The following is a 40,547-nucleotide window of genomic DNA, read 5'->3' on the forward strand; positions in this document are numbered from 1 at the left end:
CGGACTCCCTATTTTTCTTCGAAGGCATCTTTCACCTTATCAAAGAAGCCCTTTTTCTTAGGATGAACGGGATCCATACCACTAGCTTCAGCAAAAGCTTTTAAGGCTTCTTTTTGAGCGTCATTAAGTTTGGTTGGCGTAACAACGTTAACTGTAACGTGCTGATCGCCCTGTCCATTACCACGCAAACGCGGAGCACCTTTGCCTCTAAGACGGAAGGTTTTGCCTGTTTGGGTTCCTGCCGGAATAGCTAGTTCAACATTGCCATGAACTGTCGGTACTTCAACAGTGTCACCAAGCGCCGCCTGAACAAAATTAATATCCATGTGATAGTAGATAGTAGAACCATCGCGTTCAAATTTATCACTCTTAAGGACATTAATAATAACAAAGAGATCCCCATACGGACCGCCGTTAAAGCCAGCTTCTCCCTGACCGGCCAAACGAATTTGCTGACCAGTTTCAACACCAGCAGGGATTTTAACAGAAACCTTATGGCTTTGTTTTTCATGACCCGTGCCATGACAAGTTTGACAAGGTTCTTTGATTTCCTGACCGCTGCCGTGACAAACATCACAGGTAACCTGACGGCGCATCATACCAAGCGGTGTCTGGGTGTCCACATTGATAACACCTGATCCATGACACTTGCTGCAGGTGATAGGACTTGTGCCAGGCTTGGCACCGGAACCGTTACAGGTATGACAAGTTGCTTCACGGTTATAATGAACCTCTTTTTCTGTACCAAAAACAGCTTCTTCAAATTGAAGATTGACACGATACTGGAGGTCATCACCTTGGCGAGGAGCATTAGGATTTCTAGAAGCACCACCGCCGAAAAAGCTTGAAAAAATATCTTCGAAGCCGCCGAAACCAGCGCTGTCAAAACCGCTGAAGCCGCCGCCATTGCCGCCAAAACCACCATTGGCTCCTGCTGGACCGTATTGATCATAGGCAGCACGTTTTTGCTCATCACCCAGTGTTTCATAGGCTTCTTGAATCTCTTTGTATTTTTCCTCAGCTCCAGGATCCTTATTAATATCGGGATGGTATTTTTTTGACATCTTCCGATAAGCTTTTTTTATTTCGTCTTGGCTGGCGTTCTTTGACACCCCCAGACGATCATAATATTCTGTATTATTCATCTTAAATACCTTTTGTTATTTTTTTGATAATTTTCTTAGGTGGTGGGGACGCAAGCGACCGACTATGTCGTTCCATTGCTTATTTTTGAACCCAAAGGTTTCAAAAATCCCCTCGTAACAGCAGCTAGAGCTACTGTTACTCCCACCACGGCAAAAATTATCGACTGTGCGGTCTTCGACCGCTTTTATTGCTGACGCTATTACCCAAAAACAGAGGCTGGGTTGCAACCTCTGGTTAATAAAGTTATTTACTATTTTTATATTTTTTATAGTCCGACAATAAGCGACCCCCTTCCGGATCTCCCTTTTGAAGAAGGCGGCCTGCTAAACTTTTTACAAAATCATCTTTTTTATTATTTAAGTCAATAGCATTGTCTCGTTCAAATTTTAGTCTTTGATTTGCTTTTTTCAATTTTTTTATTTGTAAATCACGATTCTGTTGATCTAATGATACAGATATTGAATCAGCAATATTTCCTAATAAATCTTGTAAACCCATATTCCTTGCTCCTATCACAAGTAGTTTTGTAACCATTCTGGCATATCTGGATCATCAATTTTCCAAGAATCTTGTAGACTCTCTGTCTCTTCCCATACATTTTCATCACCATCAAAAAATTTGAACCTATGACACTTGTATTTAAAAACTTCATCACCCTCAAGTCTGTACTCGTTCCAATAATAATTTTGCTTGCCATAGCCTTTCCACTCATTGGTTGTATAAATCGTTGACATAGAGCTCTCCTATCTTCTTTGAGGCTTATCGTAGTTTTACTTCTCCGTAAACTCGCCGTCTACGACATCATCGCCACCCTTATCTGATGAATCAGCTGATTGGGCTCCTTCTTGGCCAGCTTGTGCTTGCTGTTGAGCTGCAGCTTGTTCATACATTTTCATAGCCAAGGCTTGTGCTTTTTCATTAAGAGCTTCAAGTTTAGCTTTCATATCGTCAAGGTTGCCAGCTTCTTGAGCTTTCTTCAGTTCATCAAGAGCCGTTTGGGCAGCGTCGCGTTCAGTATCAAAACCTTTACCTTCAGTTTCTTTGATGGTCTTTTCGGTAGCAAAGATAGCTTGGTCAACTTCATTTTTAAGGTCAACTTCTTCTTTACGTTTCTTATCAGCTTCAGCATTTGCTTCAGCATCTTTCATCATGCGGTCAATTTCTTCTTCGCTGAGCCCATCATTAGATTTGATAACGATGGTTTGTTCTTTTTGAGTACCCAAATCTTTGGCTTTAACAGAAACAATACCATTCTTATCAATATCAAATGTTACTTCGATTTGTGGCACACCACGAGGTGCAGCTGGAATATCTGTTAATTGGAAGCGACCGAGTGTTTTATTGTCTGCGGCCATTGGACGTTCCCCTTGAAGAACATGGATATCAACAGCTGGCTGATTGTCTGCTGCAGTTGAGAAGACTTGTGATTTAGAAGTTGGAATAGTTGTATTACGGTCGATAAGTTTTGTAAAGACGCCACCCATAGTTTCGATACCAAGTGACAATGGTGTAACGTCAAGCAGAACGACATCTTTAACATCACCAGTGATGACACCGCCTTGGATGGCAGCACCCATAGCAACAACTTCGTCTGGGTTTACTGATTTATTTGGTTCTTTACCAGTTTCAGCCTTAACAGCTTCAACAACGGCAGGAATACGAGTTGAACCACCAACAAGGATAACTTCGTCGATTTCTGACAAGCTCAAACCAGCATCTGAAAGGGCTTGGCGAACTGGAGTCTTAGTACGTTCTACAAGGTCACGCGTTAAATCATCAAATTTCGCACGGGAAAGACTTGTTTCCAAGTGAAGAGGTCCAGCCTCACCAGCAGTAATGAATGGCAAACTGATTTGAGTTGAAGTCACACCTGAAAGATCTTTCTTAGCTTTTTCAGCAGCATCTTTCAAACGTTGCAGAGCCATCTTATCTGTTGATAAGTCAATACCGTTTTCTTTCTTGAATTCTTCAACCAACCAGTCAATCACTTTTTGGTCAAAATTATCACCACCGAGTTTGTTGTCCCCAGCTGTTGAAAGAACATCAAAGACACCGTCTCCTAACTCAAGGATTGACACGTCAAAGGTACCGCCCCCAAGGTCAAATACCAAGATCTTTTCATCCTTATCTTGTTTGTCAAGACCGTAAGCAAGAGCTGCTGCTGTTGGTTCGTTAACGATACGTTCTACTTCAAGTCCAGCAATTTTACCAGCGTCTTTTGTTGCTTGACGTTGGGCATCGTTAAAGTAAGCTGGAACTGTGATAACAGCTTTGGTTACTTTCTCACCAAGGTAATCTTCTGCATAACCTTTAAGGTATTGAAGAATCATTGCTGAGATTTCTTGTGGTGTGTACTCTTTACCATTAGCCGCAACTTTTTCAGAAGTTCCCATTTTTGATTTGATGGAAAGAATTGTTTCCGGATTAGTTACCGCTTGACGTTTAGCTGCATCACCAACAACAATTTCACCATTTTTGAATGAAACTACTGAAGGTGTTGTACGGTTACCTTCTGGATTTGCAATAATTTTACTTTCAGTTCCTTCGAGAACTGCGACTGCTGAGTTAGTTGTACCTAAGTCAATACCGATAATTTTACTCATAATTAAGATACCAAGAACGTTGAAACAGTCCAGTGAACTGTTTCAATCGAGAGATTAACGAAAGCGAAGCTTTCTACATCTAGCGACTGAAATTAACGTTCAATTCCTTTCAAATTTTTAAAATAATTTTTTCTTTTTGATAGTTTTCTTAGGTGGTGAGGACGGCAGCGACCTCCTTCGGAGTTCCATGCCTAAATTTTGAACCCAAGGTTTCAAAATTTCCCTGTCAGATAACAATTCTTGTTATCTGACTATCACCACGGCGAAAACTATCGCCTTTGCAAGCCGCAGGCTTGCTTCTTTCTTTGTTGCGCAGTAGTTGACTGCACTTCCTACGCCTTTCAGGCTATAAAATGCTAGTTAACCTTGCGGGGGTGCGTCAACGAAATCAAAGATTTCTGACTTACCGCCTAGTTTACCGTCGTTTCGGACTCACCAAGTCTTGTTGTTACTTGGTCTGTTCTGTGATTTGTTGCGACGTGAGTTAGCAAAATCGATATTATTTTGCTAACGAGCTAGTAAGTAGTCTAGGCAATCCGCCACAGCGGTTGCCGTATAATGATGAAGCATTTTAATGCCCATCATTATTGACTAGTTGTAGACCACTACCATAGCTGGTCTTAATAGGCGTTCATGGAGCTTATAACCTTTTTGAAGGACTTGTGCGATACTGTCTGCCGGATGGTCATCATCTGCATCAAGAGTCTGCACGGCCATGTGAAGATTGGGATCAAAGTTTTCCAGTTCAACTTCTTCAACGCCTTCTTCTTTGAGGGCTTGAATCAAGCTTTCCTGCACCATTTCAAGGCCCTTCTTGACATCATCTGTCAAACCTTCCACAGCCAAAGCTCTTTCCAGATTATCAAGGCTTGGCAGAATCTTTTTTGCTAGGTCTTGCGAACGATACCTTTGCAAACTTTGGCGTTCTTCATTGGCACGGCGCTGAACATTTTGCATTTCAGCATGGGCGCGCAGATACTTGTTTTCAAAATCTTCTGCTCGGTCAAGGGCTTCTTGCAGCTCTTTGTTTTCAGGAGTTTCTTCAACAGCTTCTTCTGCGACTTTTTCAGCTGCAGATTCTGTTGTTTCAGCTGCTTTTGCCTCTTCCTTGAGCTCTTCTTTAGTCTCTTTTTCCGACAAGGTTACACCTCTTTCCTCTTTGTTTTTAATAATAAAATCAACTATTTTCTTTGCTTAATGAACTTCATAGTGATTACTGTTGAGATAACGGTAAAAGTCCCCAAGCTTAATAGCTAAAACACGACTGATAATATTAACTAAGCTTACCGTCCGCCGATAATCCAAATCCACCGGACCAATCACTGTCAAAATGCCAAACCCTCTGTAAGGAATGAGGAACCTCTGACTAATAACGGTCAGTTCTGATAAACTTTTTTCACGACTTTCAGCAATTTGCACACGATAAGTTTCATCTTCTGGAAGGCTTTCACGGATTTCCAAGGCTGCAGACTGTAGATTATCCAAAAACTGATAGGTTTCAAGCCCTGCAAATTCCAGTGTTTTAATTTTTCCAGCGATGAAAACTTTCTCTTGAAAAATTTGCTTAAAAATATGATCAAACAGATCTAAAACATTATCCGTCCGCGAAAAATACTTTTGAATAATCTGCGGAAGCTCCGTTCGTAAGCGGTAATGAATGTCCAGCACTGTTTGATTCAAGAGACGTTCTCGAACAATTTTAACAACAGTCAATAAATCGCTGTCCAAAAAATTTTTAGGAATGGCAAACTGCACTGTTATAGGACTGGCCTCATCTAAGGTTAAAACTGCCAAAGCATCGTGGTTACTGAGTTTAACAATATCAAAGGCGGTCAAGCACTGCCTCTTGGGCTCTACATCCATAATTACTGACGTATAGCCTGTCAGTTCTGCTAAAATTTCACAAGCCTTTTGCAAAAGGTCATCTAAGCGAAAAAATTCAAAGTCAAAAGACTTGATCACTTGATAAGCATCTTGCTCATCTAGACTATCTGGATTTAGGGAATGATCCACAAAATAACGGAAGCCTTCCTGACTAGGCAAACGACCACTGGAAGTATGTGCCTTTTCCAAAAGCCCCAGCTTTTCCAAAGCTGCCATATCATTTCTGATAGTTGCACTGCTTGAAGCAATTGAATTTTGGAGTGTTTTAGATCCAATGGGCTCGTGTGTCTTAGTAAAAATTTCAACAATCAAATTGAGAATATCCTTTTGACGTTGGGTAATCACCGAAGTCCACCTCCCATCTCTAGTCAAAAAGATTAGCACTCTTAACAATCGACTGCTAACTTTATGATTCCATTATACTCCATTCATATTTTCTGTCAAGAGAAAAACGTAAAAAATTAGCACTCTTTTTATACGAGTGCTAAAAATCCGTCTTAAGACCTAGTTCTGCTGCTACTAAGTTTCAAAATTAGCTAAATCTGCCTGCAGACGATTGCTGCTGCTAGTCTCAACAAGGATGTTCATCATTTGCCAGTTTATAATTGCTGTTTAACAAATAATACATATGCTAATAGCCATCACTGGTTTTAAAAATCGTCTGAATATCATTCATAAATCCTCTAGGAGTATTATAATGATTTGTTTGATGATACTCGGTACTTTCACTTGTTAGAGAGTGGGACGAGACAGACAGCCATAATTGTTTGTCTGTCCCAACCTCTTCACTTTAAGAAAATCAACTAATTAATGGCTACGCTTTTTAAAATAACCGACTATTCCTGCAAAACAGCCACCAAGCACTGCCAATAATCCTAATTGACTTAAGTTTGTTTTATGGTCTCCGGTATTTGGCAGCATTGCCGCAGATGAAAGACTTACTTTTTGAACAGCTGTTGGGATTAGCGCTTTGACATTTGTTACATTTTTGCTGCGCTTTTGTGAAAGAGCTGCTGTTTTAAATTCTTGCTGTGAACTTGATGAAGATGAATGAGAAACATCATTTGCTTCTTCTGCTTTTCCATTTTTTTGAGGATTAATCCGATTTTCGGTTCGATAGACTAAACCGTATTCACTAAAATGATCTGCCATAAAGCGAACATAATCCTGTTTCTTACCATTGCTATCTGTCAAACTGACAATGGTAAAGGGAAGGATTTCTTCTTTGCTTGTATTTGGTAAATACACCACTTTATCTACCATTTTTCCAGAATCAATCGGTAATAAGACTATCGCTGATTTGGTAACCGCAACAGCTTTTCCATCTTTATCCACAAGAGTGATATTAAAGAGATCATAGTCTTTTGACTGCAAAACATCTGGCGTATGGACATCATTCGTTTCAATATGGTTTGTCTGCAGTCCAACAATAGAGCTTGATTCCCCTTTTTGAAGTATAACATGAACATCAGTTAAAGGATCAATTAACTCTCTTTCTTGCTCCAATACCTCTGGGGCATCTGGCTGTGGTTTTGGACTAGGATCTGGTTCTGGAGCTTTATTATGGTCTGTTACAAAAAAGTTTTGGAATTCAACAGCTCCGTCCCATAAACCGAGGCCTACATAAGCGTCATTAAAGTATGAATCTACTTGATCAAAGGTATGGTTCATCACTTCTTGCCCATCCACAAATATGATCATGCTATTTGCCTTTTTACTTACTTTTATATGATGGTACTGACCGTCATTAATTCGTTTGCCCATGTTAGCTTCTGCAATTGTATCACCTCCATAGCGATACAAACGAACATTTTCACTATCACCAAATTGTACAGAGTAAGCTTGACCAGGATCAATATTTTCAGAAGCAACAAAAAGATTAATCAAACCGTTTTGATATTTGAGGTCAATATCGTAATCATATTCCTTGAAACCTGGCTTCTGAGTTGCCATATAGTAATCATTGGCACTTGTATTGCTATCGTACAAGGTTTCATCATCAATATACCAGTTACCAACAACAGATTTCAATCCCTTGAGATTAGTCTTGAAATTATTCAAGGTAATTGCAATTGTAAATGTTTTGCTGAGACTTGGATTTTCTGTAGAAGTTGCTGTAACGGTAAGATTTCCTTTTTTCACAGCTGTTAAATGGAGAACATTTCCTGTTTGGCTTGTTTTGACAAGACTTGGATCACTAACAGTCCACTTAACATCTTGCTTAACACTTGCTGGTGCTAGATAAACTTGCAGATCTTGAACTTGACCAACTTGGAGAGCAAGATTTGTTGCAGTTGTTGTATTCATGGCTACTGGTTTTGTCACATCTTTTTTGTCTGTCCAAGTTGTTTTCATTTTGTAAACAGAAATATCTGCTTGAGCTTTACCACCTTCTACAATAACGCTGGCACCTACAGCTTCTGGATTTGGAAAAATCTGATTGGCTCCAGCAACTGTATTTCCTTTGGCAAATACCTCAAGGCTGGCACGATCGACATAGAGATGCAAATCAATGGAACCATCTGCATTTTTAGTCACATGCTGACTATTAATCTTAGCAAAGGCATCAGATAAGATAATACCAGATTGGCTACGGTCAATAGATAAGGTTTCTGTCTGCAAATCGTAAATGACTTTCGTTGCTTGACCATTACCAACACGGAGATTGAAGCCAACTTTTGTGGTCTTTGCGTCTGGACGGAATTTAGAAACAATTTCATAACTGTCTCCTTTGAAATCTTTCAAAAGAGTATTGTTGGCATCTACCGTGACATCTTTAAAATGTAAGGCAGTATCTGTTTCACGAAGACTGTCGTAGGCCTTAACAGGTGTTTGTGTCAAAACATATCGGCCATTGTCGTTGATAAGTCCAAGATCAAGATTTAAATTGAAAGTTCCGTTAAAGTTTTGGCCAACCGTATCAGCTACTAGATTACAGTAATCTTCCCAGGTGTTCATCCAGTTGATTTCTGTCAATTTAGGAATGGTTGGATGTCTTTCTGTCCCAAAATCTTGTACATAGTAAGTCATAGCGGCATAAGAATCTTTACCAAAGTTCATGACTTCGTCCTTATCTTTGTAGGCAGCATCTGCTACAAAAGTCCATTTACCAGCCACTTGTTTGAAATCACCGACCTTGTAAAAGCGGCCGCCGCGAGACAGCACCCATTTAAGCACTCCATCATTGGCAATAATCGGGTACATATCCGGACACTCTGTGTGAAGGTCTGGATAGGTAGATTCGACCTTCCAATCTTTCAAATTGTTAGAGGAATAGATACGAAGCGGGCCACCTGCCAGCACCATGAACCATTGATTATTCCAGCGGAAGACTTTTGGATCACGGAAATCTTGACTTTGCAAAGGATCATTTGACCAATCAGCTACAATCTTATCATATTTTTGCCACGTTTTGCCTTCGTCTTCACTGTAAGCAAGTTCCATGCGCTGACCATTGCCGTTGGCTGTGATAATTGCAACTAGGCCGCCTTTATCTGTTTTAAAGAAGCCTGAACTATTATGGTCATCAATGACTACACAGCCCGAGAACATATAACCATTGGAATCTGGGTAAAAGGCAATTGGTTCTTCCTTCCAATGAATCAAATCTGTACTAGTCGCATGTGCCCAGTGCATTGGCCCCCACTTAGTATCATCATAAAACTGATGAAAAAGATGATAAACACCTTTATAGTAAACCATGCCGTTAGGATCATTAGCCCAGCCATCTTTGACAGAATAGTGATATTGATCACGGTAAAGTTCATTATAGTAGACATCCTCTTTCTGCCGACGGTGAACATTAATACGATAGGTAAGGATAGCCTTACGACCGAATTGATCTGTAATGGTGCTCTTAATAGTGAAATAATTAGCACCTACCTTGACTGGAAGGTGAGAAAGGTCTGTATAAACATGACCAGCTTCATCTTCTACTGTGATAAGAGCTGCAGGATTATGTTTAACAATATCTAAGCCCACTTGAGCAGCATCATTGCTAACATACTGAATATGAAGGGGTTCTTCAGAGAAGAACTGACCTTGTTTTTCAACATGCCCCTTGTCAGATGTTACTGTTACATTGTCAATCAAAGGAATTGTGGCATCGTCTAATAAGGTAAATTTTATATTTTGAAAAACCAAATCGCCATTCCAATTCAAAAGACCAAAGTAGCCTTCAGGGATAACAGTATTTTGTCCTTTATCAGTTTTTTGCAAGACATAATCACCTGTGCTTGCCATTAAAACATCATTAACGTAATAAGAAATCCACTTATTAACAGCCACAACTTTAAGAGTATAGCGATTATCAGCTGTCGGTACTACATCGCGTTCATCAATTAATTGGATATCCTTATTGTCGACCCAACGCCAAAGTTTGGCCTTGTGTCCACCCACATCCACATTGACTGCATACATATTTTTATGATTACTATCGTTGTTTCCTCTAAAAATTAGGGCTGCTGCGCCACTGTTTTGTTTAAAAATAACATCTGCTGCATAGATAAAATTCTTACCGCTTGATTGAGAGTATAAGAAAGAATCACCTTTGCCAACAGCATTGGAATGGATACCACTTTCATTTATTTCCCAGCTTCCATTGTTATCATGTGTTACATCTTTTAAATTGGTCACAGAATTATTCTCTTCTTTCTTGGCAGCTATCTCTTGCTGAGCAACTGGCTCTTCTTTAACCTCAGGATTAGCAGGACTTAAGTGGGGAGTTTCTTTTTCAGCAGCTTGATTAGGACTATCTGCACTGGTCACAGGAGCTGTCGGTTCAGTATTTTCAGGGACTGAAACTTGAATTGTTGTTGCTTCAGTAACTGCCGCTTGATTCAATGCTGCATCACTTGCTTGTATCGCTTCTGTAACAGGAGCTTCTTGAGGCAATGCCTGAACCTCATTCTTGTTTCCCTCCTCTGTTACAGCAACGTCTGCAGCAGTTACTGGCCCATTTTCTTCAGCCGCAGCTGGTAAAGTAGTTGCCATACCTAAGACAAATAAAACTGAACATCCAAAAAGCCAGCTTTTCCCGCTTTTACGCATAAACCAATTTTTACAAACTGTTTCTTTTTTCATTTCTTTTTCTCCTTTTTAAACCGATGAAAAAACAATGCACTTTAAACAATCAACTTTTTAAAATTGACTGTTAATTGATTTTTTAACCCCTCATTTCTCTTAAATTCAAGCTGCTATTTTTATTTACAAAAGCTTATTTTGTAAGCGCTATCTTAAATTAAGTATAGCAAATCTCCTTCTATCTTTCATCTTGCAATTGTCATTTTCCTAATGTGACAGATGTCAATTTCAAGACATCAAAAAAGCATCCTAAACGATACCCCTTCATCAGCCGAAAGCTTAGTTCGACTGATGAAATCAGATAGTTTCAGAATGCTTATTTATCGTAATCTGTTAGATTATTTTTTTCTATAGTGGCAATTAATTTATTGGCATAATTAGGATCACTGTTAAAACCTGCTGCCTGAAGGGCTTTAGCAACTGTTTTATAGCCGCTTGATGTTGTCATTGTCGTATAAAGCGCCTTATCCCACACCTTGTTCTGCCGCAGAATCGCCATATAATCATACAAAGAATCTTCCCAAGACTTATAAACAAGATAGCGATTAGTAACTTCATGCCAACGGCCATTCTTGTATTCACGGCTCTTTAAGCGTACTCCGCCCTCGCCAGCCTTTGCCTTGATGCTAAAAAGGTTGTGATATTTACTAGCTAGCAGGGTCTGACCAAAGTTACTGTCCAGCACTGCCTGACCAATGATAATTGAACTTCTCACTCCATAGGTCTTGGATAGTTTCTGAGCTGTCGGAGCAATTTCTCGGATAAATTCTCTCTGGCTGTAAGGGCTGGCAGTTTCTTTTTGAGCACTCGCCAAGCCTCCGCCACTTAAAATTGGAAGGAAAACAGCCAGAAAAAGAAGTGTGACAATTACCACAAAAGACTTAAATTTGAGTCTTGCTCTCACTGCCTATTTCTCCTTTAACTTTTCTAAATATTCTTCTAAGGTTAAATTGTGTTTGGTCATGTATTTAGCAGACTTTACGCCAACATAACGGTAATGCCAGTCCTCATAGTCAATGCCTGTCGCATGCTTTTTATCCTTAGGAAAACGCAGGACAAAGCCGTATTTTGGCGCTAGCTCAGCTACTTTAGCAACCGTCTCTGGCTTGCTTTGATTGAGGCTGTCGACAGTACTCATATCAATAGCCAATCCTGTCTGATGTTCACTGGCTCCAGGCGGCTGTGAATAGGTCTGAACCTGCTTTTCAGCTTCTTCCTGACTCAGACTGGAATCATTTGCTTTTTCCTGAGCTACATAACTATTATAAAGTTCTTCTTGATAAGCAACACTGCGGTAACCTGATATCAAATGCTCACTAGCATCAATGGCTTGTGCTGCTGCCAAAAATTCTCGAGTTTTCTCTGCAATCCGAGAATCTACTGAAATACTGTTAATATCTGTCAAATCAGGATTCATCTCAGCAGTTATATGGTCACGATTGACCAGAACCAATTCCCAATCATCGGGAGAAACATCCGGCAAAGCTGTCGTTTGGTCAGCCGAGGTCTTCTTTTGAGACCTTTTTTCTGTCTTAGCCTTGCCATTTCCTTGATGAACAGGCTGTTGATTCCTATTCAAGAAAAGATAGATACCGAAAATAAAGAGTATAACAACTCCGATTTGCAGTAAAACAGTCAGTAAATTAAATCTTTTTCTCATTAGTTTCTTTCAAAATTTGTCTTCCTTGATGACGGTAGCCCATATCGGCAATCGTTTCAATAGAAAATTTTTGATTTTCATAAGAAACGACACTCACGCTGCCATTATCAATGCTGGTCTTTTGTTGTTCATGATCAATCAGCCACATAAACGTCCCTATAGTCAGACCATGACTGACTACAATAGCGTTGCCGCCGCCCGATTGTTCAATAGATTGAGCAATAGCTTCAAATCCTCCGTAAATACGATTTTCAATCACTTCCCAAGGCTCTGCCCAATTAGCTGTATCGACTTCAACAAGACTGGCCGCCAGTTCAGGGTAAGTAACTTCCGTAAAAGTTTTACCTGTATTAAAAGCTGCTGTCCTAGGCAGGACTCCTTGGAACAAATCCCCGTCATAACCGCCATCCAGACTGCCAAAGCACCACTCACGAATGCGTTTATCCCGCGTATAAGGCAGATTTTCATGACCGATTTCACGAAGAATAATTTCCATGGTCTGCATGGTTCTGCCGCTATCGCTGGAGAATGCTGCCTTAAAAGGAATTTTGGCCGCTTTTAAGCCTACACCCAGTTCTCGTATGCCTTCCTCGCCAAATTTTGTCAGAGGGGTATCACTCCATCCTTGGGCACGTCCAATTGTGTTAAACATTGTTTTCCCATGTCTAGCTATATAGAGTTTTGTTTCTGTCATCTTTACCCTCCTCATCCAGACTATATTATAACATGAAATGAAAACACTTGCAAAAAACTTACAAGTGCCTTATTTTATCATAATTGAAACAATTTCTTATTAAAATTGCTGGCTTTTTCGATAGCCGCCTTACTAGGAAGCTTACATATAAGAACTCAACAACTAACGAAAAAGTTCTAAACTTTTATTGTGTAATGGTTTCAGTCTAACGCTTGATTACATTGAGCTAAGCATTATTTTTAACAGTATCTGATTGGATTGCCTTTAATTTTTAAAACTGTGGATAGGTGCAGGAATCTGACCGCCACGGGCGATAAAATCTGCAGATGATTTCTTATTGACAGACATAACCGGAGCTGCGCCCAACAGACCGCCGAATTCGATCATATCGCCTTCTTTTCCTTTAGGAATAATGCGCACCGCTGTTGTCTTCTGATTGATCACGCCGATAGCTGCCTCATCAGCAATCATGGCTGCAATTGTTGTATCCGGTGTATCCTCAGGAATGGCAATCATATCAAGCCCCACCGAACAGATAGCTGTCATAGCTTCTAATTTTTCCAGATTGAGGGAACCGCTCTTAACTGCAGCAATCATACCCTCATCTTCTGAAACTGGGATAAAGGCACCTGACAAGCCGCCAACTTGATTGCAGGCCATGACACCGCCCTTTTTGACTTGGTCATTGAGAAGAGCCAGTGCTGCCGTTGTTCCATGAGTTCCGACCGTCTCCAGACCCATTTCTTCAAGAACACGGGCAACCGAATCGCCGACTGCCGGCGTCGGAGCCAACGATAAATCAACAATGCCAAATTTGACTCCAAGACGCTCGCTGGCCAGCGTTCCTACCAGCTGTCCGATACGAGTAATCTTGAAAGCTGTCTTTTTAACTGTCTCAGCGACAAGGTCAAAGCTTTGACCGCGAACTTTTTCCAAAGCACGCTTGACCACCCCTGGCCCTGAGACACCGACATTGATGACAACATCGGCTTCTCCTACGCCGTGAAAGGCACCTGCCATGAAAGGATTGTCCTCAACGGCATTGGCAAAGACCACCAATTTAGCAGGGCCCATCTCAGAAGCGGCAGACGTTTCCTTGATAATGCGCCCCATATCACGCACAGCTGTCATATTGATACCAGACTTGGTTGATCCGATATTGACGGATGAACAGACAAAGTCAGTTTCAGCCAAAGCTTGGGGAATAGAGTTGATGAGAATTTCATCTCCTTTTTGATAACCTTTTTGCACCAAAGCAGAAAAACCGCCGATAAAATTAATGCCAATCTTTTTGGCTGCACGGTCCAGCGCCTTAGCCAAAGGAACATAGCTATCCGCATCAGTTGCTGCACCAATGATGGAAATAGGTGTTACAGAGATACGCTTGTTGACAATTGGAATCCCCAATTCAGCTGAAATTTCATCTCCAACTTCAACCAGTCTGCTGGCTTTAGTAACAATTTTATTATAAATTTTTTCAGCAGCCTTATTAATATCTGAGTCAATACAGTCAAGCAGTGAAATCCCCATCGTAATAGTGCGGACGTCAAAGTTCTGCTCTTCAATCATAGCGATTGTTTCAGTAACTTGTTTAATATCCATTACTCAAGCCCCCATCTTATAAATTATGCATGGCATCAAAAATGGCCGAACTTTGGATATTAATTTTAACATTTAAAGTCTCTCCAAAAGTCTCAAACTCTTTTCTAAGCTGAGCAAAATCTTTTTTCTCATCAGCAGAAACCACTGCCATCATGGTAAAATAGCCGTCTAAAACAGTCTGTGTAATGTCATCAATGTTAAGTCCAAGCTCTGCAATTTTCGTTGCCACACCCGCAACAATACCGGTTGTATCTTTTCCAACTACTGTAATAATTGCTTTCATAAAGGCCTCCAAATGTAATGTATTTCATTTATTTTAGCATAAAAAAGATGAAAATTCTATAAGAAAAACAGCAACAATGTTCGTGTTTTACCTTTTGTCGCTTTCTCATAAATAAAAAACGAACTCTTATTTATGAGAATTCTAAACATTTCCTGTAAAGTGAACTTTTAGGTGCCCAAGACATCAGGAAACAGCTGCTCTAGCAGCAATCAGGCAACAACTATTTTTATTATTTCTCCTTGCTTTTCCTGCTAAAAGATGATAAACTTTAATTAGTTTATAAACTAACAGGAGAGCTTATGTTTTCAGGCGAAAGATTAAGAAAAAGACGGGAAGAACTCGGACTTTCACAAGCACAGATGGCTAAACAGTTAGGGATTTCCCGTCCGTCTTACTTTAATTGGGAAGCTAACAAAACCAGACCCAATCAAAAAAACCTAGCAAAATTGGCTCAGCTGCTGAAAGTCGACAGGGCTTATTTTTCAGTCCAGTATGATATTATCAGCATTTATAGCCAGCTGAATGCAGATAATAAGGAAAAAACGCTCAACTATTCGCAAAATTTACTGAAGCAGCAAAACAAGGTGGTGAAAACAATGGAAAGTAAACGTTACGCTTATAAAGTCTACGAAAAATTATCTGCAGGTACAGGATATTCTTACTTTGGAGATGGCAATTTTGATACTGTCTTCTATGATGAAGAACTTGATCATGATTTTGCTGCTTGGATTTTTGGAGATTCTATGGAACCGACATTTCTAAACGGTGAAGTAGCTCTTGTTAAACAGACCGGATTTGACTATGATGGTGCTATTTACGCAGTGGATTGGAACGGTCAAACCTATATCAAAAAAGTCTATCGCGAAGACAAAGGACTTCGTTTGGTCTCTCTCAATAAAAAATATGCGGACAAATTTGCTCCTTATGAAGATAATCCACGGATTATCGGACTGATTGTTGGTAACTTTATGCCTCTTGAAGCTTAGGGTGCCTTCTAGAAATCAGAAGCAGCTTTAACGGTCACTCTCAGCAGATAGTGCGGACAGGGTAAATCACAATACAGTGCCTTTAAATGCAAAGAACAGGACAAACCGATTCTTTTAAAATTATCGATTTGTCCTGCTTTTTTTACTTATTTCAAATACCCTAACAAGTAATTTACGCTTTCTTTTCCACATAGATCTGGGCAGCAACAGCTGATGTGATTTGCAGCTGTTTACCATCCTTTTCTATCGTATAGGCACCTGCAAAATCATCATACTCTAAAAGCTTTAATTCATCGCCAATATTTAGATGATGCTGTTCCATATACTTCAAGAGCTGAAAATTATCCTGAACCCGCTTTAACAGATAAGTTCCCTTCTCAGCCGTATCTCTCAAAGTTTTATGGTACTTTTCAACCAGAGGCTCTCCATGCTGAGGAATAGTTCCTCCATGCGGGCAGACTTTTGGATAATTGAGGAGCTTATCCAAACGTTCAATGAAAATATCTGACACTGTATGTTCCAAGACCTCAGCCTCTTCATGAATTTCATCCGCTGTATAGCCCAGATGATTCATCAAGAAAACTTCAATTAAACGATGCTTACGATAGAGAGCGGAAGTCAAGGCCAAACCTTTTTGGGTCAGGAGATAGCCGGCTTGCTTATCTTTAAGAATCAGATCCTCCTGCAAAAGTTTTTTGACCATTTCTGACACTGCTGGAGCAGATACTGACATTTTGGCAGCAATTTGCTTGTTGCTGATTTTTTCTCCGTGCTCACCGAGCTCATAGATGATTTTTAGATAGTCTTCTTTGTTAGGTGTCATAATTTATCCTCTTCTTTGTCAAACTCATTATATCAAATTGTTCACAAAAAGGGGATAAAAGTTTTCATTCTCAGCCGTTTTACAGGGTCGCCTTAAATGACCAAATTATCTAGATAGTAAGATTAGCTGCATGATTAAAACCTATTGCGATAGACCTGCAGTAATTTTATCTATATTCCATTTCATCATGGCATAGTAACTATCTCCTGCTTGTCCTTTTTTGGCAATTGAGTCTGTAAAAATTTTAGCGGCAATAGGAAGTCCTGTATCTTTAGAGACAGTTTTCATCGGCCGTTCATCAACGCTGCTTTCAACAAAAAGTGCTGGTACCTGTTTTTTGCGCAATTTTTCCACCAGATTTTTAATTTGATTTGGTGTTCCTTCTTCTTCTGTATTAATTTCCCAAATATAAGCTGACGGGATATCATAAGCTTGTGAAAAATATTTAAAACACCCTTCACTGGTAACAATCATTTTCTTTTCAGCCGGAATACGGCTGATTTTTTCTTTAGCTGTTTGGTGCAGCTTTTCAAGCTTGGCACTGTATACCTGAAAATTTTTCTGATAATAGCGCTTGTTTTTAGGATCTTTTTCAGAAAGACGCTTCATAATATTCTTGGCATAAATGATACCATTTTCAAGATTGAGCCAGGCATGAGGATCTTCTTTTCCCTTTTCCTTGGCTCCTTCTAAATAAATCGTCTTAATACCGTCACTAACTGCAAAATAATCTTTGTCTGCTTTTTTACCAGCATTTTTGACAAGCTTTGTAAACCAAGCCTGTCCGCCATTTTCTAGATTGATGCCATTGTAAAAAATCACATCAGCCTGAGAGGTTTTTTTGACATCTTCTGCCAAGGGCTCATATTCATGCGGATCACGGCCGACAGGAACTATGCTGTGCAGATTAATTTTATCACCAGCGATATTTTTAGTTATATCGGCAATAATTGAATTTGTAGCTACGGCATTTAACTTTTTGTCTGCCCTTTTTTTAGAAGTACAGGCAAACAAACCAATTAAAGACAAGCAAACTAACAGCAATAAACCAAATTTTTTCATTAAAAATTCTCCTTTATAATAAATAATTGCTAACACTTAAGAATGATTGCTTTCTGCTTTTTTCCTAAAAAATCTCTGCTTGGGTGCAAAAATAAAGGACAGCAAAAAGATTAGAGCCGAGGTCAAAACAATACTTGATCCGGCAGCAATGTTAAAACTATAGCCAATAAAAAGACCTAAAACCGAAGCCAGAGCTCCCAAAGTTGATGACAAAAAGATCATAGACTTCAAACTATTGCTATAGAGATAAGCTGTTGCTGCAGGCGTTATCAGCAAGGCGACAATTAAAATGGTTCCGACACTCTGCATAGCTGTAACTGAAACCAAAGTCAGCAAAATCATCAGCAGGTAATGATAATAATTAACAGGTACCCCCATTGATTTTGCCAAGGTAGGGTCAAAAGACGTCAGCAAAAGCGGTTTGAAAAAGAAAATGATGACCACAAGGACAAGTAGTGAAATTCCTAAGGTAATCCATTTATCTGTGTCTTGTACAGCCAAGATATTCCCAAACAAAATATGAAACAGGTCGGTCGAACTGTTAGCCAAACCAATCAAAATAACTCCCAAGGCCAAAAAAGAACTGAAGGTTATGCCGATAGCTGTATCGCTTTTAATAATGCTGTTTTCCTTAATAAAAGTAATTATAAGTGAAGCCAGCAAACCAAAAACAATAGCTCCAATAAAAAAGTTAATCCCTAAAATATAAGATAAGGCAACACCCGGCAAAACAGCATGGGAAATAGCGTCTCCCATGAGAGACATCCCACGAAGAATGATAAAACAACCTACTGCTCCTGCTACAACACCAATAATAACGGCCGTTACTAGAGCATTTTGTAAAAAATGAAACTGCTGCAGTCCTTTTATAAATTCTATAATCATTTAAAGATCACCTGCCATTAAAAACTGTGATTGATAAGTCTTGGTCAAATTTTCCTGTGTAAAAACAGCCTTTGTAGGCCCAAAGGCAAGAACTTTTCTGTTTAAAAGCAGCACTTGGTCAAAATAAGCTTCGGCCTTGCTCAAATCATGATGAATAACTAAAATCGTTTTTCCTTTTTCTTTAAGCGCCTGTAAAAGCTGCATAATCATTTCCTCACTGACAGTATCAATACCTGCAAAGGGCTCATCCAAAAAGATATAATCGGCTTCTTGAACCAAGCAGCGAGCTATAAGCATGCGCTGAAATTGCCCGCCCGAAAGCTGATTGATCGGCCTTTCTGCATAATCTAGCAGATTAACCCGAGCAAGTGCTTCTTGAATTTTTTTCCAATCCTGCTTTTTTAAGCGTGAAAAGAAACCAAGCCGAGAAAATAAGCCTAGGGCTACACATTCTTTTACCCGAATGGGGAAATTTGAGTCAATATCAGCTTTTTGTTCGACGTAAGATACTTTCTCAAGCATTTGACTCAGCCTTTTCCCATCAATAAAGCTGTCTCCTTGATGATCCACCATTCCCAAAATCCCCTTAAAAAAAGTTGACTTCCCAGCACCATTAGGCCCAATGACACCAGTAATAGCAGAAGGGGCGATTCCTAAGGAAATATTATCCAGGATTAGCTGATTTTGATAAGCAACACTCAAATTTTCAATTTTTAGCATTTCCTTTTCTCCTCTTAAAAATAATATAACTTAATATTAAAATTAAGTCAAGTTAATTTTAATATTAAACATACTTTCGACCGCCCATGTAATTAACCTGCCTGAGCCTATTGAAAATAAAAAACAAGACAGCCAAGTGATTTTCTAACCACTTGACTGTCTTGTTCCCGACAAATGATATCAGCTTAAACGACTGATAGCTTATCTACTATGTTTGTTTTAAGGTTTTCTTTAAAAGTCGCAACAGAAGACTGTCTTAAGCTTTATTGCTCTGTTGGCGCGAAATACTGCCCAAATATTGGCACCAGGTTTGTCTGGCTCCGTTTTCTAAAAGGCTGAGGGCAATCTTTTCCGCGCTTTCTTTACTTTTAGCCAAAGCTATCAAGCAGCCTCCGCGGCCGCCGCCGGTTAATTTTGCTCCTAAGGCACCAGCCTGCCGTGCTACCTGGCTCAAGCGGTCTAAAGTCGCATTGGAAACAGTGAGCGAAGCTAAAAGCTGCTGGGCTTCATTCATAATTTTTCCCAGTTCTTGCGCTTGATTGTTTAAAAGGGCTTCCTTGGCTAATCTGGACAGTTCCCCTAGTTCTTTGATTGACAATTGAGCATTAAAACGATTTTTTTCTTGTTTTAAAAGTTCCTTGACAGACTGGATGGCTTTTAAGGTTTGGCCAGTCTGGCCAGTATCGGCAACTACCAAATAAGCATCCATGTCAATTCTTAACTGCTCAATCGGCTGATCTCTGACAAAAAAAACAGGAGAGCTGCCACTGGTTGTCACCGTATCAATGCCAGAAGGGTTGCCGTGTGCAATTTTTTCTGAGGATTGAACAATCTCCCAAAGTTCCTTATCGCTTAGCTTCTTACCATAAAAATTGAAAAGGCTTCTGGCGATAGCAACTGCCACAGCAGCACTTGAGCCCATACCGCGCTCTGCAGGAATAGTAGAGTGAATATCAATATGAACAGCTGGATCTTGAGGTGCTCCAATACGATAGAGGGAAAAACGAATAGCGTGTTTGAGGCTTTCCAAAATTTCAGGCATCTTGTGAACAAGACCATCGTAAAATTCGCAGGTAACTGTCAGCGCTTCGCCTTCCGCTTTGACTTCTGCAACTGTTTCAACCGCAGAAAAAGGCAGAGCAATTGCTGGTTCTCCGTAAACAACCGCATGCTCTCCCATTAAAATAATTTTCCCAGAAGCTTTTCCCAAAGCTACTTTTTCTTCAATAATGACTTTTCTTTTTTCTTCTAATTGAGAATTAATCATATTCTTATTATATCACTTTTCGTAAACTCGCCCAATGTAAAATATTTTTTTGATGTGAATAAAGCTGTGCTTGATGCTACAGCATGGAAAAACCCCTCTTAGAAAGAGATGATGGTAGACATCTTATCATCGAGGAGTTTTTCTGTTAATGGTAATCTTTAACTTTTTGCTAAGCTTTCTTTATTGACAGCATTCCTTAATAGCAGTTTCAGCTGCGATACGGCCAAAAGTAAAGATATCAGCCAAGGCATTACCGCCCAATCGATTACCTGCGTGAATACCTCCCGAAACCTCTCCTGCTGCATAAAGCGCGGGAATCTTACTGCCATCTTCTTTTATAACGTGCGCTGCAGTATCAATCTTCAGACCGCCCATAGTGTGATGGGTAGCCGGTTTACGTGGGGTTGCGTAGAATGGTGCTTTTTCAACCTTGAGATCAAAGGCTCCCTTATCAAATTCAGGATCGTAGCCGGCATCGACATAGGAATTGTACTTAGTGATAGTGTCCACAAAGGTTGCGGGATCTACACCAATTTGCTCTGCCAATTCTTCCAAGGTATCGGCACGGAAGAGAGTTCCTGCTGCCACTTGCTCTTCGATTTTTTCATTACTGGTATTCATAGCAGTTGCTTTGATATTTTCATCGGCAATCAGGTAGAAGAGACCACCGTTATCAATGGCAGCTTTGGAAAGTGTGTCACGGCTGCCATACTCGTCTACAAAACGTTTACCTTCTTGATTGACCATCACAAAGTTTGCCGGTGGAACTTGTAAACCGGAGAAAATAGCACCTGTATTAGGATCAGACACTGGCATCATTTGTGTGAAGCCCATATCAACAAGAGCAGCACCAACACTTTGTCCCAAACGAATACCATCACCTGTTATAGCTGGTGAATTGGTCGTTTGAATGTCATCATCAATATTGCTCCAATAGGTATTGTACTTCTGCAACATCTTAGTATTGGCGCCAAAACCGCCGGAAGCTAGAATTACAGCTTGGGCGTTGACAGTAATAGTTTGTCCATTGCGCCCCTTGGCAAGCACACCCTTAATAAGCCCCTTTTCCAAAATAAAATCTGTCACCGCAGTATCGGTTAAAATAGTACCGCCGTTTTTATGAACATAAACCTCTAAAGCTGCAATAAAAGCATAACCCATTGGCTGTTTAGGTTTGTGAGAACGGCGCCATAGAGCACCTACTGGCATGCTAACTTCAGAGCGGTCAAAATCAACACCAAGATCTGCTAACCAATGTACGGAATCAAGATCATTCTCTGTTAACACTTTAACAAGGTCATAATTACCATAAGCTTCATAACCATTGAGGTCTGTCCGTTTACCGCCAAGATAAGTTTGAATGCGATGGAGGACATTAGAATCAAATAAATAACTTGGATCTTTCAAGTAGTCGGTTATCTGCCGCTTTAATTCTCGAAAATCTGCTAAATATTCTGGTGCAATGCTTGCTTCATCTGTTTTAATTAACTCAGAAAGATTATGAGCTTCTCCAGGATTAGCAGGGAAAGTCTTTTGCCATTCAGGATCTGCTGCATTTAACAAACCTCCAGAACGTACCGTATTACCGCCAACAGCAGGAAACTTTTCAAGCACTATCACCTGCTTGCCCTCTTGCAAGACCCGCGCTGCAGCTGCTAAACCAGCTCCGCCTCCACCTACGACAACCACATCTGTCTCATAAGTCTTATCTTCATGGTCAAGGGCTGATGGTGCTTTTGGCCGACTGCGAAGAGCGTCTGGATTGGCACCTGCCATTCTCACCGCACGGGCAACCCCGTCAAGTACGCCGTTGCTGGTCACTGAAGCCCCTGAAATAGCATCAACATTAAGTGTCTGTCCTTCAATGATTTCGCTTGGAATACGGGTAAAGACGATATCTGCAATCCCGCCTGTTTCTCCTGAAGAGTCAATATCAATTGTTACAATACGGTCTTCTGATAGAGTAACTGCCATTGGCAAATCGCCATTGTGACCTACGGTTGTCACTTGGTAGGTTCCAGGTTCAAAATGTACCTCTTCTGGCTCATTGAGCTGATTAGCAATTTCCGCAAAACGCAGGAATTTAAAGAAGCAAGAATCCAAGAAATCAATTGTTCCCTGAGCCTTGATATCCCCATTTTCATCAAAGGCTTGATGGGCACGGCCAAGCAAGAATTCACTGCCCGGCATAACAGTCGCATTGACACCCGGAGCATCAAGAATCTGACGCAAGTGCAACTGAGCACGTGACGATCCTTGCACATCGTAGGAAGCCCCCACAATCATCACAGGCTTGCCATCCAGCGGGTGAATAGTGAAAGACAGCCATTCCAAGAGACTGTTGAGGCTTGATGGGATGGTATGGTTGTGCTCAGGTGTTGCAATGATGACCCCATCAGCCTCACTAATTTTCGTATTGAAATCTTGGATTATCGGTGAATTGGTTTGGTCATCTGTTTCGTTGAACATGGGGACATCCGTGATTTCCATGATGTCAATATCTGCCTTTTTAGCAAAATGTTTTTGCATGAACTGCAGCAAGGTGCGGTTATAGGATTTCTTGGCATTGGTTCCGACAATAGCAACTAATTTCATTCTATTCACCTACTTCCCAAGCGAATGCTTTTTTGCGATCTGTATCAGCCTGTTTGACGATTTCCTGCGTGATGGTCACAAAGTCTTGAAATTCTGCAAAATGGTCTTCCAGCTCTGCTACTTTCTCAGGATTATTGAGGTTTCCTTCATCGTCCAAGACTTGTTCCGAGTGGCCGAGGAAAAATTCACTTCCTGGCATGACACGCGCCTTTAGCTCTGGAGCATCCAAGATTTGGCGTAAATGCGCTTGGGCACGGGATGTTCCAAGGGCACCCAGCGAACAGCCCACAATCATGGTCGGTTTATTAATCAAAACCCGGCTGGTATAGGCAATCCATTCCAAAGCACTGGCCAGCGGCGCTGGGATGGTATGATCATACTCGGGCGTTGCGATGATAACCCCATCCGCGGTAGCAATTTTTTCAGAAAAGGCTGCCACACTTGCCGGAGCCGTCTTATCTTCTGGTTCATTGAAGGCTGGCAAATCTTTGATTTCAAGCACTTCAATGTCTGCCTTGTTCTCAAAGTGTTTGGCCATGAATGTCAATAATTTTCGATTGGTTGAACGATCAGAATTGGTTCCGATGATGCCGACTAATTTCATATGTGTCACCTCTTTCTCATTTTGATTTCATTCAAATTCAATATAGCACTCTTAATTTTTAAAAGCAAGCGTTTACATGATAATCAAAAACCTTTTTCAGCCAGCAAAAACCAAAACTTTTATTAGCTTAAACATCAAAAATGAACCCTTGATTTTTCAAGGGTTCAAATCTAAAATCAGGCAATTCGCTGCAGCTTGATAAAAGAGGGAGTCTTTTTAAAGATCCAGAGCACCGCCGTTGCTTGCAATGACTTTTTTCATCCATTGATAAGACTTTTTAGGGCTACGTTTGAGACTGCCTTGGCCTTTATCGTCCATATCAACATAGATAAAGCCATAACGTTTTTTCATCTCACCCGTTGAAAGAGAAACAAGGTCAATCGGACCCCACATCGTATAGCCTATACAAGCCACACCATCAATATTGATGGCATCTACCATGGCACGCAGATGGTCTCGCAGATAGGCAATCCGATAATCATCTTCTACATAGCCATTTTCATCCGCCTGATCAACTGCTCCCAGCCCATTTTCAACGATAAAGAGCGGCTTTTGAATGCGGTCGTAAATCTCATTCATGACATGACGAAGGCCCAAGGGATCAACTGCCCAGCCCCATGGCGTTTCCTCTAAATAGGGATTGGCTGAGCCTCCGACATTGAACCAATCATCGCCTGCCTGAGTCGTGTTAGAACGATAGTAACTAAAGGAAATAAAATCCAGCTGCCCTTCCCGCAAAATTTCCTCATCTCCTTTAGCCATCTGAATAGTTTTGACACCGTGTCTTCGCCAGATATCCTTAGCATAGGAATGATAGTAACCGCGGCCCATGGTATCAATGAAATACCAGTTTTCACGCCGTTCCTGCAGACGCTGAAAGACATCCTCAGGCTTACAGGTAGCAGCGTAGAGCTCGCTCATGGCATACATGGCACCGAATTGGCTATTCGGCATCATTTCATGCCCTAGCTTAACAGCTTTGGCACTAGCTACAAACATATGATGTGCTGCTTGATAGCGATCCTGACCGGTCGAATTTCTGGTGCCGCAGGGGCCAAAGCCTCGCACGGCATTGATTTCATTAAAGGTCAGCCAATAACGGCAGCGATCCCCATAGCGCTCAAACAGCACTCGGCAGTATTTGACATAAGCATCAATCAAGTGCCGGGAAGACCAGCCGTCATATTTTAGAGCTAAATTCATAGGCATCTCATCATGGCAAATCGTAATCAAAGGCTCCATCTGGTACTTGGCCATTTCATCAATGACCCGGTCATAAAACTTTAGGCCTTCCTCATTGGGAAATTCTTCTTCTCCAGTAGGAAAAATGCGGCTCCAGCAAATAGAAAACCGAAAGACATTGAAGCCCATGCCAGCCATTAAGGCGATGTCTTCTTTATAGTGATGGTAAAAATCTACAGCCTTGTGGCTAGGATAGTATTCATCATCCAAGAAGACTGGTCTGGCTTTGGGAGGTACCGGATCGGCATAGAAGAAAGAACTTCTAGGCCTAATGATAGAGCCATCAGGCATTTTCATCGTATGATGACGGGGTTGCTCTGCTGAACCATCCGTTTCATAATCGTGAGATAGAAGACCACGGCCGCCTTCGCCAAAACCGCCTTCAAATTGAAAGTCTGCCGTAGCACCGCCCCACAAGAATCCTTCTGGTAATTGATAAGTCATAAATCTTCTCCTAAAGTACTGTTCCTGATTTTACTTTTCCTTCATGTTTGAGGGCAATATCCTTGCCCTTGTTATCGGTAATAATCGTCATTGTGGTTATATCATAACCTTTTTGCACTAAGGCCTCACGGTCAATTTTAACAATTGGCTGGCCGGCTCTGACCAAATCCCCTTGTTTCGCAAGGACATCAAATCCTTGACCTTTTAACTCAACCGTATTAATTCCAATATGGACAAGAATTTCCACGCCATCTGTTCGTGTCAGCCCAAAAGCATGGCCGGTCGGAAAAACAGTTGTTAATTTTCCGTTTGCAGGGGCAACGATAAAGTCGCTTTCTGGACTGACAGCCACACCATCTCCCATCATTTTTGATGAAAAGACTTCATCGGCTACAGCTTCAAGCGGCAGCAGATGACCGTCTGCAGCTGCTACAATAGCATCATCTGCTATTTCAACCTTGACAGGCTCTGTAACTTCTTCCAATTCTTTATTGTCAATACCTAAAACAAAGGCAACGACTGCTGCAACAGCAATGGATACTAAGATGCCGACTGCAGCAGCTAGGGCTGTTTCCTTAAAAATCGGCAGGGCCAAAATATTCGAATAACCCATAACATAAGCCCGAACGCCGAGGAGACTAGCTACAAGACTACCAGCAAAACCGCCAGCCATAACGGCATACATTGGTTTTTTGTATTTCAGATTAACCCCGTAAATAGCTGGCTCTGTAACACCGGCAACAATACAGCCGATGGCAATAGACAAGTACTCGCTGCGTTTCACTTTATCTTTGGTCCGCGCTGTTACGCCCAAAACGGCTCCGCCTTCAGCCATATTGTGCATTAAGAAAGCCGGCCGCAGCATGGAATCATAACCCGGATCAGAAATCAGCTGAGGCATAAAAGGTGTGATGGCGGTATGCATGCCAGCCATAACCATCCACGGAAGAGCCGCTGCCAATAAGCCCACCGCCAAGGCACCGACCGTTCCATCCAGCCACATAAAGAGCGCGGCAATTCCTCGGCCAATGTAGTTTCCCAAAGGGCCTAAAATGAGAAAGCCTAAACTGCCAGCAATAAAAATGGTGCCCATCCCAACAAAAACAGCCTTAAAAATAGTCGGAATCACTTTATTCAACAGCTTTTCCGCATAATAGGCCACGATTGCAATCAGTACAGCAGGCAGCAGGGTTGTTCCATAAGAGAGCAGATTGACTGGCAGGCCAAACAAACTAATAGGCTTTGCGGCCGTTACCAAAGCTGTAAAATTCCCATGCAACAAGGATGCTGCTGCAGCCATAGCGTAAATCTGAGTTCCACCAAGTTTAGTTGCTGCCCCATAAGCTACAAAAATAGGCATAAAATAAAAGGGCGCATCCGCAATAGCCGAAAGCAACTGATAGCTAGGAGTTTTTGCATAACCTGCACTGATAAAGGTAACCACCAGCAAAAGTGCTACTTTGAGCATACCGCCAGCGATCAGCCCCGGAATCATGGGCGTTACTGTGCTGGAAATAAAGCCGATTATTTTATTTAGAATATTTCCCCAAGTCAAGGGTTCCTTTTGTTTCAAATCGTCGTCCAAATTTTCATCAACTACTCCGCCAGCCTTAATGTCAAAGTCACGAAGAATGGCATCATAGACAGGAAGAAGATTTTCTCCTAAAATGACCATATACTGACCGCCAGCATAGACCACTCCGATAACGCCATCCAATGCTTCTAAAGCTTTCTTATCAGCTTTCATGGCATCTTTGAGATTAAATCTCAGACGGGTCATGCAGTGTGACAGTATCTCAACATTGTCCGCGCCGCCTACGTTCAAAACGATGTCTTGAGCTAGTTTCTTATAATCCATAGCATCCCCCTTTGATAAAATTATCAAAAAATTTTGTTATTTTTTACAGAAATTATACGACCTTTTGAAAGCGGTGTCAATCTCTTTTGACAATTTTTTTACTATATTTTGACAATCTTTTCGCTTTTGATTACAATATTATATTAGGTAAAAGCTATGAATTTTTTAGAAAACATTGAACAGCACAAATCCGATTATTCCAAGACCGAATGGAAGGTCTATCAGTACGTCACCAAAAACATCGAAACGTTAGAAACCTTTACCATTACTAAAATTGCTGAATTATCACACACGTCGACCTCTGCTGTTCTGAGATTCTGTCAGACCTTGGGCTATAAAGGCTTTAAAGATTTCCGCTATGCGGCTATTGATTATCTCCATCATCGCTACAAGCGAGACTCTGCCGATATTTTGGATCAGATGACCGATAATTATACCAGTCTTATCAACCAGATTCGCAATCTCAACCGCGATGATATTAATCGTCTGACTCAAGCGATTTTGACACCCGAGAAGCTGCATATCTTTGGTATTTATTTGTCTTCTCTGCCGGCTAAATACCTGCATATGGGACTGCAAAACATCGGTATTGCCAGCCATTTTGCAGGCGATTTAAACAGCGGCTCCCATCTGACCAACATCATCAGCGAAGAGGACACACTAATTATGTTTTCAGTAACAGGCAGCATCTCCAACTATAAAAAAGCCCTGTCAGCTCTGCAGAACAATATGCCCAAGAATTCCTACTTGATTACTCTCAATGAAAAAGCCACATCTGCCAAATATTTCGGGCACACCATCGTTCTTCCCGGAAGCGTCTTCAGCCAGCAGTCCATTGTCGATATCCAGTCTGTGGCCATTATTTTTGTGGAAATCCTTCTCAATTTAATTCATGAGAAACTAGGATAATTGAAATAAAACTGCCAAGGAGTCGTTGAACTCACATCCCTTGCGTAAATACAGAAATAAAAAAGAGATTAGCAGCCGCAAATCAGTAAATTACAGCTGCTAGTCTCTTTTACTTTTCAAATTCAAAATACAAAGTCACAAATTTTGCATGCTTTAATGCAGGCAGTGTGACGGTATTGTTTGATATAGGCAAACTAGTTTTTTCATCTTCTTTTAAATCAACCAGCTGTGCTAGCTTCAAGGGTTTGTTGAAGTGAACAGCTATTTCTTCATTCTGATGATAACTTCCATTATAGAAGCGGCTGATGAGCCCTTCCTTGTCTTCAGCATGCTTCACAGTGCTTAAAACAGCCTTCCCACTAGCATTAAACAAGGAATAGGACAAGGGAAGTGTTTTTTCAACATCAAACTGAGTAAACCGAAGTCTCGTATTCAAATACTCCGCGCATTGGTACAGCTCAGCTCCCTTTAAGTAGTCTGTGACTTTCTGTGCCAGCCCATACTGAGAGAGCCTTCCTTGATAATAGATAAGCGAAAAATCAAAGGTCATTATCTTGTGTAGCTGAGCAGCTGGTGTTGCTACTGTTGTCTCACCTGATGCTCTTCCAGGCCGATAAAGAAGGTTTTCCTTTCCCATAAAACCATAGGTTCTAAACAGAGTCAAGCGAATGGTATTAAAGTCATCACCAATAATTTCATATTCTCTGACAGCCTTGGGAATAACAGCTAGGCCGCGTTTTTCATTCTCCAAAGCGACAAAGCTTTGACAGGTTTCAATAGTAATCGGAAGCTCATTCCATAGCTCTTGTTCTTTTTTCCATAATTCCATCTCCTTTTTACGGACAACTGGCCGCCTCAAAACTCCAAACTGCTGATCGGCATAGGAAAAATTAGAAGCTATGGCCGCATCAAACAAAACACACAATCTGTGACTGTCCGATCCTCGATTATCCACCTCGCATTGCCAGTCAATAAAAGGACTTCCTTTCTTTAATTGAATCCGCAAGGTTACTGGGAAAAGCTGGCTTTGCTGTCCTTGAGCTCTTTCTTGCAAATTTTTAGGAATCCGCATAGAATACTGAAGCTCAATAGAATTGATGATCTCTGATTTTTTGACAGTAACAGTTGGTTTAAAATCGCAAGAACGTACGAGAAGATCCTCTCTCGGTGGAGAATAGTTGAAAGAATCGCCATCATCCCCATTTTCTTCCAAAATTCCTTGGTTTCTGTACCAACGGTTTAACTTTTTATCTAAAATATCAACTGTATTTTGAGTGTTTACTTGAATGCGGTAAAAATCATTTTCGATTACTCTGTCAGAAAAAAACTCTTGGTGCTGATGAGTACAGCCTTGTAAATTGATATGAAACTGCTGATAACCCATAGCCTCCAAATCATGCAATTCAACAGCAGCTCTTACTTTATAGACTTTTTTAGGTTTAAACTGCTTTTTGCAAGGATCCAAAATATTTCCCTGCCCCAAGATATAATCAGTCTGATCCTGAGCCTCTAAAATAGTATAAGAACAAGGTCTACCTTTGCCATCTTCAATTGAAAAGTCTAACTGCGGTACATATAAGACCGTTTCAAAAACTCCCGATTTTTTAGAGGTAGCTGTGTTAAAAGCCGTAATCGTTATTGCCTTGTCATTATTAATGTGAGTGGCAATTTCTCTCATTTTTAATTCTGCCAGATTTTCAGCCAGTTCCTGTGCTTGTTTATAGCGAAAGTAAACATCTTCGTTAGTTTTATCAGAAACGCAGGAGCCGATAGAATCATGAGCCGCATTTTCAAACATTAATTTCCAAATGTTCTTAACAACTTCTGCCGGATAATCAAAACCCAGACTGTAAGCAATTGTCAAAATAGGCTCCAGTGTGTTAACCAGATAGTGCTGAACCTGAGTATTTAATTGCTTTAAGTCTGATTTGGAAGAAAAAATAGACTTATGCACTCGCATTAATTTGCCATTTAATAATTCTCCTGCAATCTCTTCTAGTTTAGGATGCTGAGTTTTGATGCTTTTGACATAGCGCTCAAAGGTAGAAATTTCTAGTTCAAATTCATCATAATCTTGATTGATTCTCTCGACAAGCTCTGCTAGATTTTCTCTTGGCGGTGCCTGGTCAAAACCATTTGGAAATAAAAGCTGATCAGTCGTGCTGCGCTTCCAAACTTTCTTGAAGGGTTCTTCTTTTAAAAATTTAGAAAGAACGGCCTCATCTTCAGGAATTTCCCCGCCAATATAATAGCCAGCAGGTATTTGATAGACATTGACAACACTGCCGTCTTCACCTCGCCACCTGTATTCTGTATGCTCAACAGCATCATCACTGACACCACGCCAAAAAAGCGTGTCTTCCATTCCAAATTCCCGATAAATTTGTGGCATGGCTGCTGATTGCCCAAAAGAATCCGGCACATAAGCCAGTTTCATATAGCCTCCAAACTCATTACTTAAAGCCATTCCGTATTGGAGATTTCGAACAATGCTTTCGCCGGAGATAACCATTTGGTCTGTCTGTGTATACCAAGGACCAATAATTAACTTCCCTTCTTTAACTAATTTTTCAATTCTCTTTTTATCTTTTGGTTTAAAGGCGAGATAATCATCTAACAAGGAAGCCTGTCCGTCCAAAACAAAATAAGGATAACCCTCATCTTTCTCCAAAAGCTCCAAAACTTTTTGAAGATTATGCATTAAATATATTTTTGAGCGGCTGCTTGTAAAATACCACTCTCGATCCCAATGTGTATGGGGAACAACGTGTACTTTTTTGACCATGGTATTCTCCTTCCTTTCAAAAAATGAGGTCAGACCTATCTTTAACACCCAACCTCATTTTTATCTAGCTACAGTATTTTAATTATGATTCAAAACTGATTTCAACATCATCAAGACTGATATCGTCAGACTTAGCAGCTGCTTTAAAGTTTACAATAAGCGGGGCGACCAAACCAATAAAGGCGGCCCCTGCAAACATGCCGATGAGATAAGCCCAGCCATTGCCTACAGTAATAAAACCATAAATTCCGCCGACTGGAGGCATTTTTGCATGCATGCCCAGAGCGATACCAAGACCTGATGCAATAGCTCCGCCCAGTATATTAACAGGAACTAATTTCAAGCTGACCATGGTAAAAGGAATAGCTCCTTCTGTAATTCCTATAAAGCCCATCACCCAATTGTTGCGTGAGGCATCCAGCAATTCTTCACTCAGCTTATCTTTATGAAACACAGATACAAAAGCATAACCCAAAGGTACGGCACAAATAGCTGCATTGACAATAACAGCTGGCAAATAGATTTTTTCGGCAAGAAGGACATTGCCTGCCATCCAAGCCGCTTTATTAATCGGCCCTCCTAGATCTGTCCCAATCATAGCTCCCATAGTCATAGCAAGAAGCACCTTGTTAACATCATTTTTAATCATTCCCTGAATCCAGGCCACCAAACTGGTATTAATCCAGCCTAAAGGCCCAGCTAGAACAACTCCCATTACAATAGCCACGGCAAAAGTTGCAAAGAAAGGAAACACAATTAAGGGGAGAACGCTGCTGTATTTCTCAGGAACTTTAACAGTTTTTTTGCACCAAACTACGACATAACCGGCAATAAATCCAGCAATCATGGCACCAAGAAAACCAGCATTAGAGTTAGTAGCCAAGGCTCCACCAATCAAACCGGCACCGATAGCCGCCTTATCACCAATAGAATAAGCAATAAATCCAGCCAGCACGGTATTTAACAAACCGATACCTGTCCAGCCAACCTGTTCTGTCAAATAAAGATAGTGCTCAAAACCAGCCGTTTTAGCAAAGGCATCTAAACTAGTCTGCCCCATCATTAAACCAATCAATTTGGGTACTGCAATAACAAGCGAAGCACCAATAATCAAAGGTAAAGCATAACTAATGCCTGTCATTAGATGACCTTTGGCACTGTTTAAAAATTTCTTCATTGAAAAAACTCCTTTCTACATTATGATTGCTGCTTCACAGCCTGCACACATTTTTGCAAAACAGCTTCTGGAGCCTTGATGCAGGTGGCAATGTTAACTCTAATCTGTTTCTTGCCGGCAAATCGTTCCTGATCAATAATTTTTTGGTCAGTGGCTAAAAGAACAAATGCTGCTTCCTTGATTTCTTGATCTGTCAGCTTATGAACCTGCCCGAGGGAACCCTGCTGTTCAATCCTAACGTCGTGCCCCATCTGAACTCCAGCTTTTTCTAAAGCTTTAGCAGCCATAGGAGTATGAGCAAGTCCAGCAGGACAGGATGTAATGCCTACAATTTTCATGTTAATATTCTCCTTTCATTGCCTTTGTAATGATTTCTTTTAATTGCTTACTATCTTTGGTATTTTTAATGGCAGCTGTAAAATCGCCCTCCATTAAAGAAGTTGCAATTTTACTAATCATTTCTAAATGATTCCTTCCTTCAAATTCAGAAGGAACCAATAAAGCAAACACATTTGCTACTGGCTGCTCATCAAAAGTCTCCCAACTGATTGGATGACGCAGTTTCAAAAAGATAACTGCAGGCTGATAGATAAAATCGCCCTTAGCATGAGGAATGGCAAATGAGTCCTGAAGACCAGTAGACACCTCCTCTTCACGTTTCAAAAAAGCCTCTACCAACTGTTCGCTTTTATTGATAAGCTTATTGACCTTTGCATAATGAGCAATGTATTGAAACAAGGATAATTTATCAGAAACATCTACATCGAGCAGAATATTTTTTGTGTCAAAGTCCATCGTAAACCCCTTTCTTCTTGCTTGCACTACTACTATAGCATTGGAAACTGGCGGTGTCACTAACGCTAATTTCCACTTTAAAAATGAAATGTTGGGAGAATTTTTCCCAACTTTCAGTCAGTGGCTCTGGAAAATTTTTAAAATTTTTGAAGGACTGTTCTGTGTTAAAATAAAAGTACTGAACAATAGGAGGCAGGTATGGCTCAGCTTGATTTTCAACGGTTAGATGACTTACTCAATTATATGATAATACAAACCAGTCCTGTTACACTTGAGAGTCTCAGCCAATCTTTTAAGGTCTCTGGCCGAACCCTGAGAACAGATATCAAGGCAATAAACAGTTCTATTGTCCCAAACGGAGCTGAAATTATCCTCATCAGAAAAAAAGGCTATATTCTTACCTATAGCAACAAAGAAAAATTTAATGATTTTTGGGAAAATGCTCATTCTGGAACCTTTTTATTCACTTCTGCCAAATCCAGAATCCAATACCTGCTGCGGCTATTCTTAACTACCGACCGCTTTATCAGCCAAAAATACCTGCTGACAGTCTTATTTGTCAGTCAAAATACCCTCTATAATGATTTTCGAACCTTAAAAACAATACTTGGTGCCTATCATTTAAAAATCGTCAACAAGAGCAATCTAGGCTATATCTTATCAGGAGATGAACAGTCTATTCGTTTGGCTATTAATAATCTTATTTTTCAAGAACCCTTAACAGACTTTATCACCGCTACTAATATGGTGGAAAAAGATATCTGTCTCAATATCAATTACAAACAATTTTCAGAACTTTTTCATAGTTCTTTCACCAAGCTGGTTCAGCTTGATTCAGATTATTTTCATCGAAATGCCTTTGTCAGTATCTTGCTGGCTCTTAGCCGAATTAAAGATGGTCATCTTATTTCTGACTTCCAGCAGACTGTATCGCTCATCCCTCAGGCACAAAAGGAAATCCAAAACTTCATCAAGAGTGCTGAACAAACATTCCACATCAAAGTGCCTAAAGATGAAAGACAATATTTAATCTATATTTTATCGGAGAATTTTCCCCATATTATTGACTCTGCCATCACTTTGTCTGATGCCAGTCTTGTTAACAGCATTGTCCAAGCCCTGCTTTCTGATTTATATACAACTACAGGGGCTTCCTGGGTATTGGATGAAAACCTTAAAAGAAATTTAAAGGATCATATAAAACGGCTGCTCAGTATCCATACTATCAACAGCAGCCGAACAAATCCCATCCTTGAAGCCATCAAAAATAACTTTCCTTATCCTTTTGAACTGGCTGTTTCAACCATGCAGAAAATTGAAAAGAAGTTTCACATCTCATTCACAGAAGATGAAATTTCTTATATTGCTCTTTATTTAGCCAGCGCCATTGAAAACAGCTGCAATAGTTACAGTATTTCTCTAGCAATTATCTGCGGAACTGGCAAAATCCTAAGTTCTATTATTGAAAGCAAAATCAAAAAACGCTTCCCCAATACCTTTTCAGAAATTAAAAAGCTGTCTTATCGCGAGTTTGAACATTTAAGCAATAAAAAGGCTTTTCATGTCATTGTTTCTACCGTTCCTATCAAAAATCAGCTGCAAAAACCTATCATTTTCATTGATATGAATCACCTTGATGACGCTCTTTTGCAGATAGAAAACAAACTAAGCACTGTAAAAAGAGACAACAGTACAATGAATCTTTTTCGCCCCTCTCATTTCATGCTGGTTAAAGAAAAAATATCAAGAGAAACTCTTCTTAAAAGGATAGCCGAAATTTTACAGAGTCAAGGATTTGTGACAGAAAACTTTCTGGCAGATGTATTGGCGCGTGAAAACATCTCAAGCACTGTCATTAATGAAATCATTGCCTTACCTCACCCAATCGGAGACAGTGTCAATCAAAGTGCCATATTTTCTATCATCGCTCCTAAAGGCATTAAATGGAACCACTCCGCTAAAGTAAAATTTATCTTTTTGCTGGCTATCAAAGCCAAAGACCTTGAAAATATCCAGCACATCTATGACAGCCTTTTAGACTTTGTTTCCTCAGAAAAAAAGCAGGACTCCCTGTTAAAGAATCCTAGCTATAAAACATTAATCGAAATTATCTCAGGACAACAGACTGATCCAAAAAATGAATACTAAAAAAGAGGATGAGAAGACTTGATGATGGTTAAATTCATCATCAAGCCTTCTCATTTTCCTCTTAATGAAGTTTGTTTCATTATTTTTATAAACAACTGTTATTATTTACTTTCTTCCTGACTCTCCTTTAAAGGTAACTGTCATAGTTGTCCCTTGGCCTTGGATGCTTTGGACGGTGATGGTAGCATCGTGGATTTGCAGGGCATGCTTGACGATGGAAAGGCCTAGGCCAGTGCCTCCGACTTTTTTCGAACGGCTCTTGTCCACTCTGTAAAAGCGCTCAAAAATACGCTCTTGTTCATTGTCATCAATTCCAATGCCTGTGTCTCTGACCTCTAAAACGACCGTATCCTGCTGCGGCTTCACACTGACGAAGACTTCACCATGCTCCCGATTGTACTTAATAGCATTGTCGCAAAGATTGTAAATAACCGAATGAAGCAGAGCCGGATTGCCTCTTACTAAGGCCGTCTGTCCTGATAAATTCAAAGATACTTTCTTTTGGGTCGCTCTGGATGAGAGGGTGTCCAGTACATTTTTTGTCACTTGATACAGATCAACAGTTTCCATCTTCACTTGAGAAGACTCATCTAAATGCGATAGATTAATAATGTCTTCAACCAGCTGAATCATGCGCTGTGACTCAATGTAGATTTTTTCCGAAAACTGCCGTACATCCTGACTGGAGACCAAATCATTAGTCATCATTTCAGAATAACCGGCAATCAGGTGCAAAGGAGTTTTTAGCTCATGGGAGACGTTTGCTGTAAATTCCCGCCGCATATTTTCTGCCTGCAGCTGTTCAGTAACATCAAACAGCAAAATCATGACCCCAGTCACCTTGCTATCTGCAGTAATCGGCCGTATCAGCACACGGTAGTTATCCTTGCCAAAAGTAAGCAAGCCTTCTTTTTTCTTGCCTGTCAGACCTTCTTCTAAAAGCTGGTTGAGTACAATATCACGGGTTATTTCTAAAATATCCTTGCCCAGACAGCTCTTATCTGTCTGAAAAAGCTGCATGGCTGCTGCGTTAATGCTGATAATAGAGCGCTTTTCGTCTAGCAGAATCATGCCTTCTCTGATTTTAGAGATAATGGTGTCAAATTCTTGTTTTCTTCTTGTCAGCAGGTCATCTTGCTTTTGCAGTTCTTTTTGGTGCCGATCAATGCGTCTTAGAAGCGGTGATATCTCTTCGTAAACATCATTAGCCAACGGCTCCTCCAAATTCAAGCGATTGAGAGGTAAGACAAGTTTTTTGGCTGTGTATCTGGCTACAAGAATTGAGAGCACTACCGCTAGGACTACAATCAGAACCAGCGGCTGCAGCATGCCCAGCAGTAAGAGAAGAATGCTGCGCTGGGTGACCGACAAACGGACAATTGTTCCATTATCCAATCTTTGAGCAACATAGAGCGAACGCTGTGTCAGAGTGGATGAATAGCGTGTGCTTTCACCATAACCGTCCTTCAAGGCCTCCTTGATTTCTTCGCGATTGCCGTGGTTGCTCATTTTAGCTGGATTCGACTTGGTGTCATGGAGAACCTTCCCCCTGTTATCTACCCAGGTGATGCGAACATTGGAGGTCTTCAGACTGTCAAAATAATCTTCTCCGTCCAGAGAAATCCCTTGAGCTGCCAATGCAGTCTGCGTCTGCAGCTGTTCCGTCTCAACTTCTGTAAAATAGCGATAGAGCACTCCCATTATTAAAATCAAAGAAGACAGAACAACACCAATATTGGCTAAAAAAATCGCCCGAAATAGTTTTTTAGTCATGCGGCTCCTCCATTCGATAGCCAACTCCGCGCACAGTATGGATGTATTCTCCGCAAGGACCCAGCTTTGTCCGCAGAGTGCCAATATGGACATCCACTGTTCGCGTTTCAATCAAAAAGTTATCGCTCCACACTTTATCCAAAAGCTCCTGACGGGTAAAAACACGGCTGGGATGGCGCATAAGTGTCGCCAGTAATTCAAATTCCTTGAGCGTCAAATCAATCCTTTTACCGTTTCGTGTCACTGTGTAATTGCTCGGATTGAGCCTCAGCTGACCAAAGATAAGCTCTTCTTCTTTTTGGGCGCTGCCGCTGCGACGCAGTACTGCCTTAATACGGGATACCATCTCCATCATGCCAAAAGGCTTGACCAGATAATCATCTGCTCCCAGATCTAAGCCCTTAACCTTGTCATATTCCGTTCCTTTAGCTGTTGCCATGATGACAGGAATTTGAGAGCTCCTGATATCTGCGCGCAGCTTTTTTAGAATACTGATCCCATCTTCCTCAGGCAGCATAATATCTAAAAGAATGAGCTCAGGCTGCTCTTTATTGACCACCTGCCAGAAAGACCTGCTGTCAGGAAATCCCTGAGCTTCAAAACCTGTAGTACGCAGGGTATATAGCATCAACTCACGAATATCATCGTTATCTTCAATGCAAAATATCATGTTGCTTCTCCATCTAACTGCCCCGTGATTGAAAAAAGTACCCACTTGGCAATATTAACTGTATGGTCTCCGATTCGCTCAATATATTTTGAAACCATCAAGACATCAATGGCATATTCTCCGTCGGCATCTGCCTCGGTAAAATATGTAATCAGCCCTGCTTTTATTGTATCAAATTGTTGGTCAACGTGGCTGTCTTTAATAATAACTTCTTGTGCCAGCGCTTCATCATCACGAACAAAAGCATCAATACTGTCTGTTACCATCTGAACAACAAAACGTGCCATTTCTTGGAGATGCTGGACCTCTTTCTGATCAGATTTAATATGCTTTAAGGCGATAATACTAGCAATCTCAGCTGACTGAGATCCAATGCGCTTCATGTCATAAATCATTTTAAGAGCAGCTGATATCCGCCGTAAGTCTTTAGCTACCGGCTGCTGGCGAAGCAGGAGCTTTAAGCACTGTGACTCAATATCTCTTTCCAGCTGATCAGTCTGACTGGCAATTTCACTGACATTGTTAACCAGATAAAATTCATCGTCTTCTAAAATATCAAGAGATTTGGAAATGGCTTCTTCGCAAAGAGCCCCCATTAAGATTAAATCCTTATTTAACTCATTAAGCTGATTTTCGAATTTTGAACGCATCAACCAAACCTCCCTGTAATATATTCTTCCGTCCGTTTATCCTGCGGCAGTGAAAAGAGCTGACTGGTCTTATTGTATTCAATCACTTCTCCCAGGAGGAAAAAGGCTGTTTTGTCAGAAATACGAACCGCCTGCTGCATGTTGTGAGTAACCATGACAATGGTGTATTTTTTCTTAAGCTCTGTTACTAGATCTTCGATTTTAGCAGTAGAAATCGGGTCTAGAGCACTGGTTGGCTCATCCATTAACAGTACATCTGGCTCAATCGCCAATGCTCTGGCGATACAGAGACGCTGCTGCTGACCGCCGGACATCCCAAGAGCTGACTTGGTCAACCGATCCTTCACTTCATCCCAAATGGCAGCATTCTTTAAAGAACGCTCAACGATTTCATCCAGCTGGGCTTTAGCATGAATACCATGCGTCCGCGGGCCAAAAGCAATATTATCATAGATGCTCATGGGGAAAGGATTGGGTTTTTGAAAAACCATGCCGACTTTTTTACGTAAAACATTGATGTCAATATCGCGGTAAACATCTTGCTTATCAAGCAGCACATCGCCGGTGATTCTGCAGTTTTTAACAAGATCATTCATGCGGTTGAGACTCTTTAAAAGGGTTGACTTCCCGCAGCCTGACGGTCCGATAAAGGCTGTTATTTCATGCTCTTCAATAGCCAGATTGACATCTTTTAAGGCATGAAAATCCCCGTAATACAAATCCAAATGATTGATGGCTAATTTACTCATTGCCTGTCTCACTTCCTAATTTTCTTGCAATTGTCTCCGATAAGAGATTGATTATAATCACCAGCACCAGCAAGACAACTGCTGTCGCATAGGTTTGGTTAATATACAGTCCTTCTCCCGAAATGGCATACATGTGCACTGCCAGGGTTCTGGAAGAGCGAAAGAGGCTCTTTGCGACCTCTGCTACTGTTCCTGCCGTAAAGATAAGGGCAGCTGACTCACCGACAATTCTCCCGATAGCCAGAATAACTCCCGAAAAAATACCTGGCATGGCACTAGGCAGCACGATATGAAAAATTGTACGCAGCTTTCCAGCACCAAGAGCAAAACTGCCTTCACGATAGCTGTCAGGCACAGATAAGAGTGCTTCTTCTGTCGTACGCATAATCAAAGGTAAAATCATGATGCTCAGAGTCACTGATCCAGACAGGAGCGACAAGCCAAAATGCGCATATTTCACAAATAACAGCGCCCCGAAGAGACCGTAAATGATGGAAGGAATCCCCGAAAGGGTCTCTGTTGCAATACGGATGACAGAAACAAAAGGATTTTCCCACTTAGCATATTCTGTCAAATAAATAGATGCTCCGATACCGATAGGAACTGCCAAAATCAAGGACAAGACCGTGATAAAGACCGTGTTTACAAGAGCTGGCAGCAGGGAGACATTCTCACTGGTATAGTTAACTTCAAACAGTTTAGGACTAAGATTGGGAATCCCCTTGATTAAGATATAGGCCACAATAAAGATAATAGCTATAAAAGTAAGAACAGCAGCACCATATACCAGCAAGAATAAAAAAAGAGAGACAGGATCCTGCTTATAGGATTTTAATTTCTGCTGAAAATTTCTTTGATTAATATTTTTCATGACTAATCCTCTTTATGAAGCAAGGAGAAACTGATATTAATAATAAGGACAAAAATAAACAAGATAACCGCTGTCCCAATTAGAGCTTCTCTGTGCAGACCGCTTGAATAGCCCATTTCCATAACGATATTAGTGGTTAAGGTGCGAATGCCCGATGTCAGAGAATCAGGCAGGACAGCCTGATTGCCAGCAACCATAATAACAGCCATCGTTTCACCAATCGCGCGGCCAATCCCTAAAATAACAGCCGCCAGAATTCCCCGTTTAGCCGCTGGCAAGACGGCGAAAAAGACACTGCGCTCATGCGAGGCTCCCAAGGCCAGTCCGCCTTCATAATAGCTATTGGGCACCGCTCGGATAGCCGACTCAGAAACACTGATAATAGTTGGTAAAATCATCAAGCCCAGCAAAACCGATGCCGTCAAAACACCCATGCCAAATCCGCCAACATGTTCTCTAACAAAAGGCACTAGAACCACGAGACCAAAAAAGCCATAAACAACAGAAGGAATTCCAGCCATCAGATTAATCGCACTGCGCAAGGGTCTGTAAATTTTTTCCGGACAAAACCTAGCCATAT

34 protein-coding genes are annotated in these 40,547 nt (G+C 40.9%); 3 read left to right on the forward strand and 31 right to left on the reverse strand.

The annotated features are described in order from the left end of the window. Nucleotides 1-8: 8 nt before the first annotated feature. The 12 genes from dnaJ to SCSH_RS08145 form a co-directional block, all read right to left on the reverse strand. Complete coding sequence (gene dnaJ / locus SCSH_RS08090) at nucleotides 9-1,145, reverse strand: molecular chaperone DnaJ (protein WP_057491381.1); 1,137 nt, start codon at nucleotides 1,143-1,145, stop codon at nucleotides 9-11. Between the two features lie 244 nt (nucleotides 1,146-1,389). After that, nucleotides 1,390-1,644: a hypothetical protein gene (locus SCSH_RS08095; protein WP_057491382.1), complete on the reverse strand. Its 255-nt coding sequence runs from the start codon at nucleotides 1,642-1,644 to the stop codon at nucleotides 1,390-1,392. A 14-nt stretch (nucleotides 1,645-1,658) separates the two neighbouring features. Next, on the reverse strand, nucleotides 1,659-1,880 hold the full coding sequence (locus tag SCSH_RS08100) for a hypothetical protein (protein ID WP_057491383.1): 222 nt from the start codon (nucleotides 1,878-1,880) through the stop codon (nucleotides 1,659-1,661). A gap of 36 nt (nucleotides 1,881-1,916) precedes the next feature. Further along, nucleotides 1,917-3,749, reverse strand: coding sequence for a molecular chaperone DnaK (gene dnaK / locus SCSH_RS08105; protein WP_057491384.1), 1,833 nt, complete (start codon nucleotides 3,747-3,749; stop codon nucleotides 1,917-1,919). Nucleotides 3,750-4,340: 591 nt separating this feature from the next. Next, nucleotides 4,341-4,889 (reverse strand): nucleotide exchange factor GrpE, encoded by a 549-nt coding sequence (gene grpE / locus SCSH_RS08110; protein WP_057491385.1) that lies wholly within the window; start codon nucleotides 4,887-4,889, stop codon nucleotides 4,341-4,343. Nucleotides 4,890-4,943: 54 nt separating this feature from the next. Beyond that, a complete protein-coding gene (gene hrcA, locus SCSH_RS08115) occupies nucleotides 4,944-5,978 on the reverse strand; it encodes a heat-inducible transcriptional repressor HrcA (RefSeq protein ID WP_057491386.1) in 1,035 nt (344 codons plus the stop codon). 462 nt (nucleotides 5,979-6,440) lie between these two features. After that, nucleotides 6,441-10,715, reverse strand: a complete 4,275-nt coding sequence (locus SCSH_RS08120) for a GH32 C-terminal domain-containing protein (protein WP_057491387.1) — start codon at nucleotides 10,713-10,715, stop codon at nucleotides 6,441-6,443. Nucleotides 10,716-11,031: 316 nt separating this feature from the next. Continuing rightward, nucleotides 11,032-11,619, reverse strand: a complete 588-nt coding sequence (locus SCSH_RS08125; protein ID WP_057491388.1) for a glycoside hydrolase family 73 protein — start codon at nucleotides 11,617-11,619, stop codon at nucleotides 11,032-11,034. A gap of 3 nt (nucleotides 11,620-11,622) precedes the next feature. Continuing rightward, entirely contained in the window at nucleotides 11,623-12,375 is a 753-nt protein-coding gene (locus SCSH_RS08130) for a M15 family metallopeptidase (protein ID WP_057491389.1), read from the reverse strand. Beyond that, nucleotides 12,359-13,069 (reverse strand): histidine phosphatase family protein, encoded by a 711-nt coding sequence (locus SCSH_RS08135; RefSeq protein WP_057491390.1) that lies wholly within the window; start codon nucleotides 13,067-13,069, stop codon nucleotides 12,359-12,361. The genes SCSH_RS08130 and SCSH_RS08135 overlap by 17 nt, the downstream gene beginning before the upstream one ends. Nucleotides 13,070-13,333: 264 nt before the next feature. After that, the gene (locus SCSH_RS08140; protein ID WP_057491391.1) at nucleotides 13,334-14,671 is read right to left on the reverse strand and encodes a PFL family protein; all 1,338 of its coding nucleotides are present in this window, start codon (nucleotides 14,669-14,671) and stop codon (nucleotides 13,334-13,336) included. Between the two features lie 16 nt (nucleotides 14,672-14,687). Beyond that, a complete protein-coding gene (locus tag SCSH_RS08145; RefSeq protein WP_057491392.1) occupies nucleotides 14,688-14,954 on the reverse strand; it encodes an ACT domain-containing protein in 267 nt (88 codons plus the stop codon). 299 nt (nucleotides 14,955-15,253) lie between these two features. Here SCSH_RS08145 and SCSH_RS08150 point away from each other — a divergent pair, with 299 nt between their 5' ends. Further along, nucleotides 15,254-15,940 carry a helix-turn-helix domain-containing protein gene (locus tag SCSH_RS08150; RefSeq protein WP_057491393.1) on the forward strand — a complete coding sequence of 229 codons (687 nt, stop codon included), beginning with the start codon at nucleotides 15,254-15,256 and terminating at the stop codon, nucleotides 15,938-15,940. A gap of 172 nt (nucleotides 15,941-16,112) precedes the next feature. On the opposite strand, the gene SCSH_RS08155 is transcribed toward SCSH_RS08150, so the two are convergent. The 9 genes from SCSH_RS08155 to SCSH_RS08195 all read right to left on the reverse strand — a co-directional run bounded on the left by SCSH_RS08155 (nucleotide 16,113) and on the right by SCSH_RS08195 (nucleotide 27,440). Then, entirely contained in the window at nucleotides 16,113-16,763 is a 651-nt protein-coding gene (locus SCSH_RS08155) for a metal-dependent transcriptional regulator (RefSeq protein WP_057491394.1), read from the reverse strand. Between the two features lie 141 nt (nucleotides 16,764-16,904). Beyond that, complete coding sequence (locus tag SCSH_RS08160) at nucleotides 16,905-17,825, reverse strand: metal ABC transporter substrate-binding protein (RefSeq protein ID WP_057491395.1); 921 nt, start codon at nucleotides 17,823-17,825, stop codon at nucleotides 16,905-16,907. Between the two features lie 36 nt (nucleotides 17,826-17,861). Beyond that, the gene (locus SCSH_RS08165; RefSeq protein ID WP_057491396.1) at nucleotides 17,862-18,710 is read right to left on the reverse strand and encodes a metal ABC transporter permease; all 849 of its coding nucleotides are present in this window, start codon (nucleotides 18,708-18,710) and stop codon (nucleotides 17,862-17,864) included. Next, nucleotides 18,711-19,430: a metal ABC transporter ATP-binding protein gene (locus SCSH_RS08170; RefSeq protein ID WP_057491397.1), complete on the reverse strand. Its 720-nt coding sequence runs from the start codon at nucleotides 19,428-19,430 to the stop codon at nucleotides 18,711-18,713. It lies immediately after the preceding gene. Nucleotides 19,431-19,686: 256 nt separating this feature from the next. Next, nucleotides 19,687-20,697: a mevalonate kinase gene (gene mvk, locus SCSH_RS08175; protein ID WP_057491398.1), complete on the reverse strand. Its 1,011-nt coding sequence runs from the start codon at nucleotides 20,695-20,697 to the stop codon at nucleotides 19,687-19,689. A gap of 180 nt (nucleotides 20,698-20,877) precedes the next feature. Next, entirely contained in the window at nucleotides 20,878-23,292 is a 2,415-nt protein-coding gene (locus tag SCSH_RS08180; protein ID WP_057491399.1) for a flavocytochrome c, read from the reverse strand. Nucleotide 23,293: 1 nt separating this feature from the next. Next, nucleotides 23,294-23,896 (reverse strand): NADPH-dependent FMN reductase, encoded by a 603-nt coding sequence (locus SCSH_RS08185; RefSeq protein WP_057491400.1) that lies wholly within the window; start codon nucleotides 23,894-23,896, stop codon nucleotides 23,294-23,296. Between the two features lie 216 nt (nucleotides 23,897-24,112). Beyond that, nucleotides 24,113-25,582, reverse strand: coding sequence for a glycoside hydrolase family 1 protein (locus SCSH_RS08190; protein ID WP_057491401.1), 1,470 nt, complete (start codon nucleotides 25,580-25,582; stop codon nucleotides 24,113-24,115). Nucleotides 25,583-25,592: 10 nt separating this feature from the next. Continuing rightward, entirely contained in the window at nucleotides 25,593-27,440 is a 1,848-nt protein-coding gene (locus SCSH_RS08195) for a glucose PTS transporter subunit IIA (protein WP_057491402.1), read from the reverse strand. A 156-nt stretch (nucleotides 27,441-27,596) separates the two neighbouring features. On the opposite strand from SCSH_RS08195, the gene SCSH_RS08200 reads away from it, so the two are divergent. Then, a complete protein-coding gene (locus SCSH_RS08200) occupies nucleotides 27,597-28,349 on the forward strand; it encodes a MurR/RpiR family transcriptional regulator (RefSeq protein ID WP_057491403.1) in 753 nt (250 codons plus the stop codon). A gap of 109 nt (nucleotides 28,350-28,458) precedes the next feature. On the opposite strand, the gene mngB is transcribed toward SCSH_RS08200, so the two are convergent. The 4 genes from mngB to SCSH_RS08220 all read right to left on the reverse strand — a co-directional run bounded on the left by mngB (nucleotide 28,459) and on the right by SCSH_RS08220 (nucleotide 33,106). Then, the gene (gene mngB, locus SCSH_RS08205; RefSeq protein ID WP_057491404.1) at nucleotides 28,459-31,134 is read right to left on the reverse strand and encodes a mannosylglycerate hydrolase; all 2,676 of its coding nucleotides are present in this window, start codon (nucleotides 31,132-31,134) and stop codon (nucleotides 28,459-28,461) included. An 82-nt stretch (nucleotides 31,135-31,216) separates the two neighbouring features. After that, nucleotides 31,217-32,311 (reverse strand): PTS fructose transporter subunit IIC, encoded by a 1,095-nt coding sequence (locus SCSH_RS08210; protein ID WP_057491405.1) that lies wholly within the window; start codon nucleotides 32,309-32,311, stop codon nucleotides 31,217-31,219. A 20-nt stretch (nucleotides 32,312-32,331) separates the two neighbouring features. Continuing rightward, nucleotides 32,332-32,649 carry a PTS fructose transporter subunit IIB gene (locus tag SCSH_RS08215; RefSeq protein ID WP_057491406.1) on the reverse strand — a complete coding sequence of 106 codons (318 nt, stop codon included), beginning with the start codon at nucleotides 32,647-32,649 and terminating at the stop codon, nucleotides 32,332-32,334. Nucleotide 32,650: 1 nt separating this feature from the next. After that, on the reverse strand, nucleotides 32,651-33,106 hold the full coding sequence (locus tag SCSH_RS08220) for a PTS sugar transporter subunit IIA (RefSeq protein ID WP_057491407.1): 456 nt from the start codon (nucleotides 33,104-33,106) through the stop codon (nucleotides 32,651-32,653). 198 nt (nucleotides 33,107-33,304) lie between these two features. Between SCSH_RS08220 and SCSH_RS08225 the strand changes: the two genes are divergently transcribed. Then, nucleotides 33,305-35,254 (forward strand): BglG family transcription antiterminator, encoded by a 1,950-nt coding sequence (locus SCSH_RS08225; RefSeq protein WP_057491408.1) that lies wholly within the window; start codon nucleotides 33,305-33,307, stop codon nucleotides 35,252-35,254. Nucleotides 35,255-35,359: 105 nt separating this feature from the next. Here the strand turns inward: SCSH_RS08225 and SCSH_RS08230 are convergent, their stop codons facing one another. The 6 genes from SCSH_RS08230 to pstC form a co-directional block, all read right to left on the reverse strand. Next, nucleotides 35,360-37,027, reverse strand: a complete 1,668-nt coding sequence (locus tag SCSH_RS08230) for a sensor histidine kinase (RefSeq protein ID WP_057491409.1) — start codon at nucleotides 37,025-37,027, stop codon at nucleotides 35,360-35,362. Further along, a complete protein-coding gene (locus SCSH_RS08235) occupies nucleotides 37,020-37,697 on the reverse strand; it encodes a winged helix-turn-helix domain-containing protein (RefSeq protein ID WP_057491410.1) in 678 nt (225 codons plus the stop codon). Before SCSH_RS08235 ends, SCSH_RS08230 begins: the two co-directional genes overlap by 8 nt. After that, nucleotides 37,694-38,350, reverse strand: a complete 657-nt coding sequence (phoU, locus tag SCSH_RS08240; protein WP_057491411.1) for a phosphate signaling complex protein PhoU — start codon at nucleotides 38,348-38,350, stop codon at nucleotides 37,694-37,696. Before phoU ends, SCSH_RS08235 begins: the two co-directional genes overlap by 4 nt. Continuing rightward, nucleotides 38,347-39,096: a phosphate ABC transporter ATP-binding protein PstB gene (gene pstB, locus SCSH_RS08245; protein ID WP_057491412.1), complete on the reverse strand. Its 750-nt coding sequence runs from the start codon at nucleotides 39,094-39,096 to the stop codon at nucleotides 38,347-38,349. Before pstB ends, phoU begins: the two co-directional genes overlap by 4 nt. Next, the gene (pstA, locus tag SCSH_RS08250; protein WP_057491413.1) at nucleotides 39,089-39,967 is read right to left on the reverse strand and encodes a phosphate ABC transporter permease PstA; all 879 of its coding nucleotides are present in this window, start codon (nucleotides 39,965-39,967) and stop codon (nucleotides 39,089-39,091) included. The genes pstB and pstA overlap by 8 nt, the downstream gene beginning before the upstream one ends. Before the next feature lie 2 nt (nucleotides 39,968-39,969). Beyond that, the coding region (gene pstC / locus SCSH_RS08255) for a phosphate ABC transporter permease subunit PstC (RefSeq protein ID WP_057491414.1) at nucleotides 39,970-40,547 on the reverse strand (578 nt) is incomplete at its 5' end.

Origin of the sequence: Streptococcus orisasini (assembly GCF_001431045.1) — a bacterium.
In the GTDB taxonomy this organism is placed as follows: domain Bacteria; phylum Bacillota; class Bacilli; order Lactobacillales; family Streptococcaceae; genus Streptococcus; species Streptococcus orisasini.

Coding starts and splice junctions, on each gene's coding strand:
- SCSH_RS08150 (WP_057491393.1), top strand. CDS start 15,254: ATGTTTTCAGGCGAAAGATTAAGAAAAAGACGGGAAGAACTCGGACTT.
- pstB (WP_057491412.1), bottom strand. CDS start 39,096: ATGAGTAAATTAGCCATCAATCATTTGGATTTGTATTACGGGGATTTT.
- SCSH_RS08170 (WP_057491397.1), bottom strand. CDS start 19,430: ATGCTAAAAATTGAAAATTTGAGTGTTGCTTATCAAAATCAGCTAATC.
- dnaK (WP_057491384.1), bottom strand. CDS start 3,749: ATGAGTAAAATTATCGGTATTGACTTAGGTACAACTAACTCAGCAGTC.
- SCSH_RS08195 (WP_057491402.1), bottom strand. CDS start 27,440: ATGGATTATAAGAAACTAGCTCAAGACATCGTTTTGAACGTAGGCGGC.
- SCSH_RS08220 (WP_057491407.1), bottom strand. CDS start 33,106: ATGGACTTTGACACAAAAAATATTCTGCTCGATGTAGATGTTTCTGAT.
- SCSH_RS08180 (WP_057491399.1), bottom strand. CDS start 23,292: ATGAAATTAGTTGCTATTGTCGGAACCAATGCCAAGAAATCCTATAAC.
- SCSH_RS08225 (WP_057491408.1), top strand. CDS start 33,305: ATGGCTCAGCTTGATTTTCAACGGTTAGATGACTTACTCAATTATATG.
- SCSH_RS08095 (WP_057491382.1), bottom strand. CDS start 1,644: ATGGGTTTACAAGATTTATTAGGAAATATTGCTGATTCAATATCTGTA.
- mngB (WP_057491404.1), bottom strand. CDS start 31,134: ATGGTCAAAAAAGTACACGTTGTTCCCCATACACATTGGGATCGAGAG.
- SCSH_RS08130 (WP_057491389.1), bottom strand. CDS start 12,375: ATGAGAAAAAGATTTAATTTACTGACTGTTTTACTGCAAATCGGAGTT.
- SCSH_RS08145 (WP_057491392.1), bottom strand. CDS start 14,954: ATGAAAGCAATTATTACAGTAGTTGGAAAAGATACAACCGGTATTGTT.
- SCSH_RS08215 (WP_057491406.1), bottom strand. CDS start 32,649: ATGAAAATTGTAGGCATTACATCCTGTCCTGCTGGACTTGCTCATACT.
- SCSH_RS08100 (WP_057491383.1), bottom strand. CDS start 1,880: ATGTCAACGATTTATACAACCAATGAGTGGAAAGGCTATGGCAAGCAA.
- SCSH_RS08155 (WP_057491394.1), bottom strand. CDS start 16,763: ATGACACCTAACAAAGAAGACTATCTAAAAATCATCTATGAGCTCGGT.
- mvk (WP_057491398.1), bottom strand. CDS start 20,697: ATGATTAATTCTCAATTAGAAGAAAAAAGAAAAGTCATTATTGAAGAA.
- SCSH_RS08200 (WP_057491403.1), top strand. CDS start 27,597: ATGAATTTTTTAGAAAACATTGAACAGCACAAATCCGATTATTCCAAG.
- SCSH_RS08235 (WP_057491410.1), bottom strand. CDS start 37,697: ATGATATTTTGCATTGAAGATAACGATGATATTCGTGAGTTGATGCTA.
- SCSH_RS08135 (WP_057491390.1), bottom strand. CDS start 13,069: ATGACAGAAACAAAACTCTATATAGCTAGACATGGGAAAACAATGTTT.
- SCSH_RS08160 (WP_057491395.1), bottom strand. CDS start 17,825: ATGAAAAAATTTGGTTTATTGCTGTTAGTTTGCTTGTCTTTAATTGGT.
- pstA (WP_057491413.1), bottom strand. CDS start 39,967: ATGAAAAATATTAATCAAAGAAATTTTCAGCAGAAATTAAAATCCTAT.
- SCSH_RS08210 (WP_057491405.1), bottom strand. CDS start 32,311: ATGAAGAAATTTTTAAACAGTGCCAAAGGTCATCTAATGACAGGCATT.
- SCSH_RS08185 (WP_057491400.1), bottom strand. CDS start 23,896: ATGAAATTAGTCGGCATCATCGGAACCAATTCTGATCGTTCAACCAAT.
- SCSH_RS08230 (WP_057491409.1), bottom strand. CDS start 37,027: ATGACTAAAAAACTATTTCGGGCGATTTTTTTAGCCAATATTGGTGTT.
- SCSH_RS08190 (WP_057491401.1), bottom strand. CDS start 25,582: ATGACTTATCAATTACCAGAAGGATTCTTGTGGGGCGGTGCTACGGCA.
- dnaJ (WP_057491381.1), bottom strand. CDS start 1,145: ATGAATAATACAGAATATTATGATCGTCTGGGGGTGTCAAAGAACGCC.
- SCSH_RS08165 (WP_057491396.1), bottom strand. CDS start 18,710: ATGATTATAGAATTTATAAAAGGACTGCAGCAGTTTCATTTTTTACAA.
- SCSH_RS08140 (WP_057491391.1), bottom strand. CDS start 14,671: ATGGATATTAAACAAGTTACTGAAACAATCGCTATGATTGAAGAGCAG.
- SCSH_RS08120 (WP_057491387.1), bottom strand. CDS start 10,715: ATGAAAAAAGAAACAGTTTGTAAAAATTGGTTTATGCGTAAAAGCGGG.